The sequence below is a fragment of the Oceanobacillus picturae genome (genome assembly GCF_000612865.1).
Taxonomy (GTDB): domain Bacteria; phylum Bacillota; class Bacilli; order Bacillales; family Amphibacillaceae; genus Oceanobacillus_B; species Oceanobacillus_B jordanicus.
Window position 1 is genome coordinate 57,672 of sequence record NZ_CCAX010000002.1, and the last position, 57,671, is coordinate 115,342.

Sequence of the window (57,671 nt, forward strand, 5' to 3'; positions counted from 1 at the left end):
CCCTCGGAAGAACGATCAAGGATTTTGTAGCAAGATACAAAACAATGTCTGGTTACCAGGTACTGCGAAAAGCGGGTTGGGATACTCATGGCTTACCTGTGGAATTAGAAGTGGAAAAACAGTTAAATATTCGTGGAAAAGATGAGATCGAGGAATACGGTGTTGAGAATTTCATTCAAAAATGTAAAGAAAGTGTCTTTGCCTATGAGAGTGAGTGGAAACAATTCACGGAGGCACTTGGTTATTGGGTTGATATGGAAGACCCTTATGTAACACTAAAAAACGAGTACATTGAGTCTGTCTGGAACATCTTATCCACAATTCATGAGAAAGGTTATTTATATAAAGGGCATCGAGTTGTCCCATATTGTCCACATTGTGAGACTTCCCTTAGCTCTCATGAAGTGGCACAAGGCTATAAAGATGTTTCCGATTTATCTGTAACAGCTAAGTTTCGGTTAAAAGGCAGGACAAATGAATATCTTTTAGGCTGGACGACGACACCATGGACCTTGCCAGGAAATGCTGCTGTAGCAGTCAATCCTACTATGAACTATGTTCGTGTGAAGCATGACTCTGAAGTGTTTGTCCTTGCAGAATCTTTGGCTCCTACCGTGATGAAAGAGGAGTATGAGGTACTGGAAACTTTGAAAGGAAAAGACTTACTAGGCCTTTCGTATGAAGCACCTTTTGATTATGTGACGGTAACCAATGGACATAAAGTGATCGGGGCAGATTTTGTTACAGATACAAGTGGAACAGGTATCGTGCATATTGCACCAGCACATGGTGAAGATGATTACAAGGCAATACAGGATAATCAGTTTGATTATATCAATGTTGTGGATACAAAAGGTCGCTACACGGAAGAGATAAGACCACTTGCAGGGCGATTTGTAAAAGATTGTGATGTGGACATCATTAAAATGCTTTCAAAAGAAGATCTTTTATTCGAGAAGCAAAGATATGAACATAGTTATCCACACTGTTGGCGATGTGACAGTCCACTGCTTTATTACGCAATGGAAGGTTGGTTTATCCAGACAACAGCAGTGAAGGAAAGAATGCAAGCGAATAACCAGGAAGTTAGTTGGTTCCCTTCCCACATGAAAGATGGAAGGTTTGGGAACTTTTTAGATAACATGGTGGATTGGAATATAGGGCGAAACAGATATTGGGGAACCCCGTTAAACGTGTGGGTTTGTCAGGAATGTGGAGAAGAAAAGGCTCCACATTCAGCAAAAGAACTAAGAGAACTTGCTGTAGAAAAAGTGCCAGAAGATCTGGAATTGCACAAGCCTTATGTGGATAACGTTCATTTAACCTGTTCATGTGGTGGGAGAATGGATCGAACAAGCGAGGTTATCGATGTCTGGTTTGATAGTGGGTCCATGCCATTTGCTCAATACCATTACCCATTTGAAAATAAAGATTTGTTTCAAAAACAATTTCCTGCAGATGTCGTAATTGAGGGTGTTGACCAAACAAGAGGTTGGTTTTATAGCTTATTAGCAGTTTCTACACTGTTTACAGGACAATCACCATATAAGCGCGTCCTTTCCTTAGGGCATATTTTAGATGAAAATGGTCAAAAGATGTCGAAAAGTAAGGGAAATGCTTTGAATCCAACGGAGCTAATTGAAGAGTTTGGTGCTGATTCGTTAAGGTGGGCCTTGTTAGCGGACAGCTCACCATGGAACAATAAACGCTTTTCTAAAAAAACGGTGAGCCATGCAAAATCCAAAGTCATTGATACTCTGTTAAATGTGTACTCGTTTTATTCCATGTATGCAGAAATTGATCAATTCAACCCAGCTAGTGACTTGGGAGGGGATCCAACAACACTCGATAAATGGGTTGTTTCTCGTTTAAACACCGTTACAAGGGAAGTGGTTCAAAGTCTAGAGGATTATGACATCACCAAAGGGGCAAGAACCATCGCCACCTTTGTTGATGAACTTAGTAATTGGTATGTAAGGCGTTCAAGACAACGTTTTTGGAGTAATGGAATGACGGAGGATAAGCGAGCAGCATTTAGTACCTTATTTGAGGTTTTAAAGAAGCTTTCTCAACTCATGGCTCCCTACACGCCATTTGTTTCAGAAGACATATACACAAGCTTAATGAATGAAAGTGTGCATATCTCGGATTATCCACAACCAGATGAAAAACTTGTGGATGAACAATTAGAAAAAGATATGGATGCCGTATTGGAAATTATAGAGCTTACTAGATCGCTGCGCAATACAGTTGGAATAAAAACGAAACAGCCACTAGCCAGGTTGGTTATCGTGCCTGCAGAAGCATCTAATCTGTCTGGTTTGCACAATTATGTTTCTATCATAAAAGATGAAATGAATATAAAGGACGTAACATTTAAAGAAGTTGCTCGAGAATTAATACAGTTCGAGATGAAGTTAAATTTCTCAGTTGCTGGACCAAAGCTGGGTAAATCTCTAGGTGAAGTGAAAAACAAAGTAGAAGCATTAGGGAACCTGGGAAAAGGCGAAATTCCTTGAAGAGAGCGAATTGCAGGTAGTACTAAATTCAGGTGACACTGTAAAACTCACTAAAGAGGACGTTCTTGTTGAGAGAAAGGGAAGAGATGACTTTGCATTACTGGAAGGTAGTCATTTCCTAACCCTATTAGATACAAATGTAACGCGAGAATTAAAAGAAGAAGGGTTAGTAAGAGAAATAATTCGAGCAGTCCAAACATATCGAAAAGAATTGAATTTACCAGTCGATTTACGAGTAGACTTATTCATCCAGGCTCATACATGGCTGCAAAACGTTCTGGTTGAGCATGATGAATTAATGCAACGGAACCTAATATTAAACAATGTTCATTTTGAAGGTAAACCAGATATGAGAAGTTTCCATGTAGAAGGCAATGAAATAAAGATGTTTATTAAATCATAGGAAAACCATGTAGGATAAGACACCTTGCTAAACAGGAGCAAGGTGTCTTTTTTACATAAGTTTTTAGTAGGTTGAATTAAATGAAACATCCTTCAGATAAAAACGTCTTACTTATTGGGGAGGAATAAATACAATGCAAAAGTTATTGCGATTTGTAAGTGTTTTAATTATTACCTTGGTCGTTGTAGGTTGTCAGAATACAGAGTACTCAACAAAACCGAATCAAGAACAAAATAATATTCCTGATTACACCCCTTCAACTGAAGACGTTAAAGATAGAAATGGTGATATTGAGAATATAAAGAGGTTTGAAGAATTTCGTCAGAATGTGGAAAATGGACGGAAAGATAGCGTTAGAGTAGTGAGGTATACCACTGAAGGTGACCCAATGCTGCACGACCTAGAATATAGCGGGGAAATAATAACTTCAACACGTGACACTAGAAGGGATACGTTTGGCGACGGTGAGATTAATACCACAACTTGTACCTCAATAAAAATAATAGAATCCACAGAAAGTACGGAGTACGTTTTAGAGGGTTGCGAGAATGTTGAAGACGATATTATTTTAGTGAATTTAAACTTATAGGTGTTGAGTAGTGCTGAAAATATGACACATCGTTTCTATACATATGGCTTTGTCATAAATTATAATACCCAAAGAACACCTGGAAAAGGTAGTGCAATTTTCCTTCTTACTGGAAGCGGTTATACACTTGGTTGTGTAGCAACTTCTCAATCAAATGTCGTATCAATTTTATAGTGGTTGGACCCATCTAAAAATCCAGTAATCGTTATGACTCCTAGTCAAAATTTGAGTAACTACTAAAAGCTAAAAGACCTCCAGTGTAGGTCTTTGCCAAGGGATTTAAATAAAATGCATGCTAGGGTTATTTTGGAATATATCATGAATAGTGGTGCCTCTCTATTAGTGAGAGGCCTGTTTGAAATATTTACTTCTTTACTGCATGAATGTAATGAATTGTTTCAAATGCGGTTAAGTAATCGTTTCGATTGCTAAAATATTGCTCATTAATTTTGTAAGGAGATAACTGTTCATAGATTAGCAAACCTGATTTCTCTAACACCTTTTCCATTTCCGATATAGAGTAACATGATTTCATGGGCTCTCCGCTAGCTTCGGCCATTTTAACCATGTTCTCTACCCTGTTTGAGAGCCCTTTTTCTTCAAAAAGACATTCGTCTGCATAATCAAAAACAATAGAGCTCCCAGTTGGAACTTTGGAGAATAGTTCTTCTAATAAGCTAGAAAACTCATTTTTAGTTAGGTAATAAGAAACTCCTAGCAAACTAAAAAATGTTCTTTCATATTTAAAGTTTTTTTCTAGTAGTTTTTTATATGAAAATATGTCTGTAAAATCCATTGGAACAAAATGGATATTACTCGGTATTTTTATATTAACTTCATCCAATCTTTTCACTTTAAATTGTTGTGTAGATGGATGATCAATTTCAAAAATTTCAATGGTATTCTCCAATTCAGGATGTCTTATGGAAAACGTATCGAAGCCAGCTCCGAGTATTGCATATTGCTTTACCCCTAAACTAATTTCATTCTGTAAAACACTTTCACGATACGCCGCACGCGCCAAAGGTGTAGGAGATAACTGTACTTGTGTGATCCATTTTAATATTTCTTCTGGTTTATCCTTATACTTTTCTGCAATTTCTTTGTTGAAGAACTGAATGCCTTTCACCATATTCTCTTCAATGTTATGAAAATCTTGTTGGGAAAGTAACTGTATAGCGATAAAGTCATCAAAGATCTTTGGCGAGTCATATTTACTATGATATGCCCGACCGAATGCCGATACTAAAGAAGTTAAACTGGATTCATTCTGCTTCATACCAATTTCCTCCTATAAAAATAAGATTCCCCTGGCCAGGAGAATCTTATTATATACAATAAATAAATAACTGTAAATTATAGCATAAATAAATTATTTTGTCAAATATTTAGAACTGAACTGTTATTGGTTGCGCCCCTTTTTAACAAAGGTGTTTTATGAATTAAAAGCCCATAATCGGAAATAATCGCGCGAATATTATGTTAATATTATTAGGAAGTAGTGGAGTATAAACACAGTAAGTACATGGATAGCTATTAATTAAAAATAACGTAAATTTTACTAAGGCGGGAGAAACCATGACCCAATATATTTATATCGCTTCGCCAATGAGTTTGCCACAAGGTTCATTTGGTGAGAATCCCATATCCCCTGAGAAACCAAATGTCTTCAAAACTGAACTTGATTTTGTACATTTAAGTTTCGAAACTAATTACGATAGTGAGATAAAAAAGCGATTTTCTTATAGTCCCCATTTTACATATAAACATCAAGTAGCAGGATATGCTAACCAAATCCCTTTTCCAAACACCATAAGTGGAAGTTCAGAGGAAGAAAAGTGCTTAAGGATTCTCTATAACTATTTAGAAGGAGCGATTGAAAAAAGTAGTATTGTAGAGTATTTTACCTCTTTAAATGGGGATGAAGACTTAGCGCTTTCAAACAAAAGAAGCGTTAACTGGGAAGATATAAAAGATCCCTATGACTTGGTTATAGAAGACCGTGAATTATTGGAGATTACTTTGTGGAAATGCAGTTAATGGAGGCAAATTTCGTAGTTTACGGTCAATAGGAAGTTGAGTAGGTAATAGCATTGAGGGGACTTTTTAGAAGCAGGAGGAGGATTCTGTGAATAGAGTTGAATATATTCGAAGAGAAGAGAAGAAATATCATGATGTATGTTATGAAAACTATAAATTATTTGAAGAGGGGTCCTGGCTATACAAGCCTGTAAAAACGGTAATGGAACAAGCCCCACTACTAAAAGATAATAAAGACATTCGTGTTCTTGATTTAGGGGCTGGTGTAGGACGAAACAGCATTCCAATTGCTAATGAATTAAAGCACAATGCTGGAAAGGTTGTTTGTGTAGATTTGTTATCCTCTGCAATAGAGGAATTAAGCCGATACAGTAAAGAATATGATGTTGAAGAAGTAATTGAATTAGAGCACTCTGATAGCATTTAAGCAAGGTGAAGAAGAATCGATAAACCCCATTACATTCAAAGATGAAAGTTTAACTCCTCTTAGTGAATCCATTAACGGGCATGCTCGTTCAACTGTAATGTTTCCATCATCAGGTGCATGGAAGTTAGAGGTTTATATTGATGAGAAATATTTTGATGAAATAATCGTAGATGTTACGCAGGAATGATAAATTTCGAACTACAACAATTTGCCACAGTTTAGTAGAAGATCCTAAGAGTGGGAGAACAATGGGAGGAAAGGATATGTTAATCAATACAGACAGACTATTGATACGAGATTTTCAATTAGAAGATTGGGAATCTGTTTTGAAGTATACATCTGATAGTAACGTGATGGAATATATACCTGAAGGAGTGTTATCTGAAAAGGGAGTAAAGGATCTTATAAGAGAAAACGTCGGAGAGAATGCTGAAAAATTCCCTGTGATTTTTAAGGAAGAAAATGCACTTATAGGTCATATGGTTTTTCATAAATGGGGTGGAGAGAGAACTTATGAGATAGGGTGGGTGTTTAATCCACAATATCACAACAAAGGGCTCGCATCAGAAGCCGCAATGGCTATTCTCAAGTATAGTTTTGAAGAATTGAAAATTCATCGGATAATTGCCACTTGTCAACCTCAAAATATTGCTTCTTACCGTGTTATGGAGAAGGTTGGGATGAGGAGAGAGGGCCATTTTAAGAAATGTATTCCTGCAAATTATAAAAAAGGTAGTAGGGATTGGTGGGATGAATACTTTTATGCGATTTTAGCTGAGGAGTGGGAGGACAAAACAAAGTTGTAATGAAAAATGAAACAAGCTGATTGAAGTAAAAATGTTTTTCCTCATGTGATTTTTTATGTAAGGGGGCCATTATGTCACAAATTAAAAAATTCCACAGAGCTTTTGGCGTTTATGGAATTTATATAGAAGACAACAAACTCTTAGTTATAAACAAAAGCAGAGGACCATATAAAAACCGTTATGACCTTCCTGGTGGTAGTTTAGAGGAAGGGGAGGGCTTATCAATTGCGATGCAAAGAGAGTTTAAAGAAGAAACGGGAATTGATATCGAGATCCTTAAAAACCTGGGCGCAATTGATTTCATCGCTCCTTGGGACTGGAAAGGATTTACGCATGTTCATCATATTGCGGTGTACTATGAGGTCAAAAGAATAGGAGGCAAAATAATCAAACCTGCACAGTTCGAGGGACAGGATTCTCTTGGCGCTGTTTGGGTAACAAAGGAAGAAGTATCACTAGATAATGCCTCTCCGTTAGTACTTAAAGCACTTGAGTGGATAAATAAGAACGAACTTGGAATAGAAACTGTCTGTTACGATCAATGGGAAGTTAAAGAGTAAATATAAAGTAGGTGTGGTAATGAGGCTGATTTTCGGCAGTAAGAATGAGCACGTGGAATATAGAGTTAGAAAAGGCGCTTATGCTGTTATTTTCAATGATTTAAAAGATAAAGTATTAGCTGTCCAGACCCCTAGTGGTCATCACTTTTTACCCGGAGGAGGAATGGAAGATAATGAAAGTGAAATAGAATGCTTGAAAAGAGAGATGATAGAAGAAACAGGGAACAAAATAGAAATAAACTCCTTTATAGGTAATGCCATATGTTACTTTTACTCTACCAAAAATGAACCTCTATTAAGTGATGGGTATTTTTATCGAGCAAAACTATTGGAGAGAGTGCAAGATCCGGTAGAAGTGCATCATTATGCAAAGTGGGTAAAGCTAGAAGAAATGGAGGATTCTTTTTTTCATGAGCATCAAATTTGGGCAATTAAGAAAGGGTTAAATAGTAGAGTTACATTAACTTAGGTTTGGAATGCTAGCGCGTAAAATCCTACGGTTATAGTGGATTAGAAAGGAAGTAGAACAAACTAGAAATGAGTGATTACTCACTTTACAAATGACTTCAAACAAACTAAAATAAAAGTGAGTAATCACTCACTAAGCTGTAAGGAGGAATTACATGACTAAAGACATTCTTTCAATAAGTAAAGTCGAGAAATCTTATGCAGGGAAAGAGGTGCTGGGTTCCATTTCCTTCGCTTTAGAAAAGCCAGAAATCTTTGGACTGCTCGGTCCTTCAGGGGCAGGAAAGACGACGCTCGTGAAGATTATTGCTGGTATTGAAGAAGCTACAAATGGCAATGCCGCTATTCTTGGAACAAATATGCCTAACCTCCAACAAATGAAGAAAATTGGTTATATGGCTCAGTCGGATGCTTTATACAGTGAGTTAACTGCAAAAGAAAACATCATGTTCTTTTCCGCGTTATATGGACTAAAGAAAAGCGAGATAAAGCGGCGTATTCAGGAAATCATAGCAATGGTCGACCTCGAACAAGACATGAATAAAAAGGTAGCGGATTTCTCTGGTGGCATGAAACGAAGGTTATCACTAGCCATTGCATTAATGCACGAACCAAAGATACTCATATTGGATGAGCCAACTGTAGGAATTGATCCGGTTCTGCGGAGAAAGATTTGGGATAACTTTCAAGAGCTGAAAGCTTCTGGTACGACAATTATCGTCACAACGCATGTCATGGATGAAGCGGAAAAGTGTGATCGCCTGGGAATGATTAGAGATGGAGAGATGATTGCGATCGGGAGCCCTGATGATTTAAAGTCAGAAACACAAACAGAGAGTATTGAAGACGCCTTTTTATATTATGGAGGTGTGCTGCATGCGAATTAAAGCGATGGTTACACGTATTATTAAGCAATTCGTCCACGACAAACGGACAATCGCGTTATTGATTGTAGCACCAATCCTTGTTCTAACCCTGTTATCACTAGTTTTTAATGGTAAAGAATATACTCCCAAACTGGCACTTGTGGATGTTTCAGCGCCGATCTCAACGGCACTTGAAGAAAGCGAGGCTGAGGTTTCTAATCAATCATTATCTGAAGCAGAGGAAATGCTCGAAGAAAAGCAGTTGGATGCCTATATTACGCTTGAAAATAATACTCCTACCATTACATTGGAAGGGAGTGATCCTACAGCAAACCGTGCTACACTGCAGGTGATTCAAAATGTAATAAGCGAGCAACAACAAAATGAAAATGTAGCAATGGAAATTGATTATTTACACGGTAGTGAGGATATGACTTCCTTCAATAATTTTGGACCAGTATTTATCGGCTTCTTTGCTTTCTTCTTTGTCTTTCTAATTGCGGGTGTATCATTTCTAAGAGAGCGAACCACAGGCACACTCGAAAGATTGCTGGCTAGTCCAATCAGACGGTGGGAAATAGTTGTCGGTTATGTGGTGGGATTTGGCTTCTTTACTGCGCTACAAACGATTATTCTGGCATGGTATGCAATATATATTTTAGATATGATGATGGTTGGAAACTTTCTATACGTCCTCTTAATTTCATTAATGACAGCCTTTGTGGCTCTTACTCTAGGTACATTACTGTCCACATTTGCTAATAATGAGCTGCAGATGATTCAATTTATTCCTATCGTTATTGTGCCGCAGTTTTTCTTTTCTGGTGTATTTAACCTAGAAACAATATCGGATTGGGTGAGCTGGATCGGACCATACACTCCGTTATACTACGCTGCAGATGCATTACAAGATATTATGGTTCGTGGGTATGGGTGGCAAGAGATTGCCATCGACTTTTATATCCTTTTAGGTTTTTCTTTAGTATTCATGCTATTAAATACATTGGCATTGAAGAAACACCGTCGTTTATAATAGAGGGAGAATAAAAGGCTGAAGGAGTTTGATGATGACAAGAGATGATACAAATGAAGAATCTATCTTTGAATTGAGTGTAGAAGAAAATAAAGAATTAACCCAAAAACAAAAACAAATTCTCGAAGCAGCCATTAATATATTTGCTGAAAAAGGTTACGCAGCTTCCTCAACAAGTGAAATTGCCAAACAAGCGGGTGTTGCTGAAGGGACAATTTTTAGACATTACAAAACCAAAAAAGATTTACTGATTTCGATTGTTTCTCCTATAATGAGCCGGTTAGTGGCACCTTTTGTAATCAATGATTTTAAAAAAGTTCTTCACACAGACTATGAGACAGTTGAAGAACTACTAAGAGCTATATTATTTAACCGAAAAGCTTTTGCAGAGAAAAATCTCCCAATCATTAAAATCATGCTTCAAGAAATCCCTTTTCACCCGGAATTGAAAGAACAGTTTATGAAGCATGTTGCAAGTAAGGTCTACACACGGCTAGAGGATATTGTGACGCATTTTCAGTCTCAAGGGCAAATAATCGATATGCCAGCATCCTCCATTATAAGGCTAATAGCTTCTTCGATGATTAGTTATTTAGTAACACGCTTTATGATAATGCCGGAGGCTGATTGGGATGATGAAGCAGAAATTGAGCGGACCATTCAATATGTTATGAGTGGGATAGGAAAATAGCAGAGGTTGCTCATGATGCACATCTAAAACAAGAATTGTAATATGAATAAGTCAGAGTTTTCTTTTTATCCAGAATCGGGTATACTAAACGTAGATAATCATAAAATAAAATACCGTTAATGCTGTAACACTAACGGTATCAGTGCAGTAGCCCTTCAAAGGGGCGACTCGCTAATTGGTTGATAAAATAACCACCTACTTAGCTGTCAGGCGCGTAGGGTGGTTATTTTTTATTGTTAAACGACAGGATAGCAACGATTAACGTTCCAAAAGAAATCATCAGAACAATTGCCTCAAATACTGCCATTGGCATCACCCCCTTTCTAAAAGGGAGCGAGCCACCACCCATGACAACCTTATGCACTTATGTGAATTATAGCCAGCGAAGGGAAAAGATGAAAACTTACTGCTGTATTTTAATGGTTTTATCGTATAAAAAAATACAAGGAAAAAGGATTGAGATGAAAATGATTAAAGCAGTTATCTTCGACTTAGATGGTACATTGTTAAATAGGGATGCTTCTGTACTAAAATTTGTAGAAAACCAGTATGACAGGTTGAATAGAGGGCTTAGCCATATCTCGAAAGAAATTTATATTTCCAGATTTATAGAATTGGATTGTCGGGGTTATGTGTGGAAGGATAAAGTTTACCAGCAGATGGTTGATGAATTCAGAATTACCTATTTAACTTGGGAAATGCTGCTTAATGATTACATAACCGAGTTTCACCATAGCTGTGTCCCATTTCCCAATTTAATTGCTCTATTTGAAGATTTGAAAAAGGAATCAATTCAATTAGGGTTGATTACAAATGGAAAAGGTCAATTCCAGATGGACAATATAGGGGCGTTAGGAATTGATAGCTTCTTCGATACAATCCTTATTTCTGAATATGAAGGGATGAAAAAGCCCAATCCGCAAATCTTTTTAAAAGGCCTGAATCAATTGAATGTACTTACTAATGAGAGCGTTTACGTTGGGGATCACCCTGAAAATGATGTGAAAGGCGCAGAAAATGTAGGGATGGTTGGCATATGGAAGAGGGATTTAGCCTGGGGGGATGTTAAGGCACAGTATGTTATTGATGATTTAAAAGAGCTTCCTTTAATTATTCGAGAATTAGGTTAGACATAGAGAGGAATAATTATTTTAGAAATGTTTGTTAATTTAAACAATTTTTCCTTCCTCTGTTGTAAGATAGAGCAAAAGGATTTTACACATATAAGGGGGATTTGTATGTTCAAAAGTAAAAAACTGTTTTATATTGCCCTCATTTTCTTCTTTATTTCTATGGGCTTAAATTTTCCATTTCCACACAAAAGTCCTTATGGAGAGACAATTTCATCTATACTCAACATACCTATTGAAACGGTTAATGGTTTTCAATTTGTGGGGATCACCTCACTTGTTCTATTGATAGCAAGTTTAATTTTTCTTACCAGATCATTAAAAAAATATAGCGCCCGTGCTGTCCTTATTGCTATTCTTATTTCAATGTTTTTACCCATGATGCTTGTTAATCTTTATCAAAAAAACCTAGCTACGGGCATCTATGCTATTTCTTATGAAAGAGAATGGAGTAGTTGTGAATTTGAAATGATTGATGATGTAACGTTGCACGGAGAATGTGAACTACCTTTTGAAAATTATAGAGGTAATGTAAACAAATTCACTGTTGAATTCCAGGAAAGGTACTATGCAGATGATGAGGTGTCCATGCTATCACTTATGAACCAAACCGCCCCTTATGAAGTGCGGTTAGAAGGCAATGAGAAAAAAGTAGTAAAAATAAACGTGGATATAGATGTATCAAATATGGAAAACCATGTAGAGAATGGATCAGCGAAAGGTATAAATATTATTATTAAATCAGGAGATAATTTACGGAAGCTATAAAATTCATAAAAAAATAAAGAAGTACATTACCTAACCTATTATTCCTCGGAGTGATTATATGTGTAATTAATTGGAGGGGGAGCGATGAATAAAGACCTAAAACGTAATATAGATAAGTTGACGGAAGAAGAAGTAAGAAGTGTCCTATTACAAACGTTGGTTCGATTAGAAATGGTGCAGGAATCGAATGAATCACCAAGCCTTTTGCTAGATGATTTACATAACTGGCATAACAGAATCCTCCAATTTGCGCAAAATAAAGGAAGAGAATTTGACAGAGAATATAATAGTGTACATATAGTGTGTGGAGAATCTTCAGCAGGTTCGCTGAAAGTAGGGTTGGAGCAAGAAAATAAGGTGATTGGTTTTCCTGATTTTTTGGCTGTTGGGCCTATTCAAAAGCTTCATAAGGAAAGTTGGGCGCGAGTGTAGATATGAATGGTTGAGAGACCATTTGAATTATGGAGACGACTATATAGAAGAATATAAAAGTAAATTCTCAAATACACTTGATGAAATAGCTGCTATCCCAGATGATTTACCATTAATTATATGGACGGCTGAAAATGCAGATGAACAAACAGGACTACGTTATCTTTTGTATCTGCTAAAAGAAAAAAAGAACGATGTTTATTTGTTAAATACAACACTAGCATTTCAGGAATTATATGATACAACTGAGTTTCAGTATCTTTATCCTCGCACGGGAGAAGTTCAGCCTGAGAAATTAAACACAATTTACCATATGAAGTTACCAAAGCCTTTAACTATAGAGGACAGAATTCAGTTTGAAAAAGAGTGGATAATTCTATCAGAAACGGAAGATGTACTGCGGATTTGGGAGAGTCGAGAAATTAAAGGGGTAAGTGAAGATTATTTCGATGAACTAATCCTGACCACGGCTCGTAAATTGCATGCTGAACAAAAAGAAAAGGATTTTATTAAAGCTGCGAGGTTAATTGGCGAAGTATTTGGCCACATAGATAACAATGTTGGGGATCCTTTTTTAGAATATAGGGTGAGAACTCTAATATATGGTGGATTCTTTGAAATCAAGGGAATCCCGAAAGCTATGCGGTTTTATAGTATAAAATTAAAGTGATTTGCTGGAAAAGATAAGGGAGAGTTTTTATATGATAAAGGGAAATAATGTATATTTACGACCAATTATTGACAAGGACATAGAAGGCATCTTTAATAGTCTTCATGACGAGGAAGGTCTTTACATGACTGGTACGCGCAAGGTGTTTACGATGGAAGAGGTTCGAAATGCTTATGAGCGGTTTAACAAAGATTCCACTCGTCACGACTTCGCTATTTGTTTAGTAGAAAACGACCAAATGATAGGTGATCTTGCAATCAATGACATCGACCTAGATAACAGGAAAGCGATGTTCCGAATTGCCATACATAGTAGGGATAACTACGGGAAAGGGTATGGTACGGAAGCGGTTAGGCTTGCTCAGAAATTTACTTTTGAAGAGCTACGTCTAAATCGATTAGAGTTACAGGTCTATTCTCATAATCCAAGAGGGATACGCTCCTACGAAAAAGCTGGCTTTAAGAGAGAAGGAATATTAAGACAGTCCCTCTTTATGAAAAACCAATATTCAGATGAAATCATAATGAGCATCCTATACGATGATTATGTTGGGGGCAAATTATAGAGGGGCGAAAATCTTATTAACAATTTCATTTTCACTAATGAAGGCGACTTTTCACATCAATTAATAGAAAAGTTCGCCTTTTTTGTTTCTTTTTATTGTAAGATAGAGTAAGAGAAATTTGTAAGATTTTGGAGGGTGAAAATGGGGATTAGGAACTCAGCAAAGGCGATTATTATTCAGGAAGCTCAATTGTTGGCAATAAAAAAACAAGATCAAGATGGCTATTACTATATTTTACCTGGCGGTGGACAGGAATTTGGAGAAACACTGCACCAAACACTAAAAAGAGAGTGTATCGAGGAGATCAATGTTGCTGTAGAAATTGGTGACCTAATCTTTATACGAGAATATATCGGTAAAAACCATGAACACTATGAGTTTGATTCCGAAGCTCACCGAATGAACTATATGTTTTTATGCCGTATTGCAGAAGGGGATACAAATTTAGGAAATGGTACAGCACCAGATGATGGACAAATTGGTGTCGAATGGCTTCCTTTATCCGAGCTACTGAATTATAGGCTTTACCCTCAAACACTTCGTAAATACATCATTGACTATAATGAAGGGAAAGAAGCGCCTGTTTACTTAGGTGATTTAAATTAATTAGAAAAAGGTTTATAGAATTTTATGGAATCATGATAGGCCAACCTTGAAATAGGAGATGGGGGGATACGAAACATGACTAAAAATATATACATCATCAGACATTGCAAAGCGGAAGGACAAGTACCGGATGCTCCATTAACAGAAGAAGGATTCATTCAAGCAAAGGAACTAGCCAAATCCTTATCAGATTTAAAGGTAGATAGAATCATTTCAAGCCCATTTGTTCGAGCTATCCAGACGATTAAGCCCTTTGCAGAAAACAAGGATATAGATATTGAGGTAGATAGTCGTTTAGCCGAACGCGTACTTAGCACCGCCTTTCTTACGGATTGGATGGAAAAGCTAGAAGCGACTTTTAACGATACGGATCTTAAGTTTGAAGGTGGAGAATCAAGTAATGAAGCAGCGAAGAGAATTGTAGAGGTAATCGATGAGATTGTAGTTAGTGGCACGGAAGATACAGTGATTGTCTCACATGGAGGAATTATCTCCTTATTACTAAACGTCTATGATAAAAGCTTTGGGTTTGAACAATGGATGAGTTTACGCAATCCAGATGTCTACCATTTAAAGGTTACCGAGACCGGCGCTAATTTTAACCGTTTATTGAAAGATTGATTAGTAGTTGGTATAAAACGTAGTAGAAGTTAGGGGGTTGTGGCATTTGCCTACAAACTTGTATTTTGTGAGACATGCTCATTCCATCTATACACCAGACGAGTTGGGAAGGCCTTTATCTGAACGTGGCTTTAATGACGCAAATATCGTAACTGCATTACTTAAAAATGAAGCTATTGATGCTGTCTATTCAAGCCCTTATAAGCGGGCCATCCAAACAGTTGAAGGGATTGCAAAGTACATAGGTAAAGAGATTAAGATAATAGATGACTTCAAAGAAAGAATCCTCGCGGAAAAGCCTGTAGAAGATTTTACAAAGGCGATTACGCAGGTTTGGGAGGACTACGAATTTTCATGGGCTGGTGGCGAATCAAACAGGGTTGCACAAAAAAGAGGGGTGAATGCAGCTTTAGACGTACTAGAAAGTAACAAGGGAAAAAATGTTGCAATAGGCACACATGGTAACATAATGGTTTTGATTATGAATTTCTTTGACAGTAAATTTGGATTCGAATTTTGGAACCAACTTGAAATGCCAGATATTTATAAACTATCTTTTGAGAGGCAAGAGCTCATGTGGGTGAAAAGGGTATGGAAATAAGAAACTTTGGTTTAAAATATCGGAGGTTCACTTCTTCAATGAAGAAACGGTTATAGGAGAAGAAAATATGCAAAAATTACAATTAGAAAAATGGTTGCTAGAAGTAGATGTAGGTAGGACGAGAGAATACTATAAACAAGATCAGGAACTTTGCAATTGCGTAGATTGTAAAAACTATAGAGAAGCTTTTACACAGATGGATCCTCAGATTACGCAGTTATTTAACGAGTTAGGTATTGAGCCAACAAAACCAGACTTGTTATCAGAGTTTGGGGAGGCTAAAGATGGACTACACCTTTATATTGGGCATTATTATTTGGCTGCAAGCTTAATTGAAGGAAAGTATTGTTTGGATTCTGATTGGACTTCTGAAAACACGGCTACTTTAGGCAATTTTACTTTTGGATTTGCGGAAGCGGACCTAAGTGAAAAGGATGATTTACCGATGCCTGGCCTTTGGCTAGAATTTGAATCAAAAATCCCGTGGGTCCTACATGATCCCCAGTAAGGTCCCTCTACTATGTAACAAGAACATAGTAGAGGATAAATAATTTTCACCATTGTAAAAAGTCGTTAAGTAGAAAACCCTAATTTTTTCGCTTCCATAATGATCGATTCCATCAGCATACGGACGGTTTGCCTTTTTGCCATTGTGGCGTTTTGGCCTGCCCAAAGAGACATAAAGTCCGTCTTACCCTGATTAGCACTAGCTTTTCGAACATCCTTTGTTAGGCTATTTTGTACAGGAAAAGCTGGTAATTGATGTTCATTCGCTCTCATAGAGGAGATAAATTCGTTCTGTATTCCTCTTGCCCACTTTCCGGAAAAGGAGCGGGTTATAACAGTTTGGTCTTCCTCTGCGTTCAAAATGGCATCTTTATGCAGCTCATTTGCTCCACTTTCCAAACATGTCAAAAAGGCTGTACCCATTTGCACCCCCTGGGCTCCTAAGGAAAGGGATGCCATCAAGCCTCTACCTTCCATAATTCCTCCAGCAGCAATAACAGGAATACCTACATTGTCGACTACTTGGGGAATAAGTGACATTAAGCCGACCATACTCTCATCATTCGACTGGAGGAAGTTGCCACGGTGACCGCCAGCCTCACTGCCTTGTACGACAATGATATCTATCCCGGCCTTCTCTATGGCAATAGCTTCCTTCACCGTAGTTGCCGTGCCCATAAGAAGTATATCGTGTTGTTTTAAATGGTCTATTACTTCGGTAGTAGGGATGCCAAAAGTAAAGGAACAAATGGGCACTTTTTCTTTTATTACTACATCAATTTGTTCCAAGAAAGTGTTATATAAATCATTAAAATTTGGTTTATCAATAGTCTTTTTCTCTGGTAGCTGTAACGTACGCCGAAACTGGTTCAACTCCTCGTTAGCAGAAACTATTTCTTCTTCTGTCACATGAAATTCATTTGGTACAAACAGGTTTACTCCAAAAGCATGTTGAGTCAATTGCTGCACCTCTCCTATTTGTTTGCGGAGCTGGTCAGCTGACATGTAACCTGCTCCGATCATTCCCACGCCTCCAGCATTAGAGACCTCTGTAACCAAACGAGTCGTCGTTACACCTCCAGCCATTGGTGCTTGGATAATCGGGTACTTCACTTTCAAAAGATCAGTCACATTATGTAGCATGCTTTATCCCCTTCTTCTTCTAGATTCTTAAGAATTTTTGGTAGCTTCAGAAGTGAAAGTCCTGCTGTGTTTCTTATTCTAAGTTACTTCTTTCTTATGTGGGTTTCAACCATCACAGTCAAAAGGTGAGAATAATACAGTAAATTCTCTTTCCCTCAAACAGTTAATTCATTCTCAGTTTTGAGTTGCAAAGCTCTACTTAAAAGGTTCTGTAATACAGCTGCAAAGAATGCTATGACAGCGGAACAGAAGATGATCACTAATCCGATAAGTAATATTCCGGGATTGGCAGCATTTAGGGAAAGAAGGGTGACAAATCCTACCATGTACAAAACACTAATGACTAAAGCGCAATACTTAATATTTTTTAATGAAAATAAGGTCTTTGTCGAGAAAGCTTTATTATAATCAATATAGCGTAAGAGCTTTAATGCTTGGTACAGGGCAATGAAGAATGGGAGGGTTGTCACAAGTAAGCCAACTAATAATGGGTATTGTAAATAGGCAATCTCTGGATACATTTCAGCGAAAAAGTTTGCCTGATATGGTAGCCAAAAAATACTTAGAGCGAGTACGATTATCCCAATAATGACTATAGCAGACTTCAAAAAAAGCGTTGTTCCTTGTTCCATATCCTACACCTCATCCTGTTTGTTTTTTACATCTTACTATATTATTTATTGATTATCAATAAAATTTTATCGCGGAGAAACCGTCCGTAAGGCTTCCACTTCAAAACATGAAGTGGAAGTAAACGGACGCTAACACCCCGATTCGTTCAACTAACAATCAGTGGGGGAAGAACGAAAACCCCCACTGATTGCAGGTTCACTTTATCAATTTTCAGTCATCTGCAAACAAAAGAAAAAGGCCTCTTCATGAGAGGTCCCGGTCTGAAGAGTATATCTTCCTCAAGACTTATTAAGTTGAGGTATAAGAACGTTAAACTTTTGTAGTGTTAGGGTAAGAACGAAGTAGCGTGATCTTCTTTTGCTGTGTGCGTCCCATGATTCTGTCTAATATTTGATCCAGATACATTGAAAATGGCGTGCTCGTACGCTGACGTGGTCTTGGTAAATCGATAGACTGGTTCAGACTAATATAACCATTTTCAATGACGATAACACGATCGGCAATGGCTACAGCCTCTTCCACATCATGTGTTACCAAAATGGCTGTAAACTTTTTTTGCTGCCAAAGGTCCTCAATAAGTGCCTGCATTTCTAAACGGGTTAATGCATCTAGCGCACCTAAAGGTTCATCAAGTAGTAATAGGGATGGTTCATGTACTAAAGCACGAGCTAAGGCAACGCGCTGTTTTTGTCCGCCGGAAAGCTTGGCTGGCCAGTCTGCAATTCTGTCTTCTAGTCCTACTAGCTGTAAAGCTTTCTTAGCTCTAGCCTTTCCCTCTTTCGTGAGGCCAAGTGACACATTATCGATTACTTTTTTCCAGGGAAGTAGACGGCCATCTTGAAACATCATGCGCGCTTCGCTATTTAGTTCTGCTAGCGGTCGTTGATCCATGATCAATTGTCCCTTACTAGGCGTTTCTAAACCTGCCAGTAACCGAAGCAGGGTGCTTTTCCCACATCCACTTTTTCCAACAATTGCAACAAATTCTCCCTTTTTAATAGATAAATTAATATCCTTTAACACACTTCTTCCAGGGTAATTCTTTTCAATGTGCTTTGTTTCAATATGAAATTTTGGTTCCTTTTCTTTCAAGTTCTTTGCCTCCTTTCTTTACGATCCATTCCAACGAAGCAATTTCCTTTCAAACAGCTTGGCAATGACATCCGATAGTTTTCCGAATAAAGCATAGAGAACAATACTTAGAACAATCACATCCATTTGCATAAATTCTCTTGCATTCATCGCCATATAGCCAATTCCGGAATGTGCGGAAATCGTTTCGGCTACAATAAGTGTTAACCACATAACGCCAAGAGAAAAGCGCACACCGACAAGGATGGAAGACATGGCTCCAGGCAGTATGACATGAAAGAATAATGCTTTTCCCTTTAAACCATAGGCCTTTCCCATTTCAATTAGTCCTTTGTCTACAGATTTAATTCCGTGATAGGTGTTGATATATACTGGAAACATCACACCTAGCGCAACAAGAAAAATCTTGGAGGTTTCATCTATTCCAAACCACAGAATTACCAGAGGAATTAAGGCTAGATGGGGAATATTTCGTAGCATTTGGATTGAGGTATCAAAGAAAAGTTCTGCAAAACGGAAAATACCATTAAACAAGCCAAATGCAAATCCAATAACACCACCGATGAGAAAACCAATTAATGCCCTGCCAAGGCTGATGGAAACGTGGTCCATCAACTCGCCTGTGGAAGATAAGTCAATTGCCGCTTGAAACACTTGTGTGGGAGCTGGAAGGATGCGGGAGGGAATAATACCTACTACGGATAATAGCTGCCAGCCAACCAATAGCATAATTGGAACTAGCCATGGTATGAGTTTTTCTGATAAGTTTTTTGTTGAAAATTTCACGATCCTGGCCCTCCTTTATTTAATCAGTTATTCGCTAAAACATCTTTCACCTGAATTTCTTTCGGTATAATATCCAGTTCGTAAAAAGTATCCGCTATTTCTTGTTGTTCCTTTAAGATTTCTTCATTTATTTCATCCACTCCATATGTTCGCCTCTTTATGGACTTCAGAATAGAGTCCTCTTCAATGTTAAGAATAGGGGTTAGTATTGTTGCGAGTTCCTCCTGATTACTATTGGCCCAATCAGATGATTTTTGTATTTCGTCTAATAGAATGTCAATCATCTCTGGGTGATTCTTTTCAAAGTTTTTAGTCGCAATAAAAAAGTCTCGATCTGTTGTTAAGCCTTCCCCATCTATTAGGAGCTTGCCGTCAGAATGTAGCTCTGTGGAGGCTGTATAAGGATCCCATACCACCATCGCATCGATGTTCCCTTGCTCAAAAGCAATTCGTGCATCACCTGGTGACAAAAAGGCAGGTGATATATCGCTATACTGCAATCCTGCTTCTTGTAATGCTTTTACAATTAAATAATGGGAACTGGAGCCTTTTGCAAAGCCGACTTTTTTTCCTTTTAGATCTTCTGTACTTTGAATATCTGAGTCATTTGGTACGAGAATCCCACTTCCCTTAAATTTTGACTTGCCAGCAGCCACCATAACAAACGGGGCATCTGCAGCTTGTGCAAATATGGGAGGGGAATTTCCGGTTCTGCCAAAATCAATACTTCCTGCATTTAAAGCTTCCACTAAGGCTGGGCCCGCCTGGAATTGCTTCCACTCGACTGTGTATCCTTCCTCTTCTAACCGTTCTTCCAATGTACCGAGCGATTTTAAAATAATGAGAGGTCCATTTTTCTGATAGCCAATACGAATTACCTTGTCTCCCTCGGAGTCTGCTTCCGATGATCCACCGCTCTGACTACAACCAACAAAAAGGAACAAACAAATAGCACTTATAAACAACAACTTCATTTTCTTTTTCATTAATCGAACCTCATTTGCATAAATTTGCGCAGGTGCTAGCTCAGTTTGCAAAACGAAACAACTACCAACTAGAGGCAGAGGAAAATTAACCAAAGAGAAGCTCTGCGTTTTTCTTATCTGGTTTTAGCCTATGTTTGAATGAAAAGTAGGTTCCTGTCCATTGTAAAATAATACCCAACATAAATTTTTATGCTATGTGGAAAGCTAGTCAGGGAGAAAAGGTATTATGTCTGTATATCTAAGCATTAAATGAAAACATCTTAGGAGGGTAAGAAATGAACAGTAAAGAAGAGGAGGCGCTTCACGCTGGCGAGGTTTATAACCTGTGGTCTTATCTTTATAATACAAAATGCTTTTGTGTCACCATGCAGGTTTTAATTAATCATACAGGGGACAATGATTTAAAGGTGTTATTGGAGGATGTGCTGGAAAACGGTTTTACCCAGGAAGAACAACAAGTCGAAACATTGTTGAAAGAGACTGGGATTCGCTTGCCGCCAGCACCGCCGGATCGCCCAAATGTGGAAACACAGGATATCCCGGCTGGAGCACGCTTTAATGACCCAGAGATTGCTGCCCTTGTGCAAAAGGAGCTTATAGCGGGTCGAATGACGTCTAGTTATATCATCGGAATTAGCTTCCAAGAAAAGCTTCGTACCATGTTTGAAGAATTTAATACACAAAAGGAAGAATACGAACTGAAGCTACTAAAACTAACAAAGGAAAAGGGCTGGATTGTGTATCCGCCAATTAATACCAAATAAAGGATTTTAGTAAAGGAGTAACGTGATGGTAAAGGCTGCAAACAAGGGGATGACAATACTTGCAATTGGTTCTATCCCCTTAATAATGACACTTGGTAATTCCATGTTAATCCCAATTTTCCCTAAAATGAAATCCTCATTAGAGCTATCACAAATGCAAGTTAGTTTAACGATCACCGTGTTTTCCATTGCTGCTGCCATCCTTATCCCGATTGTAGGATATCTTTCTGATCGCTATTCAAGAAAAGCAATTATTCTTCCATCCCTGTTCTTATTTGGTTTGGGTGGTTTACTAGCGGGATTAGGCGCAGCTGTTTTCTCGGATTCTTATACATGGATCATAATTGGAAGAGTATTACAAGGTATTGGAGCAGCAGGAACAGCACCAATAGCAATGGCATTAACGGGAGATTTGTTTAAGGGCGGCGAACAAAGTAGAGTCTTGGGGATTTTTGAAGCATCAAATGGACTGGGTAAGGTTTTATCCCCTATTTTTGGCTCCTTAATCGCCCTAGCTGTCTGGTATTTTGTCTTTTTTGCTTTTCCCATCATAAGCTTTCTTTCGTTGATCCTCGTATGGCTGTTTATTAAAGAAAAAAGCTTTAAACAGGCTCCTCCACCGTTTAAAAAATATGTAAGAGGTTTGTTAAGTGTTTTTAAACACGAGGGAAGGTGGCTCTTTACGACCTATCTTGCAGGCGGAGTCTGCCTGTTTACTCTATTTGGAATCTTATTCTTCCTTTCCGATGTTCTGGAGACGAAATACTCGATAGATGGGGTGCTCAAAGGTCTTCTGCTGGCAATTCCTTTACTTGTCATGGTCATCACATCTTACATTACGGGAAGTAAAATCGGGAAGAATCTAGTGAGGATGAAACGATTAGCAATACTTGGACTTGTCCTCATGACCCTATCTTACAGCCTTCTTACTTTCTTCGAAAAGCTGATTCCTTTTCTTATTGTACTGGCCATTAGCAGTGTGGGGTCTGGTCTTGTCCTGCCTTGTGTAAATAGTATTATCACAGGAGCAGTAGGAAAAGAACGCAGGGGCTTTGTCACTTCCTTATACGGTTCCGTTCGATTTCTTGGTGTGGCACTTGGTCCACCTGTTTTCACTCGTTTAATGGATTGGTCTAGAACGGGCATGTTTCTTTCTGTTGCAGCCCTAACATTTATTGTAGGTCTCCTTGTTTTCTTCTTACTACATGTAAAGGGGATGGATGGGAAAGACGAAAAGAAAACAGCAATTCGTTATTCGTATTTTTAAGCCATGAGCCCGGCTATTTTAGGGCGCAATACATAGCGTTTTGTCATTTCCTTCTCCAACTAATCGTATAACTTTGATAAAAATCTAACTGGCATATTAAGTTAACCATTCTTGTTGAGATCCATTGGCTTCCAAGTGCGAGAAGAATGATTTTCCAATCGATCACAGCGGCTGTAAATATAAAAACACAGCAATTAATCCAGAATAATGGTTGTCCTGGAGAGATACTCCTTTTATGTGAGACAATCAGGGCAATTACCCCAACACCTCCATTAGACACCCCTTGTCGCATTAACAGCCCTATCCCTGTGCCAAGTAATAACGAGCCACAGAAAAAATCCAAGAGAAGATTGCGATCCGTTATAATGAAAGTTTGTTCAAAAAAAAGAATAGAAACCGAAGTCATTGTAATTCCAATAACGGTCCAGACTGCAACCCTTTTACCGAGGTATTTTACTGCAAGCAAAAGCATGGAGGCATTGACTAGCCATAAGGCAAGCCCTGTATTGAGATGGAACCAATAGGTTAACAATACTGCGATCCCTCCAGCCCCACCAGATGGGATGAAATGAGGAAACAAAAATAGCCCCATTCCCATTCCTTGAAGAGACCCTCCAGCTATAACAATTATGGCTTTTACTAGTAGGTGTGTCATCAGATTCCCCCTAAGGAGGCTCTAATGAGACGCCCATTAGGACAACCCCCTTCATCATCCTATTCAGATCAGCCTTTAATCATGTTTTAAAATCTCAGGAGATTGTGCTGCGATGTGAAGAATATAATCAGTGGAAAGGGCTTTACCCCGGTGCAACCGTCCGTAAGACTCCCACTTCAAAACATGAAGTGAAATCGTAGTTTTGAGTGGGAGTAAACGGACGCTAACACCCCGATTCGTTCAACTAACAATCAGTGGGCGAAGAACGAAAACCCCCACTGATTGCAGTTTCACTTTATAGTGGTGCCTTTTATTGTTTAATTAGGATATAATAAACCTGTCAGAATATAGAGATCTATGGAAAAATAATACATAATGTATGGAGTAGAAGAATTATTGACGTTGCATAGTTAAAGGGGGAACCATATGGAACCTGCATTACAGTATCACTGGGAGATTTTTATTGTGGCCGAGGTGCTATCCATAGCATCGTTGCTTTTATTTTGCGTTTTTAGATACTTTTTTAATAAACAAAGGCTTAGTAGAGGGTTTATCGCCTTATTTTTAGCCTTGTTAGCAGCAGAGGCGCTACTAGGGTTATTTGTATATCAGGAAACTAGCGAAATCTCCAGCTTTTTAATCATTGTTACTGTTTTTGTTATTTATGCTTGTACTTTTGGTATAGCAGATTTTAAGAAGTTGGACCGATGGATGCGCAGGAAGATTGGGACATTTCGTGGTGTAGAGCTATTAACAGAGAAAGACTATGAGATTATCCGTAGGGACATGGACCCCAAGTATAAGGCAAAAAAATATCGCATTTCTTCTCTCATACATTTGGCTGTTTTTCTGGTAGCTCAAGCCATCTTTTGGAGTTTAGGGACAGATAGTTTAGCCGAAGTGAAATGGTACCTGACTGATTTTTCTTGGGTAGAAAGAGGCGAAGCGGAAGGATCTCCTTATCCAAATGAAACGATTTTTTCAATTGGTGTGATATGGGGGCTTGTTTTTATCATTGACTTTTTGTATTCATGGTCGTATACACTATTTCCGAGTAAATAAAGGAGCGGGTTTATTATGGAGAAGGTACTACAGGATTTTCCTGTACTAGAAACAGAGCGTTTAATTTTGAGGCAAATACGTAAAACAGATGCTAGGAGCATGTTGAAATATCTATCGGATAAGGATGTAATGGAGCATTACGGATTATTGCCTTTTCAAACGGAAGAAGAGGCACTCGATGAGATAGCCTGGTATGATTCGATCTTTGCTGAAAAAACAGGGATTAGATGGGGGATTACCATCAAAGGGGTGGATGAAGTAATTGGCAGCTTTGGTTTTCTGAACTATGTGGCGCAACATTCTCGTTCCCAAATCGGTTATGAGTTAGATAAGCAATATTGGGGAAAAGGTATAGCAAGTGAGGCAATCGAAGCGATACTGGAATATGGGTTTGGGGAAATGAATTTACAACGCATTGAAGCATTAATTGAACCGCCAAACGTGGCATCATGTAAGCTCGTCGAACGAAAGGCTTTTATTAAGGAAGGCTTGCTAAGAAGTTATGAGTTTAATGGAAAAAAGTTTGATGACCTATACATGTATTCCCTATTAAAAAGCGACTATGAGTCTATGTGACAAGTAGTCAAGTTTAATAGTGCAATTAACATTTTGACAAGGGGTGAAGCGAGATGAAAGCCATTTTATTTGATTTTGATGGGACATTAGCGAATACACTACCTGTTAGTTTCTATGCCTTTCAACAGGTGTTCCACACGTATGATGGAAAAGATATCTCGGATGAAGATGTTAAGAATATGTTTGGTCCTCCCGAGCCAGAAATTATTCGGGGTAACCTGCAACATTCAGATAAGGAGAAGGCAGTTGACCTGTTTCTTGAAATTTATGAGAAAAACCATAAAGCGTTAGTAGAGCCGAATCAGGAAGTTACGGACATGATCCAAAAGCTCAAAGAGCGCGGGTATAAACTGGCAATCATCACAGGGAAGTCTAGGGCAAGCTTGGATATTTCTCTTAAAGCATTGGAAATGGATAAAGCGTTGTTTGATACCATTGTTACTGGGGATGACGTGGTGAACGCGAAGCCCAACCCCGAAGGTATTCTTAATACATTGCGAGATATGAATATCGAGAAGAGCGAAGCAATGTTTATCGGAGATAGTAACGCGGATATTGAAGCGGGAAAGCAGGCAGGTGTAGCCACTGTAGGAGTACAATGGCTACCTGAATTCCAATCTAGTGAATTTACAATGAAGCCTGATAAAATATATAAAAAAGTATCCGATTTTACACAGTCATTTGGTTAATAACAGAAATAGTTGGCATAGAAAAATTCAAGATTCATTTAGTCCATCTTATTTTAAATAGCGAGATGGACTGGATGCGAATCGAAATTTCCCCTAACGATTCCAATTATGTTGCTTCATTTGTACCCTGCCTTTTTGGTCAAAGGTGACACCTTCTTGCTCAAGAAGGTGTCGCTGGTTCGTAAATCCTGGGGCGAGTTCTCCTGACTTCTTCACGACGCGATGGCTTGGTAGATTGCGTTCAGGTGGTGACTGCCTCATCGCCCACCCTACTACTCTAGCATTATGTGGCTGTTCCAACATCCCAGCAACTTGGGAATATGACACCACATGTCCTCGAGGGATCTGGGCAACGAGGTCATATACTTGATCAAAAAAACCTTTATTCATATTATTCTCCTTCTAATACTTCCTTTAACACATTAACGTGATTATAGGTTTTATCTTTAGCTCCGTATAACAAAACGAGTCGTTCATTCGTAGCCATTTCCTTTAATTTTCCAAGCGCTTCCTGCTGTTCTTCATTCTGTGCCAATTCTTCCTTATACATTTGCTTAAATTTATCAAATTTATCTGGATCATGATCAAACCATTTTCTAAGCTTTGTACTAGGTGCTACTTCTTTCGCCCAACAGTCGACGCCAGCATCAGCCTTTGAAATACCGCGTGGCCACACTCTATCTACCAACACTCGGTTGCCACCTAATTTGTTTTCTTCCTCATAGATTCTTTGCAATATGATAGAGATGGTAAACCCTCCCTTGGTTTGTTTGTTAGCTTGTCCTTTATTATAGAACATGCATAAAGGTGGAACAATTAATTAGAAAAGAAAAAAGGGAGACTCTTGCTGCTTGTTTTTTCACGTTTTCTTGCATTATCCTATCTGTAGGAGGGATGGCAATGATATACATAGGATTAACAGGCTGGGGGGACCATCATGCATTATATCCCCCACAAATAAAACCGAAGGATAAACTACAAGAATACAGCAGCCACTTTCCCGTTGTAGAGGTGGACAGTTCTTTCTATGCCATTCAGCCAGAAAAAAATGCAAGGAAATGGGTCAAGGAGACACCTGATAATTTCCGTTTTATCGTGAAGGCATATCAAGGGATGACAGGACATCAGCGTGGGGAGGAAAACCAATTCTCCTCAAAAACGGAGATGTTCCAAGCATTTATAGACTCCCTAAAGCCCTATCTACAGGCAAATAAATTAGCGATGGTTCTTTTTCAATTTCCACCATGGTTTACCTGTAAAAAAGAAAATGTTGACTACTTACGCTATTGTAAAAAGCAAATGGGCGATATCCCAGTTGCCTTAGAATTCCGTAACCAGACCTGGTTCGACGAAAGGTTTAGAGACCAAACACTTGAATTTATGACAGCGGAAGGTTGGATTCACTCCATCGTAGATGAACCCCAAGCAGGGGATGGCTCCGTACCAATCATTCCTGTTGCGACAGATGAGAAGGTGACTTTAATTCGCATACATGGTCGAAACCTCTATGGCTGGAACAAGCCTAAGGATGCAAATTGGCGAGAAGTTCGCTATTTATATAACTATAATGAGCAAGAACTGCTGGAATGGAAGGAGCGCATCCTACAGCTAAGCAAGCAAACGAAAGATATTGTCGTTCTATTTAACAATAATTCGGGTGGAGATGCAGCAGAAAATGCAAAGACTTTTCAGCAAATGCTGGGCATTGAATTCGAAGGTCTAGCACCTAGGCAGATGGATTTGTTTTAGTCTAGCTGAAAATTCTGTGCCTCCGTCTTTTAAGACTTGTGAAGAAGCTGTATAAAATAAACGCACTCACAATGATGATACAGCCGATAAGCACCCATTGTAGTGCGTTACTCTGTAGATTTATCATAATCACACTAAACGTCCAAATTAACACGAGTGGGTAAAACAGATCCCTTTGATAGAGAATGGTGGAGATAGCAACCAAGCTAATCCCGAGTACCGCAACGAGCGTCCAACCTGTTTCTCCTATCCCAATAAAGGAGAGTGCGTTACTTCTTTCTATATAAGTGAAAACATTTACGATACTGGCTAAAGATACCCATCCAGTATAGATTGAAAAAGGTGCATAGTCCCATGTATTGCTGGCTTTATGGCGGTGTACCTTTTGATAAATCCCTACTAGTGAAAGCAATAATAAAATAATAATGCCTGCTGATAACAGGATCATCTGCTGGGTGAAGGTAATAATCCATAAGCTGTTCAATACAAAATTTAAGAGAATCATAAAACGTAGCTCTCTGTAAAGATCTGCTTTTGGGTCGCGAGCGAAAAAACCTTTTATAATCCAAATGAACAAAAGTATATAGATGAGTCCCCATATTGAAAATGCATACCCAGCTGGCTGGATAAGGGCTGGATCCTGATTGGCAATTTGACCTACTTGGGATCCAACAGAATAATTCACAAAAATCATACCAGCGAAAAAGAGTAAATATATAAGTGAAATTTTCCACGGATGCATAATAAACTCCTCCTAGAGCGGTTCCTTTTTCTCAACTCTTCCCTGTCTAGCCAAGAAGTAAAACAAGACTTCGTAAGGACATTTCGAATTTTTGAAAAAAGTATTGCCTTTTTCAAGTATTTGTAATAGCATATATAAAAATTAGTTATAAGTGCGTGTTCAAAAAGGAGGATAAAAAGGACCGAGAAGTTCGAGGCGGCGTAGCTTTGAGTACCGAAACGTATGCAATTAATACGTGAGGAACGGAAAAGCAAGCCAACGAGCTTCCACAGGATGTGGTGACTTCGACGTTCGACACAGGACGTGTCGGAATTTAGTCGAAGGTCATCAGTACCGATGTGTCATTTTTACCGGATTTTTTGAACAACCTCTATAAGTAGTGAAGAAGAGGAAATGCATTATTTTACCGGTTATCAGAGAGGGAAGGCTTGCTGGAAACTTCCTAACGCAGGGAAATAAATGTACCACCTCAGAGCTGTATCGGGGAAACTAAGTAACCAATACCGTAATTGCTGCGTTAAAGCAACCAAAGCCAGTGAATCTTTCATTTCATTGGGAAATTGGGTGGAACCACGAACATACACATTCGTCCCTTATACCGGGATAGATGTGTTTTTTTATTTTAGGAAAATATAACTTATAGCTATGGAACAAAAGACAACATAGTAACATTTTGAAGACTCCAGTACACAATCTTGACAAATCGATCGATGGCAAGTTATCTAATAAAAACATGCTAGGAAAAGGATAGGTATTATTTTTACAGCTAACAGAGAGGGAAGAATTGCTGCGAACTTCCCAGTGATGGAAAATAATACACCACCTTGGAGCCGTATTGGGGAAAGTAGAGTAACCAATACCGTCTACGCTGCGTTAAAGCGTCCAAAGCCAATGAAGTATTTCATTGGGAAGTTGGGTGGAACCACGAGTAAACGCACTCGTCCCTTTATTGGGATGAGTGCGTTTTTTAATATCTAAAGGAGGAATTTTTATGGAGAAAATAAGCGCTCAATTTCCAGATGGGCAAATCAAAAGCTATTCAAAAGGGATTACAGTTAGGGAGATTGCCGCATCCATTAGTGCAAGTTTGGCAAAGAGAGCGATAGTAGGGAAGGTTGATGGGCAGCTTGTAGATATGGCGCAGCCTCTTGTGAAAGGTGGTCCCTTATCTATTTTAACACTAGAGGACGAGGAGGCATTAGGTGTGTTGCGTCATAGTACAGCACATATCTTGGCACAGGCATTAAAACGCTGCTTTAATGAGGTTAAATTAGGGATTGGACCAGTCATTGAAGATGGCTTTTATTATGATGTTAAGCTAACAAAGAGTTTATCACATGAGGATTTGAAAATGATTGAGAAAGAAATGAACAGCATTATTAAGGAAAATTTGGAAATAAAACGGAGGGTGTTATCGTATCAAGAGGCGAGAGAGCTATTTGAACAAAAAGGGGAATCCTTTAAGCTGGAAATCCTTGGAGATTTGGATGAGGATGCTGAGATTTCCATCTACCAGCAAGGGGAGTTTGTCGATTTATGCCGTGGACCACACCTGCCACGAACTGGTTTGGTGAAAGCCTTTAAACTAACACATGTGTCCGGCGCATACTGGAAGGGTGATCAGAATAATGAAGTCATGCAGCGAGTGTATGGGGTAGCGTTTCGTAAAAACAAAGAGTTGGAGGAATATCTTCAATTACGTGAAGAAGCGGAAAAACGTGACCACCGGAAGTTAGGGAAACAACTAGAGCTGTTCATGTTCTCAGAGGAAGCACCAGGGATGCCATTTTACTTGCCAAAAGGTCAAATCATCCGAAATGAGTTAGAAGCATTCTCGAGGGAACTACAAACAAAAGCTGGTTATGAAGAAGTTCGGACACCATTTATGATGAATCAGCGGTTATGGGAACAATCTGGCCATTGGGATCATTATAAAGAGAATATGTATTTCTCTGAAGTAGACAATACAAAATTTGCGATGAAACCAATGAACTGCCCAGGCCATATGCTCATTTTCAAAAATAATTTATATTCCTATAGAGACTTACCAATACGGATGGCAGAATTTGGCCAGGTTCACAGGCATGAGTACAGTGGTGCCTTGAATGGAATGCTTCGAGTTCGTTCCTTTTGCCAGGATGATGCCCATCTCTTTGTAAGGGAGGATCAGATTGAAGAGGAAGTCAAGGCTGCAATTCGGTTAGTGGATGCTATGTACCGGGCATTTGGCTTTTCATTTACTGTGGAGCTATCAACACGTCCAGAGAAATCTCTCGGGTCTAATGAGCTCTGGGACCATGCAGAAGATTCTTTAGAAAATGTGCTTAAGCAAATGGGTGTCGCATACCAGGTGAATGAGGGAGATGGTGCGTTTTATGGTCCGAAAATTGATTTTCACATAAAAGATGCATTAAAGCGAAGCCACCAGTGTGCCACTATTCAACTCGATTTTCAAATGCCGGAAAAATTTGACCTCACATATATTAACGAAAAAGGGGAAAAGGAGAGGCCAGTGGTTATACATCGCGCCATATACGGCTCAATTGATCGTTTCTTTGGAATTCTTATCGAGCATTTTGCCGGGGCATTTCCTGTCTGGCTGGCACCTGTGCAAGTGCAATTACTTCCTGTTGCTGCAGTACATGTAGATTATTGTCTAAAGCTTCAGGGTGAATTGCGGCAACAAGGAATTAGGGTTCACATGGATGAACGTGATGAGAAGCTAGGATACAGAATAAGGGAAGCACAAATAAAGAAAGTTCCCTATGCACTTGTCATTGGAGATGAAGAAATAGAGAGTGAAAATGTTACAGTACGACAATATGGCGTGAAAGAAACAGAGCAAGTGGCCTTCCAGAAATTTAAAGAGTTACTGGAGGAGCAAGTGGCGAAACGAGTATTGTGGTAACTTTTGGACGAAGCGTCTGGTTTAAAATATATTTAGAAAGGATCGTCATTTTGGTACAAAAAGAGGCCAGCCTTATAGGGTTGGCTTTTTTTACGGAAATTAGTAGATATTGATGGCGGAGGTTTTGTTTTTGTGAGAAGGGGGAGTGAATAGACAAAAGGATATCCAATACCACAAAAGCGAGTGAATCGACTAGAAACGCCTCCCAATCAACCACAAGAGCTAGTGAATCAATCAGAAATGCAATCCAATCAACCAAGCTAACGCTGCAATTGAGCTAACCTGTCAGGGCTAATGTTCTCTCCTAAAAGTGCTTATGAAACCCCATTTGTAAAATGTTCACTTTTTGTTCTAATTTCCATGAACATTTTATGACAGAAAATACTTTTTAATTGTTTTTCTCCTTATCTGGTATTAAGATAATACTATGTTTGTGAAGTTTGTAACAATAATAGTTTTGTAGTTTTAGAATATAGCTAATTTATAAGGAAGGAGTATCTCTATGAAAATAAAATGGATGATACTAGCAGCTATCCTCACTGTACTTACTGTATTAACAGGCTGTGAGCCATTAGCTGTATTGGATCCAAAGGGACCACAAGCACAGACGCAGGCAGATGTTATCTTACTTTCCATTGGAATTATGTCGTTTATTGTCATTGCAGTCTTTGCAATTTTAATTTTTATGCTGGTTAAATATCGTGCGTCTAAACAGCCGGAGGATTATAAGCCGCCACATATTGAAGGTAATGTATGGGTTGAGGCAATCTGTGTAGGGATTCCTGTTCTGATTGTAGCCTATCTTTCTTTTGTATCGGTAGAGAGTAACTACAAGGTTGAAGCAACACCAGAAGGGTATGATGAAGAACCACTCGTTGTTTACGCATCTTCTTCTGATTGGAAATGGCATTTTAGCTATCCGGAAGAAAACATAGAAACAATGAATTATCTTTATGTACCAACAGATCGCCCGCTTGAATTTAGATTGTATTCATACGGCCCAATAAGTGCTTTCTGGGTACCACAATTGGGTGGACAGAAGTACGCGATGTCCGATATGGTAACAACGCTTCATCTAGCGGCAGATGTTCCTGGTGAATATTCTGGTAGAAATGCTAACTTTAGTGGGGAAGGATTTGCAGAGCAAACGTTCAATGTAAATGCCGTCTCGCCAGATGAGTTTGATGAATGGGTGGAGGAAGTACAAACGACTGCAGACCCAATAACAGAAGATAAGTTTGAAGAACTTCTGGAGCCAGGCCATCTTGGTCAGCAAACCTTCACAGGTACACATCTAGAGTTCATGCCTGCACCAGAAGGGGAGCATGGTGGTCATAATCATGGTGGAGATTCAGAAGAAAGCCATGATGAGCATTCTGACCATTCAGATGAAGAACACAGTGACCATTCCGAGCAAGATCATGAACACTAATTGAAAGTAATGTCCTAGTTTTAAACAATAAGGTCGGCGTGTGTCAGCGTATGTGCTGCCATGCCGGCCTGAGCATGTGAAGTTTTTTAAGAGAAAAGGCGGTTGACTATTCGATCAGTCCTTTTTAAATGGAGTTTCACTTTATAGCAGGTTTGAAAGGAGTAAAAAATATGGAGTTCTTTGAACGTTTTGCGATACCTCATCCAAGTCCGATTATATATGCCTCCATGGTTGCAATTGGGATTACCCTACTTGCAATTATCGCTGGTTTAACGTTCTTTAAAAAATGGGGTTATCTATGGCGCGAATGGCTAACAACCGTTGACCATAAGCGTATTGGTATTATGTATTTAATTTCTGCGCTCCTTATGCTTTTCCGTGGAGGCGTTGACGCACTGATGATGCGTGCACAGTTAGCTACACCGGACGCTCAGTTGCTCGACTCGCAACATTATAATGAGATATTTACAACACACGGTGTTGTTATGATCATATTCATGGCAATGGCGTTTATTATTGCCTTAATGAACTTTGTTGTACCATTACAGATTGGTGCGCGAGATGTAGCATTCCCGCGTTTAAACGCACTAAGCTTTTGGCTTTATTTTATGGGCGCGATGCTATTTAACTTGTCCTTTGTTATTGGTGGTTCACCAAGCTCTGGCTGGACATCATATTTTCCGTTGGCAGGTAATGAGTTTAGCCCGTCGGTCGGAACGAATTACTATATGATAGCCATTCAGATTGCGGGTATAGGTACCTTAATAACAGGTATTAACTTTATTGTAACAATTCTTAAAATGCGTGCACCAGGCATGAAACTTATGAAGATGCCGATGTTTACCTGGTCTGCACTGATAACCAACTTAATTATTACCTTTGCATTCCCTGTTTTAACTGTTGCACTTGCAATGGGAACAATGGACCGTTTATTCGGCACGCAATTCTTCACAACAGGTAATGGTGGAATGGATATGCTATGGGCCAACCTGTTCTGGGTTTGGGGACATCCGGAGGTTTATATTTTAGTGCTTCCAGCATTCGGTGTTTATAGTGAAATCATTTCTACCTTTGCAAGGCGTAATTTATATGGATACAAATCGATGGTTGCTTCAATGGTAATTATCTCGCTTCTATCGTTCGTAGTATGGGTCCATCACTTCTTTACGATGGGTCAGGGAGCGATGGTTAACAGTATATTCTCTATTACCACAATGGCGATTGCTGTTCCAACAGGTATTAAAATCTTTAACTGGTTATTCACCTTATATAAAGGGAGTATCCGATTTACAGTACCGATGATGTATTCACTAGGATTCTTGCCTATCTTTACAATAGGTGGGGTAACAGGTGTTATGCTTGGTATGTCAGCTGCTGATTACCAATATCACAACACGATGTTCCTAGTAGCGCATTTCCACTTAGTTATTATTCCAGGTGTAGTATTTGCGATGCTGGCCGGTCTAACGTACTGGTGGCCTAAAATGTTTGGCTTTATGCTAAACGAACGAATTGGTAAGTGGGCATTTTGGTTTATTTCAGTCGGTACATGTGTAGCATTCTTCCCGATGTTTATATCCGGGTTGGATGGTCAGGCACGCCGTATGTATACCTATTCTGAATCCACAGGCTTTGGCTTCTGGAATATGGTGTCATTTGCTGGCGCAGTGATGTTAGCTATTGGGTTTATCATAATTGTTTACAATATCTATTACAGTACTCGCTATGCTTCAAGAGATATCGGAAGCGATCCTTGGGATGCGCGTTCTCTTGAATGGGCAACAAATACACCAGTACCGGAATATAACTTTGCTGAAGTTCCTCAAGTGAATTCAAGTGAAGCATTCTGGGATTCAAAATATAACGGCCATAAGCTATTTAGTGGAAAATTGAAGGAAATCCACATGCCGAATAATAGTGGTGTACCATTTATTATGAGTTCACTGTTCTTTGTTCTTGGGTTCTCCTTTATATTTAGCATATGGATTGGTGTTGCTATTGCCTTGTTAGGTATTGTCGCATGCTTAATTCACCGTTCCTTTGAGCAAGATCACGGGTATCACATACCTGTTGAGGAAATTGAAAAAACAGAATCTGAATTGCGAGGTGGAAAATAATGAAATTGGATCACTCGCAGCCGTTAGAGTATAGCTCTGAACAGGGCCGTTTAAATATATTAGGTTTCTGGATCTTTATTGGAGCAGAAATAATGCTCTTTGGTACTTTGTTTGCTTCCTACTTTACATTAGAAGGTCGTCATGGAAGTGGACCGAGTGGAGCAGAAATCTTTGAATTGTCACCAGTATTAATTGAAACAATTTTACTGCTTACAAGTAGTTTTACCGTTGGTTTAGCGGTGCATGCAATGAGGCTTAAAAACAAGAAAGCGATGATGACGTTCTTTATCATCACGCTTGTTCTTGGTGCAGGGTTCCTTAGTATGGAGATCTATGAGTTTAATCATTACATCCATGAAGGAGCTGGCATAACAGTAAGTGCCTTCACGTCTGCATTGTTAACAACGATAGGAACACACGGATTACACGTTACATTAGGCTTGTTCTGGGGAATATTTATCCTGATACAAGTTGCAAAACGTGGGTTCACACCTGAAACTGCAAATAAATCCTTTATATTCTCTCTTTACTGGCACTTTCTAGATGTTGTTTGGATCTTTATTTTCAGCTTCATCTATCTGAAAGGAATGATGTAAATGAAGGAATTATTTCCACTAAAACAGGTAATGGGATTTGTATTTTCCCTTGTCTTAACAGCCGTTGCTTTATTGGTATACTTCGTAGATATGTCGTTCGCATTAGGCATGACGATCTTACTTGTTACAGCGTTTGTTCAAGCAATGTTGCAATTAATGGTGTTCATGCATGCTAGAGAATCAGAGGATAGTGGTTTAATTCTATCCAATGTTTATTACGGTGTTTTTATTGCAGTAGTGACAGTCTTCGGTTCATTACTAGCATTAATTTGGGGATATATGTAAGGATTACGAAAGGAGTGCTCGTTTAAGAGCACTCCTTTTTTAATAGTAATTCACTCTGAATCTTTGGTTTTAGACTCTAACCTACCATAACGTTCTTTCAACTTTTCTTCTGTCCCAACAAAAAATACACCCATCAAGAAGAGAAAAACTGCTCCCATTACGGTTCCGATACCAACACCAGTCCAAAGGCTCCTATCACTAATGAAAAAGCCATATAAGAATATTAATATGCCTGCTGTCAAGATGACAGCGCCAGTATATTTGACGGCACGTATAATTTTAATTCGTTGTTTCATTTTTATCATCCTTCCCTGTTAAATTCTTTCTATGGTGTAAGAGGCTAAAATAATTTAAACTTCTCTACTTAGACTCTACCCGTTTTACAAGAAAGGAAAAACAGAGATTGGAAAAACAACACTTAAAAACGGAAATATGTATAGGAAAGTGTATAATTTTTTCCAAACAAAAAGGAACGCCTGATGCGCTCCCTATTTAAGGATTTTCGGTTTGCTAAATTTTTCTAAAACCTCTTCCGTTGCTACAAAAAACACACCCATTAAAAAGATGAATACTGCCCCCATGATTGTACCAATGCCAATGCCTGTGATTGCACTGTAATCGCTTACGAAAAATCCGTATAAAAAGATGACGATCCCAAGTGTAAGTACAATTGACCCTGCAATTTTAACGGCATTTAACATTTTCTTACCTGTTTTCATAGAAATCATCCTCCCATAATTATATTATTCACCTTGTTCACAAAGTTGTCAAATAGTTTGTGTCAAAAATGTGAAATATATTATGGTGAATGGGTTTTCGAGTTCAGTATTTTGAAAAAAAGTACAAAAAAAGTAGCAAACAACGGGTTTGCTACTTTTACTTAAATGTATAAAGGATAGTTTAATCGACAAAAAACCTAAAAAAGTAACTATTGCAGTGTACCGTAAAAGATGGTAAGCTTAGTTAGTTACTTATTTGTTAATCTTAATGTATATTATCTCCAAATATATTGTATCATTAACGATAAGTAAAGTCAACTATATATATTCCGAAAATGAACTGGAGTTGATGTAATGAGCGTGGGACCAAAGGATCGAATGGAAGAACAAGAACGTATAGATTATGTGCTAAAGGAAATCGAGCGTAAAGAAACAGCATTATATTCTAAGGCGACGGGTTTAAAGGAAGATGTAATCGAACTAAGAAAAACCTTTTGGGACGATGTTACCGTCAACCTTGACGAGCCGGATGATGTCATTGAAACACAAGCCAGTATAAAACAGCAGGCCGAATTTTTAGCAGAAAAAGAAAGATTTCATGGAAAAATTGGTGATGAGCTGAAAGTATTAAAGCGAATGAAGAAGTCTCCATATTTTGGTCGAATTGATTTTAAGGAACACGGAGAGGATCAGGTAGAGAAACTCTATATTGGAATATCTTCTTTTTTGGATCGACAGGATGAAGATTTTCTTGTTTATGATTGGCGTGCACCTATATCCAGCCTTTATTACGATTATGCTTTGGGTAATGCTTCATATAATGCCGTGAACAGTGCAATAGAAGGTGAGATATCATTAAAACGGCAATTTATTATTCGAGACGGCATACTTAAAGGCCTATTTGATACTGGACTCACGATAGGGGATGAAATGCTTCAAGAAGCACTCGGACATAATGCAAGCACGGACATGAAAAACATTGTAGCTACCATACAGAAGGAACAGAATAGGATTATCCGTGAAGAGCGCAGTAAATTGTTACTTGTTCAAGGAGTGGCTGGTAGTGGAAAAACTTCTGCAGCACTTCAACGGATTGCTTACTTAATGTATCGATACCGAGAGGAGTTAAACCCTGAAAATGTCGTTCTTTTTTCGCCAAACCCTTTATTCACTGGGTATATTCGCAATGTTCTTCCAGAGTTGGGGGAAGCGAATGTAAGACAGACCACTTTTCTTGAGTATCTACGAGAGGGAATTGGAGAAGGCTTTACTGTAGAATCCCCTTTTGAACAGATGGAGTACGTACTTACAAAGGAGAACAGTGATGCTTATCAAACTCGACTTAGTAGTATGGAATATAAAGCAACATTGGACTTCAAGAAGCTGATTGACAACTATGTAGAGAAGCTACGGATAGAAGGGATGCAATTTAAAAATATTTCCTTTCGTGGGGAGATATTAATCTCCAAAGAGGAGATCAGCGAGTACTTTTATTCACTTGATGAAGCTATAACACCTGTCAATAAAATGGAGATCGTTGCCAAATGGCTGCAAAGTGAGCTAAAGCAGTATCAAAGGCTGGAAGTGAAAAAGGATTGGGTAATGGAAAAGGTCGAGTTGCTTGATAAAGAAGCGTATTTAAAAGCGTATTATGAAGCTCAAAAATTAGATGAGGATATGTTTGTGAATGAGGAGAAAGTCCTTCGTAAGGCAGTAGTCAGAAAGATGTTCGGTACTTTGCGCAAACAAATAGAGGATTTTGATTTTGTGCACGTTGCGAAAAACTTCCGACTGCTGTTTTCAACAACAAGAGAGCTGGAAAATACTCCGAATAACTGGAATGCGATTTGTGAGCAAACGATACATGACTTTTCCAATAATCACCTGACATGGGAGGATGCAGCACCATACCTTTATTTTAAAGGTAAACTCATTGGGGATAAACAGGAGCGTGCAGTCCGTCAGCTATTAATTGATGAAGCGCAGGATTACTCATCCTTTCAGTTTGCTTTTATTAGACATCTCTTTCCTTATACTCGCATGACATTACTTGGTGACATCAACCAGGCTATTTATGTTAATGTAACAAAGGAAAATCCGCTTGTACCCGGCATACAGGAATCTGAACACGAGCGAATTACACTTACAAAAAGCTATCGGCCGACCAAACAAATAACAGAGTTTACTAAAGCATTTGCTCCTGGTGTGGAAGAGATCGAGGCATTTAATCGTGATGGTGCCAAACCCACGTTAATTCGACTAACCGATCCGTCCCACAGCTCCCTTGCTATTCTAGCAGAGAGATCTGCTTATTTAGAGAAAGGGCATGAGATGATTGCGGTTATTTGTAAAACAGTACAGGAAACAGAGCGTGTATACAAGGAACTAAAAGAAGCCGTACCTGTTACGCAAATAACCGAAGAGACATACGGTTTCTCTAAGGGTTTCATTGTGCTCCCAGTATATTTGGCTAAGGGTATTGAGTTTGATGCTGTAATTATACCTGACGGCTCTTCTAGCAATTATAAGGAAAAGGATCGAACATTGTTTTATACAGCTTGTACAAGAGCGATGCATGATTTGACAATCATTTCCGGCGAAGAACCGTGTCACTTCATCAAAGAGGCGAAGGTAGACACGTACGAAATGTTAGAGGACGAGATTGAAAAAATTTAAATTAACTTTTAAAATAACATAGTAATTAGCAGGCCAAATCAATGTGATTTGGCCTTTTCTTTTTTTACATATAGGGTGAGTACTGCTAATCTCTGATGAAGATATTATAATTTTTTTGAAATTTGTAATCAAATCGTATATAGTACAACGTAAATAAGCAAAGTAAGATCGTTGCATAACGGGTAGATTTCTTAAAAGGAGTTGGGAGAATGGAAGAGACATTATTAGATGATTTTAAAGAATTTCTAGAGGAGTATAGGACATCTTGGAATAGTGTAAATCCAGAGAGGATGTCAGCTCATCAATCAAAGGACTTAGAAGTTAGGTGGGCTAACCCCGAGGCAATCGTTTCAGATTGGGGAGATGAGGAAGCCAAGCAAGGTTGGAACGAAGCGTATAAGCAATACCAAGGGAGGAATCCCGAATGGCTATTTGAAGATGTACTAATCGAGATCAACAAGCAAAAAGAAGGTGTCGCAGTATTTTGGGTGGGTTTCAAGGTTGATGGAAAAATGACCAATGCAAAATTGCTTTTTATAGAAACTTTCCGTAAAGAAAATAGTAAATGGAAAAAAATTAGAGAATATGTTGAAAATAGCTTTGCTAGTTAGTGGCTATTTTAGCAACGCCTAGACACATAATAAAACTTTTAATCGATCGGGTACTTGATAATGGAATGCAAGTACCTTTTTTGTTGCTGTTTTTTGGAATCCACATGAAATTGTTTTTTCTATGTTGTTCATAATTCCGACATAATTACCATAATCACCCCTTATAAGCACAATTTAAAAAGGATTTCATTTTATTGTTTTTTTCTAATAACCGATAGTAAAAGAAAGTTCTCTAATTGGTAATATTTGGACAGTTGATAAGAGAGAGTTTCTACATACATAATTACATAGGTTAATGTTATGATTGTCTTTGGGCCTAATCTAGTGGTTTATAATTAATCTGTAATAGTTGGCAAGAAAAACCTCTATGAAACTAGAGGACACTGGCCCAACAAAAATTGAAGCAAATATTGAACTTATATGCAGGGATTCCTAATAGCAATTCATGCAGTACACATATGATTAGATTTATTATGAAAAAAGAGGGGAAAAGTGATGGAAAAGTACGAAATGAAAATTTACAAGGACGTGCTATTTTTTAAGTATTATGAAATGGCTGAGACTGTCGAAGAAGCAGAACAGCAGGCGGAGGAAGTAAAACGCGTATTAAGTCAGCCTGGCGTTACTAAATTTCTAAATGATAATAGCGCTATCCACAATTCAAAACCTGAGGTAAACGTAGTATGGGGTGAGTTAATGAGCTGGATTGGTAGCAATGTTGAAAAAACCGGTACCATCGCAACTAATGAGGCATGGAAAAATCAGTTAAACCGGCTATCTAAAAGTGCGGGTGCCTATGATTCGCTACGTGCCTTTTCTAGTCTGGAAGAATCTCTAGAGTTCATGGGGATTCCTGATTTTAAAATGTAATAGCACCTTCAACATACTCGTTAAGTTTGCACATGAAAAAGGACTGCCATTTGTCTTCCCGACAAAAAGGCAGCCTTTTTACTATACTAAATTTTTATTGATTATATTGGTTGGATTCAAATAAATCAATGAGTTCAACCTTTGGGTATTTATCATGGAACCAATTTAAAGCAAAATCGTTTTTAAATAATGCTACATAATTGCCCTCTCTGTCTTGCACGAGCATACTACGCTCATCGAAAATAGAGGGGTCTAATTGGTCTTCATTTAACCATCTTGGGATCCGCTCACCGATAGACTCTAGCATAACCTCCGTATTATATTCCGCCTTCATTCTATGTTGGAATACTTCGTATTGTAATTCTCCAACAGCACCAATAATACGTGCATCATTGCGATACCCTTTAAATAATTGAATAGCCCCTTCTTGAACAAGCTGCTCAATACCTTTGTTAAACTGTTTTCCCTTCATAACATTCTTAGCTGTTACCTTTTTATATAATTCTGGTGGAAATTGAGGGAGTTCATCATAATCAAATTGTTTTTTACCAGAAACTAACGTATCTCCGATTCGGTAGATATTGGGATCATAAATTCCAATAATATCACCAGCATATGCTTCCTCAACCGTATCTCTCGATGAAGCAACGAATTGCTGGGTCTGCGAAAGCTTTATCACTTTGTTGGCCCTAGCCAGCTTTACACTCATACCACGTTCGAATTTTCCGGAGCAAACTCGCAAAAACGCCACGCGGTCCCGATGTGCAGGGTTCATATTTGCTTGAATTTTAAAGATGAATCCTGAAAATTCTTCCTCATCAGGTTGGATAAGCCCCTCTGTCGATTTCCGTGGGACGGGGGCAGGAGCCATGGAAATAAACGTGTCAAAGAATGTTTGAACACCAAATGGTGCAAGAGCACTTCCGAAAAATACAGGTGTCTGTTCTCCTGCCATTACAGCGTCAAGGGAGTAGGAGTCCCCAGCTTCATCAAGTAGTTCCAATTCATCTTTGGCGACCTTATAGCTTGATTGGGAACGTAACTCTGCATGTTCTTCATTGTTTAAAGCCTCATAGGGAATGGAGTTTTCCTCTTCATTTCCATTAAATTGAATAAACTGCTTACCTTGACGATCAAAAATACCAAGGAATTGTTTTCCCATGCCTACTGGCCAATTCATAGGGTAGGTTTCGATGTCGAGTACTTCCTCAATCTCTTCCATAAGATCAAGTGGCTCCCTGCTTTCACGATCCATTTTATTAATAAACGTAAAAATAGGGATTCCGCGCATGCGGCAAACCTTAAAAAGCTTCTTAGTCTGCGCTTCGATTCCTTTTGTTGCATCAATGATCATGACAACACTGTCTACTGCAGTAAGTGTACGGTACGTATCCTCACTAAAGTCTTCGTGTCCAGGTGTGTCCAAAATGTTGACCTGGAAATCTTTATATGGAAAATTCATTACACTGGATGTAACAGAAATACCACGTTGTTTTTCTATTTCCATCCAATCTGAGGTTGCGTATTTGCCTGTCTTTTTCCCTTTTACTGTGCCTGCTGAACGAATCAAATTGCCAAATAAAAGCAACCTTTCCGTTAGGGTTGTTTTTCCCGCATCTGGGTGGGAAATGATGGCAAACGTCCGTCTCTTTTGCACTTCATCTTGTAAGCTCATATATAAAATCCCTTCTTTAATATAGTTTTAATATAAGTACGTTGTTTCACGGGATTTTTTACATTGGATGATTCTCCTTTAACTGATCTTTTTATATGATAGCAAACCATGCCTCCTTTCAACAAGCTTATTGGTGTGAAGGTATATTATCGGGTTCAATCAATCATAGAAGAGGCCCAATCAACGACAATGCTAATTCAATCAGTCATAGAAGGGGCCCAATCAACGACAATGCTAATTTAATCAACCATAGAAGGGGGCCAATCAACGCCAATGCTAATTTAATCAACCATAGAAGAGGCCCAATCAACGACAAAGCTGTTTCAATCAATCATAAAAGAGGCCCAATCAACGACAAAGCTGTTTCAATCAATCGTAAAAGAGGCCCAATCAACGACAAAGCTGTTTCAATCAATCATAAGAGTAGCCTAATCAACCACCGACATCAAGTTCTACTTAATCAAGGTGTAGAGTGTATGATAATAGGGTACATGGTTAAAAATAAAAACAGCTTGTCAGCATGGGCGTGAGGAATGTCACGTGATTGTCATTACCGTGTACACATTAATGCAGGAAACTGCGTTATAATTTAGTGGTACACCGTAAATGAACAGTATATACCGTGCTTACTTGCTGGCGTTTAGCTTGTGAGCTTTTAAATAGATGAAAGTTTGATCAGTACTGAGCAAACTCTTTTTAATCAGGGAGGTTTACGCATGTTTGATTTGGATCCGGTTTTGATGAGCCGATTAATTACTGCAATGACATTAATATTCCATATTATATTCGCCACGCTTGGTGTTGGTGTTCCGTTACTTATTTGCATTGCCGAATTTATCGGAGTGAAAAAGAATGACCAACATTATAGAATGCTGGCAAGACGTTGGACACGAGGTTTTGTTATTACCGTAGCAGTTGGGGTTGTAACCGGAACCGCTATTGGACTACAGCTATCCTTAGTGTGGCCAAATTTCATGCAGCTTGCTGGTAATGTTATTAGCCTTCCTTTATTTATGGAAGTATTTGCATTCTTCTTTGAGGCAATCTTTTTAGGAATTTATCTTTATACATGGGATCGTTTTAAAAACCCGCTAACTCACTGGTGGTTTTCTTTGCCGATTGTTATAGGAGGGGCGTTATCTGCGTTTTTTATTACCACAGTGAATGCCTTTATGAACACACCAGATGGTTTCACGATGGAAAATGGGCAATTTACAAGCATTAACCCGATTGAGGCAATGTTTAATCCGGCCACCACCTCAAAAGTTATTCACGTATTGAGTTCTTCTTATCTTACCGTTGCTGCAATTCTTGCTACGATTGCAGCCTTCAGTCTACTTAAGAAGAAACAATCGGAATATCATAAAAAAGCACTGAAGCTGACAATGACTCTTGTGTTTGTGTTTTCTATACTGACCGCTCTTGCTGGTGATATATCTGCAAAGTTTCTTGCAGAACATCAACCAGAAAAGCTTGCTGCTGCAGAGTGGCATTTTGAAACAGAAGAAGGTGCTGACCTTGTGCTTTTTGGTTGGTTGAATAATGAGGATAATCCAGTTGGTGCAATCCGTCTGCCTGGACTTTTAAGCTTCTTAGCACATGGTGATTTTGAGAGTGAAGTTACCGGGCTGAATGAAATCCCGGAAGACGAAAGACCACCACTTTGGGTCCATTATATGTTTGACTTGATGGTAATGATCGGTATGTTCTTAATCGCTGTTTCCTTGCTCTATATTATCGTAAGCAGAATAAAGAAATGGGATCAGCACAATAAATGGATGGTTCGACTTCTTTTCTTATCAGGACCACTCGCGATGCTTTCAACAGAGTTCGGTTGGGTTTATGCAGAGGTTGGAAGACAGCCATGGATTTTGCGTGGCTATATGACAGTTGATGAAGCGGCCACCACATCGCCACAGATCGGTCTTATGTTTATCTTCTTCCTGGCTCTGTACATTGTTCTCGGAACATTGTGTGTCATAGTGCTACGAAAGCTCTTTAAGGGGAAACCGGCAGAGGAAGAGTTAGAGAAGAGGTACCCAACGATTGAAGAGGGGGATAAAGAATGAGCTATGAAATAATTGGAATTACAGTTCTGTGGATCTTTTTGTATGGATACCTTATTGTAGCATCTGTTGATTTCGGCGCTGGCTTTTTTGCCTATTATGCGAAGATCACAGGGAATGACCATATCATTAATCAATTGATCTCGCGCTATCTCTCCCCGGTCTGGGAGGTAACCAATGTATTCTTTGTTTTCTTCTTTGTAGGGATTGTTGGTTTCTTTCCAGATTCGGCATACTATTATGGGACAGCATTACTCGTGCCCGGAAGTATTGCCATTATTCTACTGGCAATTCGTGGTTCTTTTTACGCGTTTGAGAATTATGGATCGAAGCGAAGTAATGTCTACATGTTTTTATACGGAGCGACAGGCTTACTAATCCCTGCCTCCCTTTCCACCGCGATGACTTTGTCTGAAGGTGGATTTATCTCCGAGAGTGGAGGAACTGTTTCTCTAGACTATCTTGCTTTATTTACAAGTCCTTACTCTTGGAGTGTGGTGTTTCTAGCGCTTGTTTCTGTTCTATACATCAGTGCTACTTTTCTTGTATATTATGCAGCACGGGCAGATGACCAAAAAGCACTACAGTTGGTTAGAAAGTATGCCCTATTTTGGGCAACGCCTACGATTGTTGCGTCCTTGACCACATTTATTGCACTGGGGCAGCATAATGAAGTGCATTATGATAAGATGCTTGATTTATGGTGGATGTTTGGTCTATCGGTTGGGTTCTTTATGATCGCCATGTGGCTTATCTATATTGGGAAATACTATGGATGGGCATTTATTAGTGTTATGTTGCAGTTTTTCTTCGCATTCTTTGGGTACGGCGCAAGCCATTTACCATATATTTTGTATCCTTATATTAATATCTATGACAGTGTTACCTTTGAATCTACAGCAATTGCACTCATTATTGTCTTTATCGCAGGACTTTTACTACTAATACCTTCGCTAATTCTATTAATGAGATTGTTCCTGTTCAATGCCGATTATGTAAAAGGTAAAAAATAAGCTCCGATTGGAGATACGTCACATGGATAAGTTAAAAGCAATGATGAAACAACAAAAAAAACGTATGGCTTTACTGGTTTTATTTGCTCTAATTGCCGGTACGATGGTTATTGCCCAAGCGTATCTTCTAGTCATCATCATAGAGGATGCCTTTTTGGGAGATGCAAACTTAACAGACGCGCTCCCCTGGCTAGGTATCCTGCTATTGGTTTTGCTTTTTCGAACGGGTTCTACCTATTTAAGTGGAAGAACAGGGGTGAAAATTGGTGCACATGCCAAGGCGGAATTCCGCCAATCCTTGTTACATCAATATAAAGTAACCCCCGTTCAGGCTTCTATAACAGGACAGTCCGGTGGAAAAGTAAGTATTCTAATGGATGCTGTCGACGAAGTGGAAAGCTATTTTAGTTCCTATATTCCACAGGTGATTCAATCTAGTCTCATTCCATTGCTTATTCTAATCGTGGTATTTACACAGCACGTGAATTCGGGGCTCATTATGATCATCACTGCTCCGTTTATTCCCATTTTTATGATTATCATTGGGATGCAAACCCAGAAAAAATCGGAAGAGCAGCTGGACAAACTGGCATCATTTTCGGGTGGTTTTTTGGATACCTTGCAAGGCTTAACCACCCTTAAGCTTTTTGGCCGTGCTCGAAAACAAAAACAAACCATTGAAAAGAGCAGTTTGGGTTTTCGTGATGCGACGATGGAAATTTTAAAGGTTGCTTTTACTTCTTCTTTTATGCTGGAACTCATCTCCATGCTAAGTATCGGAATTATTGCTTTAGAAATAGCCCTGCAACTTATTCTTTTCGACGGGATTACGTTTTTTGTAGGATTTTTAATCCTAATTCTTGCGCCAGAATTCTACACTTCTCTTAAGGAATTAGGAAGCGCATTTCATAATGGTCAAAGTAGTATCGGTGCTGCGAAGAAAATTGCCGAGGAGCTAACAGAATCCGACAATGAAATCACATGGGGCGAAAAAGAGTTCCCAGAAGGGCATCAACCACCGAATCTGAAACTGAACCAAGTTAGTTTTAGCTATGGTGTTGATCAATTTCATTTGTCTGCTATTGAAGCTAGTCTTCCGCCTTACTCTTCGGTTGCGATCGTAGGCAGAAGTGGCTCAGGAAAATCTACATTACTGCATTTGCTAGCAGGACTATTACCATTGTCAGGGGGTAATGTTTTTGCAGATGGTAGCCCATTAAGCGACTATAAGGAATCGGAATGGTTTAGTAAACTGAGCTACATATCACAGCATCCTTATATATTTTCAGGCACCTTTGCGGAAAACATAGCAATAGGCTCAACGAATGATGTTTCCAGAGAGGCCATTCAAGCGGCTGCAGAGCAAGCGGGTATTATGGATCTCGTCCAATCACTTGAGAAGGGCTTGGATACACGAGTGGGAGAAGCAGGTAGAGGGCTTTCCGGTGGAGAAAAACAACGTTTAGCACTGGCCAGAGCTTTCCTTAATCAGCCCTCCCTTATCTTGTTTGATGAGCCAACAACGGGTCTGGATCTGAAAACCGAACGGATTTTACAAAACTCGATTAGAAAACTTTCGGAGAATGCAACAATCATAACCGTTGCACACAGACTTCATACAATTAAGAATGCTGATCAGATTCTTTTCCTTGAGGAAGGGAAGTTAGCTGGTAAAGGGACACATGAAGAGCTGGTTGCAAGCCTTCCAGCATATGCATCAATGGTTTCCGTACAGCAAGGGGGCACAGCCTGATGAAGGACTTAGCTATCGTTACAAAATTAATGATGTTTGAAAAAAGAGATATTTTCTTGTCGATTCTGGTAGGGTTCATTGCAGGGATAGCTGGGGTCGGGCTGTTTGCAGCTAGTGGATATTTAATATCCAAGGCAGCGCTTGCTCCCCCTTTATATGCCTTAATTGTATTGACGTCTACCGTAAAGCTCTTGGGCTTCACAAGGGCCTTGACTCGCTATGCAGAAAGGTATTTCTCTCATCGTGCGACGTTTACCATTCTAAGTAATTTGCGTGTGTCTTTTTTTGAAAAGATAGAGCCACTCGCGCCTGGTATCTTTCAGAAATATCGAAGTGGGGATTTACTTGCAAGGATAGTGGGCGATATTGAGAGCCTGCAAAACTTCTTTCTGCGCGTCTTCTACCCACCTATTGTGCTTGTCTTGGTCTTTTTAAGCACACTATTTTTTACCGCATTCTTTTCAATTTATGCAGCATTTGTCTTATTTTTAGGTCTTGTCATGACAGGATTTGTAGTCCCTGCCATTTTTGCCATAAAACAGCGAAGGATCGATCAGGATGTTCGAGAAAATCGAGCAGTGCTTTCGACAGATGTGACAGAATATCTCTATGGATTCCGTGACCTGAAAGTCTACCAGCAGCTTGAGAGTCGAGAGGAACAGCTGTTACAATCCTCGGGGCAGTATATTAAGGAGCAAGAGGTAGAAGGAATTAGTAAACTGTTTAGCCAATCATTAAATACACTTGTTTCTCATATCATTACAGCCATTGTGCTTGGGCTTGGTGTCTATTTAGTTGCAAATGGAAGCCTGGAGGGCGTATTACTGGCAATGCTGGTAATGATTTCGATCACTGTTTTTGAGGATGCTTCCCCGATGGCAGCTTTTCCTATCTACTATCATGACAACCAAAGAGCAGCACGTAGGCTGTTTCAAGTTGTAAAAGAGGACAAAACTGCTGCTAATGATTCAAATCTTTCTTCTATTCCAGATGAGGTGCCTTCTGTAAGCATGGATAGTGTGACGTTTACCTTTGAAGACGAATGGAGACCGACGTTGAAAGATATTAGTTTTGAACTGGAAAAGGGAAGTAAAACGGCTATAGTCGGTCCGAGTGGTTCTGGTAAATCAACGATTCTTCAGCTTATTTTAAAGTTGTATGAACCCGTACAGGGAGACATTCAGCTAAATAATCTTTCTCTTTCATCATCTAACAAGGAATCCATTTGGAGTCTGGCCAATGTTGTGTTACAAGAAAACCACTTTTTCTTTGGCACCATCAAAGAAAATCTACTGTTGGCAGGTGACGATCTAACAGATGAACAATTAACGGAGGCGTTACAGCAGGTTAACTTAAATAGATTTTCCTTGTCTGATGAGGTACTTGAAAAAGGCGCTAACCTTTCCGGTGGAGAGAAGCAGCGACTCGCTATTGCCAGGGCTTTGCTTAAAAAAGGTAAGTTGTGGCTTCTAGATGAGCCTACATCTTCCGTTGATGCACTTACAGAGAAGTCGATCCATGAATGTATTTTGCGGCAAGCAGAAAAGGATACCTTAATCCTTGTCAGTCACCGTTTGGCTGGGATGGAAAAAATGGACCACATCCTCGTTATGGATCAAGGGGAAATTGTGGAATTTGGCTCTTATGAGGAGCTCATGGATAAAAAGGGATACTTTTATGAAATGAAGGAAATTGAAAGTAATTTGTTATAGGATAAAGTAAAGTCCGGGAAACCGGGCTTTTTTCTTGTTGTCTAGGAAATTATAAAATTCGTAAGCTGTGGATAACAAAACAACTGAAGTAGCTTCGTCCAGCTCCAGCACCCAGAAACTAGGCGACTTCACGAAATCGCTCTACGATAAAGAAGACTTGCCGATTGGTGTTAGCCAGAGGCCTAGTCGCACTTATACCCTCGGGTGAAAAGAAGACTTGCCGATTGGTGAAAACCAGAGGCCTAGTCGCACTTATACCCGGAGGGTGAAAGTCATCATCGGTTCGATACCTCACCGTGATTCCTTTATCTCAGTTGATTCGCTCCACTCGCTACGTTTCTAAACGGGCGCTTGCGCTTTTGTTCCGTAATTAGTGGCAATTATAAAAAACTCACGTAAATTAGGCTTGAACGGGAGCAGTTTCCATGCTAATATATCGTTATACGATACATCGACTATCGATGTAATGAGGTGAATAAATGAAGCAGCCGGAGGATTTCTTACCCTTATCCCAGGCAACATACTATATACTTTTATCATTGAGAGTGAAACGACATGGCTATGGCATCATGCAGGATGTAGAAGAAATTAGTCAAAGTGAAGTAAAGATGGGTCCGGGAACGTTATATGGTGCCTTAGGTAAACTAGAAAAGCAACAAGTCATACAGAAGGTTACCGTGGAATCAGATGAACGCAGAAAATACTATGCCCTTACAGAACTGGGAAAACAGGTTTTACAGAAAGAATATATAAGGTTAAGATCTTTAGTAAACAATGCTACAGATATAATTGAGAGGTTGGAGGTTGAAGAAGATGGCTATTAGGAAATTTCGTCTATTCCTTGCTTCTGGACTGGAAAAAGAAGAGCAATGGCTCACAGCAATGTCTGCAAAAGGGCTCCATATGAAAAAATACAAACTAGGCTTTTATACGTTTGAAGAAGATAAAAACAAAGCGTTTGTTTACCAAATAGATTTTCAGAGACTTGCAACAGGCGATTATATTCAACTTTATGAGGATGCTGGATGGAATTATGTAGATCAGTCAATTGGACTGTTCCACTATTTCCGTACGGATGCTTCAAATGAAGCGGTTCCTAAAATTTATTCTGACTATGAATCGGTAATGGAGACCTATAAAGGAATGATACGCTTCTACCTAATCATGTTTGCTTTTTTATTACTATCTCAGGTTGGAGCGTTAGTCACTTGGAAGGGATATGCTTTACAAATCTTCACCACGGCATTTGCAGGTGTAGTCGTTGTCCTGTATATTTATATGCTTATCGCACTTAAGCGAAAAATTAACTTTTATAAAAGAAATTGAAAGCAGGCATTCATTAAGGATGCCTGCTTTCAATTAATAAAATAAATTCTTTCCACTCGTACAACCGGATTGCTTGGGTGAATTCTCGATTATAGGATTGGTCTTTGATTACTAAGGTTGTTGGTTCTTCCTGTAATGTGTTTAAAACAGCAGGTTTATCATCCACATAGTAATCGAGCTCCAGGTTCTGAATAATGTTTACTTTTTCATGGTCATTCATGCCGTAGAAGAAAGCATCGTCCTTTACAGGGAAACCTTTCTCTTTCATCCAGGCTTTTGTCCGTTCACCATGGGCCATAGGTCGTGCTGTAATGTAGTAGATCGTATGCCCTTTTCCTTTTAATTCGTTTAGAACCTCAACAGCACCCGGGAAGGCGGGGCAATCAGTATAATAAATTGACTCTAAAGATTGCTCCCACATTGCTTTACCTTTTTTGTCATTTAACCCAAAAGGCTCGTGGATCTCCACTCGCTTGAGGGCGTGAAATGCTTCAAGGGGTATCTGCTTTCCGAGCTTTTTATTATATATATGAAAGGCATGTGCTCGTAAGTTAATTAAGGTGTCATCAATATCAAAACCAAATTTCATCCATATCCCTCAGTTCTTTTCGCCATGAATAACTGGGTAGCCGGTAATTTTCAGGTCGCTCCCAATTGTCTCCACCTGGAGGTTGTTTAGCTCGATGGCATCCTGCATCTCTTCCGCACCTGTTCCTCCAAGGAAGGAAGGGGCTTGCTGACCACCAACTAGTTTTGGTGCCATGTACACGACCAGCTTATCGACAAGCTGATGCTCTATAAAGCTTGCATTTATAGTAGCTCCTGCTTCAACTAATAGTGAAGAAATATTCTTTTTCCCCATATAGTCCAGCACTTCTACGGGATGAATATAATCCCTTTCTAGCACAATGACGTGAACGCCATTTGCCTCTAGTAACTCTTTTTTTTCCTCATTATAACGGCTTGTCGTAAAAACCCAGGTTTCCGCTTTATTATCTTTTACTAGCTGACAGTCTAGTGGGATTTTTAAGGTGGAATCCAGTACAATTCTAATTGGATTCTTTCCATTTGGAATTCGTGCGGTTAGGGCAGGGTTATCCTCTAGTACAGTGTTAATTCCAGTAAGAATGGCCATATTTTCATGTCGCAATCGATGGACATCTGTGCGAGCTTCCTCTGATGTGATCCATTTACTGCTATTGGTGTGGGTGGCGATCTTTCCGTCAAGGGAGGATCCAACCTTTAAGCTAACAAATGGCCGTTGCGTAACAATATATTTGTTAAAAACTTCATTTATTTTAACAGATTCTTGTTCGCAAATTCCCGTGATTACCTCGATGCCGGCCTTTTTCAGAATGGCAACTCCATTCCCTGAAACTACTGGATTTGGATCAAGGGTGGCAACCACCACTTTTGCAACGCCTGCCCTAACAACAGCTTCTGCACAAGGTCCTGTTCTGCCGTGGTGAGAGCAAGGTTCAAGGGTGACGTACATTGTCGCACCTTTCGCATGCTCACCAGCCATACGTAGTGCATGAACTTCTGCATGCGCTTCTCCAGCTTTTAAATGGCTGCCAATTCCTACGATGCGACTTCCATTAACGATGACACAGCCTACTAGTGGGTTTGGATCTGTTTGTCCTTTCATTGCCTTTGCTTGGTTTAAAGCAAGCTCCATGTAATAGCTATGATCAGTCATTCAAACACGTTCCTTCTTCTAAGTGTCCGGACTTAGTTACCTTTGTCTCTAAATATTTTTTGTTGTATTCCGATACATCTCCCCAAAGCGGTGTTCTACCTGAAAGCGGGAGTCCAGCCTTTTCTAATGCTTCCATTTTTTTCGGATTGTTTGTAATGAGCGTAACTGCTTTGCTTCGTAGTTGTTTTAATACGTGGATGGCATCATCATAATCCCTTGTGTCATTTTCAAACCCGAGCTGTTCATTTGCTTCCACGGTATCATAGCCACTTTCCTGAAGAAGATATGCCATGGCTTTGCTGAACAACCCAATACCCCGGCCTTCGTGATTAGCCAAGTAAAAGAGCGCTCCTGCTCCGTTTTCTTTGATACGCCTCATAGATTCTTTTAATTGAAATCCACAATCACAGCGCTTGCTACCAAAGATATCTCCTGTGTGGCAGATAGAGTGCATCCGGATAAGTGCTTCATCTGCATTGGCAAAGTCTCCGTAAACCAAAACACTTGATTGCTGGTATTCGGCTAGATTAGAGGATGCAAGCTTTTCTATGATATGCTCATAGTCTTCAGTTACTTCTTCTTGGCTCAGCCAGCAATACCATTGAAATACTGTCGTTTCGCCATATAAATTAACGGGCAGCTGAATGGGCCCTACTAAGTAGATTGCCTTATCCTTTTGTTTGATAAGCTGTATTTTGTCTTTCAGTATTGAATAAGCATGATGATCATGTTTCATTTCTTCCATTGTTAAATCTCCCTTCACTTTCAATAAGTATAATGAAATTAAGCGGTTGTATCAATTTTCTGTTCTCGTGTATTTGTTATTGTATGTGAAAGGAAGGGCGCCCGTATACGCGAGGGTATCAATCAAATACCCAAACAAAAGGAGAGAATCATTTCTCTCCTTTGTTCCCAACTATGCCGTAAAACAATATGTGCATGATATCTTCTGTCAGAGGTAAGATTTTTGTATAGACGTCTTTTTTTTGCATGTATTCGTTCATCATTTGAATATAGAAGAAAATGGCTTCATTAGAGATAGCAGGATCAACATAACCTTGAGCTTTCCCTTCATTGAATAAATTCATCATCTTCGGAATAGCTTCTTTGGTCATCAGTTTTGCCATATAGCCATCCCCTGTTGTATATGCTTTCATGAAATGCTGATAAAAATTTTCATGGATGTTATTGGCTGACCTTTTTTTATTAAAGATTAATCGTTTAATCTTTTCTGGGAAAGGGAGATCACTTGTCAGAATAACATCTGCCTCCTGCCACGCCTTGTCCACATAGTAGTGGATGACCTCTTCAACTAATCTATCTTTGTTTTTAAAATAGTTATATATCGTCACCTGGGAGACACTAGCTTTTGTGGCAATTTCGTTCATGCTTACCTTTTGAACGCCATACTCTAAAAATAAGCTTAGGGAAGCCTCCAGGATGCTTTGCTTTTTGCGTTCGCGGCGTCGTTCAAATCCGTCCATTTGTTTCACCTCTTTCTAAAGTGTATAAAAAAATATGTAATAAAACAACAAATATATTTCATAAGTTATTGCAAAGCAGGTGTTGTTTATATATTATGAACTATATAAGTGATAATATTTCATAATTTAGTGAGGGGAAAGGGAGGCCAAGGGACCATGACCATTCTCGAAGCGAATAATGTGACGAAGTATTTTGGAAAGTTTACAGCGCTAGATGGTGTTGATATGCAAGTGAATGAAGGGGAAGTTTTTGGGTTTATTGGACCAAATGGGGCAGGGAAGTCTACCGCCATTCGGATCCTGCTAGGTATCTTGAAGGCATCAGAAGGGTCTGTACAGATTTTCGGCAAGGATGCTTGGAAGGATGCAGTGGCCATCCATGAACGTATTGCGTATGTTCCTGGTGATGTAAATTTATGGGCGAATTTAACAGGTGGAGAAGTCATTGATCTTTTTACAAAGCTTCGGGGGAAAGTTGATAAAGGGCGAAGGGAAAAACTGATAGAGCGTTTTGAACTAGATCCGACGAAAAAATGTAGAACATATTCGAAAGGAAACAGGCAAAAGGTGGCACTTGTAGCGGCTTTTGCTTCTGAGGCAGACCTGTATATTCTGGATGAACCAACCTCTGGACTTGATCCATTAATGGAACGTGTTTTTCAGGAGTGCGTCCTAGAAGCGAAAGATGCAGGAAAGAGTGTTTTATTATCAAGCCATATCCTGTCTGAAGTTGAAAGGTTATGCGACCGTGTTGGGATCATCCGCCAAGGTAAAATGATAGAGACTGGCTCGATGGCCGAATTGCGCCACTTAACAAGAACAAACCTTATCGTCCAGACAAAGCAGCCGATGAGCGGATTAGGACAGATGGCGGGAGCGCATGATGTAGAAGAGAAGGAGGGAGTTCTTTCATTTCAAGTTGATTCAGAGAAACTTGATGAGATGATAAGGTATATCAGTTCGTTTGGTGTTTTGAAGTTGGAGAGTGCTCCTCCTAATCTAGAAGACTTGTTCATGAGACATTATGAAGGAGGACTGGTAGATACTGAAGGAGGCAATCAAAATGCGTAGTACAAGGAAAGGGACGGCTATACTTCTTCGCTTTTTGATGAAAAGAGATCGGGTGCGAATCCCGGTGTTTGTTCTCGCGCTCGTTCTGATAACTTGTATGACTGCGATGGCATTATCGAACTTGTATTCTAGTAGTGAAAGTAGACAAATCATGGCTGAAACCATGGTGAATCCAGCAATGACAGCAATGCTTGGAAAAGGTTATGGGTTGGATAACTACACCATTGGGGCGATGATGGCCCACCAAATGCTTCTTTTCACCGCCATTGCGATGGCGATAATGAATATTCTCCTCGTGGCAAGACACACGAGAGCAGACGAGGAGGAAGGGAGAATTGAACTTATTCGTTCTTTGCCTACCGGTCGTTTAGCGAATTTATATGCAACGCTCACCCTTGCCGGATTGACTAATCTCTTCATTGGAATTCTTACTGGCCTAGGGCTTTTTTCACTCGGTATAGAGAGTATTAACCTGGAAGGATCACTACTTTATGGAACAGCATTAGGCGTGACAGGATTTTTCTTTGCTACAATTACTGCTATTTTTGCTCAGCTTTCCGAAAACGCAAGAGGCACAATTGGATTTTCCTTTACGTTATTAGGCGTTTCCTATTTACTACGGGCGATAGGGGATATCGGTAATGAGGCTCTGTCTATGGCTTCTCCATTGGGTTGGATTCTTGGTTCAGAGGTTTTGGTTACAAATAGATGGTGGCCAATTATTATCACATTCATTGTTTCGCTGTTGATAATGATTGCTGCTTGCGTCTTGTACAGTAGAAGAGATCTTGGGGCAGGTCTGCTTCCAACAAGGCCAGGTAAAAGAACAGCCTCAGCTTCCTTATTAAGCCCATTTGGTTTAAGTTTACGCCTGCAACGAACTGGTCTTATCTCCTGGGCAATAGGAATGTTTCTGTTAGGAGCTTCGTATGGGTCTGTACTGGGAGATTTGGATTCCTTTTTTGTTGAAAACGACATGTTCCAGCAATTGCTTAGTCCAGAAAACGGGCATTCCTTAACAGAGCAGTTTTTAACCATGATCATGTCCATTCTAGCGATGATTAGTACGATACCGGCACTGATGTCTGTTAACAAACTCATTGCGGAAGAGAAAAAAGGGCGTATAGACCATCTGTTGAGTAAGAAGCTTTCCCGTAATAGATTACTTGGTAGTGCCTTTCTTCTATCTGTTATTACTAGTTTGGTCATGGTTTCACTAACAGCGATTGGGCTATGGACTGCAGGAAATATGTCGATGGAAAATGGCATGGATTTATGGAATGTTTATAGTGCAGCGCTTGTTTATCTGCCAGCTGTATGGCTTGTGATAGGGTTGGGTATATTGGTGATAGGCATGTTTCCAAAGGCAACCATTGTTGGTTGGGTTTATCTCATGTATTCTTTTTTCGTCGTTTATCTAGGAAATCTATTAGAATTTCCCAAGTGGCTTAGCGGAATATCACCGTATGGCCATATACCTGAACTGTTAATCGAAGAAATGCGTTATCTGCCGGTTTCCATTCTATTTTTACTTGCAATAGTTTTAGTTATTACAGGGTTTATAGGGTATAACAAACGTGATATTCAGGCGTAAGAGGAAATATGGAGATTTAGTGTGGTGCTAGCTATTGGCCGTATGCCTGATCTATAATTGAAGTAGTAAGACTAGATGGGCAGGGTGAGGTATATGGACAGTGAAAAAAGTAATATAAAAGACTTTTATTCTTTAATGCGATCAACGAATCTACCAAAAATGGCGTTAACATTTGGCTTAATTGGTAGTGTTCTAACAACGTTAGTAGGTCTATCCATCCCTATTTTGACAAGAGAGCTGGTTGATGGTTTTTCACTAGCTTCGTTAAGTTGGTTCCTTGTTGGAACAATAGGGGTGGTTTTCATCCTGCAAGCAGTAATAGACGGGGTGTCTACTTATTTGTTGGCAATGGTTGGGCAGCGTATCGTAGCCAGTTTGCGGGAAAGAATGTGGCGCAAGCTAATCAGAATGCCTGTTAGCTATTTTGATAAGACTAAAAGTGGTGAAACAGTCAGTCGAGTAGTAAATGATACAGGTATTGTAAAAGAGTTAATTTCAACGCACTTTCCTCAATTTATTACAGGTATCATTTCTATTATCGGTGCGGTTATCATCTTGCTAATCATGGATTGGAAAATGACGTTGATCATGCTTATATCCGTTCCCGTAACGATAGGTATTATGATTCCGCTTGGCAGAAAGATGGCCAAAATATCGCGAGCGTTACAGGATGAAACAGCTACATTCACAGGCGATATCCAGCAGACCCTTAGTGAAGTTCGATTAATGAAATCCTCTACAGCAGAAGGGTTTGAGGAGAAAAAAGGGTATGCTGGGATTAGTAAACTGTTTGCCTTTGGACTAAAGGAATCCAAAATCTTTGCTCTAATTGGACCATTAATGTATCTCATCATTATGGTTGTAGTAGTGGTAATTATTGGATATGGTGGGATTCGTGTGGCAGATGGTACGATGTCAACTGGTTCCTTGGTCGCGTTTCTTCTTTATCTATTTCAAATTGTGATGCCGATCACCTCGTTTGCCATGTTTTTTACTCAGCTACAAAAAGCAAAGGGTGCCACAGAGCGTATACAACATATTTTGGAGCTTTCTGAAGAAAAAGGTCAGGAAGGGGAACAAACACAAGTCGCAAATCAGCCGCTATCGGTTGAAAATGTCTCCTTCGCCTATAATGATGAAGAACCAGTTTTAGAATCTATCAGCTTTATTGCACAGCCAGGGGAAATGATTGCCTTTGCTGGTCCGAGTGGTGGCGGTAAAACGACATTGTTTGGGTTACTGGAACGGTTTTATGAACCTAGTGAGGGTGAAATTAAAATTGGAGAAACACCAATTCAGCATTTATCCTTACATACATGGCGTAGTCAAATAGGTTATGTCTCCCAAGAAAGTGCTATGATGGCAGGTACGATTCGAGAAAATTTGACTTACGGGCTGGAAAATCCACAGGGCGTTCCTGATGATAAATTATGGGAAGTTGCAAAAATGTCCTATGCAGACCAGTTTATTAAGGGTTTTTCTGAAGGACTTGATACAAAGGTTGGCGAGCGTGGTATAAAGCTATCGGGCGGGCAGAAGCAACGGATTAATATTGCGCGAGCTTTTTTACGTGATCCGAAAATCCTGATGATGGATGAGGCGACAGCTAGTCTTGACA

The 57,671-nt window shown here is 39.3% G+C and carries 59 protein-coding genes, 2 pseudogenes and 2 other annotated features (2 of these 63 cut by a window edge); of the genes and pseudogenes, 43 read left to right on the forward strand and 18 right to left on the reverse strand.

The window, feature by feature from the left end; all coding sequences use genetic code 11:
* Positions 1 to 2,922, forward strand: a pseudogene (gene ileS, locus BN988_RS11335) (isoleucine--tRNA ligase); it begins 163 nt to the left of the window's first position.
* 133 nt (positions 2,923 to 3,055) lie between these two features.
* Positions 3,056 to 3,511, forward strand: coding sequence for a DUF4362 domain-containing protein (locus BN988_RS11340; RefSeq protein ID WP_036576882.1), 456 nt, complete (start codon positions 3,056 to 3,058; stop codon positions 3,509 to 3,511).
* A 364-nt stretch (positions 3,512 to 3,875) separates the two neighbouring features.
* Here BN988_RS11340 and BN988_RS11345 read toward each other — a convergent pair whose 3' ends face one another.
* Positions 3,876 to 4,790, reverse strand: coding sequence for a class I SAM-dependent methyltransferase (locus BN988_RS11345; protein WP_036576884.1), 915 nt, complete (start codon positions 4,788 to 4,790; stop codon positions 3,876 to 3,878).
* 299 nt (positions 4,791 to 5,089) lie between these two features.
* Here BN988_RS11345 and BN988_RS11350 point away from each other — a divergent pair, with 299 nt between their 5' ends.
* The 9 genes and pseudogenes from BN988_RS11350 (at position 5,090) to BN988_RS11385 (ending at position 10,402) form a co-directional block, all read left to right on the forward strand.
* Positions 5,090 to 5,551 (forward strand): hypothetical protein, encoded by a 462-nt coding sequence (locus tag BN988_RS11350; protein WP_036576886.1) that lies wholly within the window; start codon positions 5,090 to 5,092, stop codon positions 5,549 to 5,551.
* A gap of 88 nt (positions 5,552 to 5,639) precedes the next feature.
* Positions 5,640 to 5,969 (forward strand): annotated as a pseudogene (locus BN988_RS11355) (class I SAM-dependent methyltransferase); the annotation flags it as partial.
* A 37-nt stretch (positions 5,970 to 6,006) separates the two neighbouring features.
* Positions 6,007 to 6,165 (forward strand): DUF4871 domain-containing protein, encoded by a 159-nt coding sequence (locus BN988_RS18915; protein ID WP_231495247.1) that lies wholly within the window; start codon positions 6,007 to 6,009, stop codon positions 6,163 to 6,165.
* A gap of 76 nt (positions 6,166 to 6,241) precedes the next feature.
* Positions 6,242 to 6,784, forward strand: a complete 543-nt coding sequence (locus tag BN988_RS11360; protein ID WP_036576888.1) for a GNAT family N-acetyltransferase — start codon at positions 6,242 to 6,244, stop codon at positions 6,782 to 6,784.
* Between the two features lie 71 nt (positions 6,785 to 6,855).
* On the forward strand, positions 6,856 to 7,344 hold the full coding sequence (locus BN988_RS11365; RefSeq protein WP_036576890.1) for an NUDIX hydrolase: 489 nt from the start codon (positions 6,856 to 6,858) through the stop codon (positions 7,342 to 7,344).
* Between the two features lie 19 nt (positions 7,345 to 7,363).
* The gene (locus tag BN988_RS11370; RefSeq protein ID WP_036576891.1) at positions 7,364 to 7,813 is read left to right on the forward strand and encodes an NUDIX hydrolase; all 450 of its coding nucleotides are present in this window, start codon (positions 7,364 to 7,366) and stop codon (positions 7,811 to 7,813) included.
* A 154-nt stretch (positions 7,814 to 7,967) separates the two neighbouring features.
* Positions 7,968 to 8,699, forward strand: coding sequence for an ABC transporter ATP-binding protein (locus BN988_RS11375; RefSeq protein ID WP_036576893.1), 732 nt, complete (start codon positions 7,968 to 7,970; stop codon positions 8,697 to 8,699).
* Entirely contained in the window at positions 8,689 to 9,711 is a 1,023-nt protein-coding gene (locus BN988_RS11380; protein ID WP_036576895.1) for an ABC transporter permease, read from the forward strand. The genes BN988_RS11375 and BN988_RS11380 overlap by 11 nt, the downstream gene beginning before the upstream one ends.
* A 34-nt stretch (positions 9,712 to 9,745) precedes the next feature.
* Positions 9,746 to 10,402 carry a TetR/AcrR family transcriptional regulator gene (locus BN988_RS11385; RefSeq protein ID WP_036576897.1) on the forward strand — a complete coding sequence of 219 codons (657 nt, stop codon included), beginning with the start codon at positions 9,746 to 9,748 and terminating at the stop codon, positions 10,400 to 10,402.
* A gap of 223 nt (positions 10,403 to 10,625) precedes the next feature.
* On the opposite strand, the gene BN988_RS19440 is transcribed toward BN988_RS11385, so the two are convergent.
* Entirely contained in the window at positions 10,626 to 10,751 is a 126-nt protein-coding gene (locus BN988_RS19440; protein ID WP_390620609.1) for a putative holin-like toxin, read from the reverse strand.
* A gap of 118 nt (positions 10,752 to 10,869) precedes the next feature.
* On the opposite strand from BN988_RS19440, the gene BN988_RS11390 reads away from it, so the two are divergent.
* From BN988_RS11390 to BN988_RS11425, 9 genes are all read left to right on the forward strand, one after another.
* The gene (locus BN988_RS11390) at positions 10,870 to 11,532 is read left to right on the forward strand and encodes an HAD family hydrolase (RefSeq protein WP_036577489.1); all 663 of its coding nucleotides are present in this window, start codon (positions 10,870 to 10,872) and stop codon (positions 11,530 to 11,532) included.
* Between the two features lie 108 nt (positions 11,533 to 11,640).
* Positions 11,641 to 12,300, forward strand: coding sequence for a hypothetical protein (locus tag BN988_RS11395; RefSeq protein WP_036576899.1), 660 nt, complete (start codon positions 11,641 to 11,643; stop codon positions 12,298 to 12,300).
* An 84-nt stretch (positions 12,301 to 12,384) separates the two neighbouring features.
* The gene (locus tag BN988_RS19315) at positions 12,385 to 12,732 is read left to right on the forward strand and encodes a DUF1835 domain-containing protein (RefSeq protein WP_261796578.1); all 348 of its coding nucleotides are present in this window, start codon (positions 12,385 to 12,387) and stop codon (positions 12,730 to 12,732) included.
* 22 nt (positions 12,733 to 12,754) lie between these two features.
* Positions 12,755 to 13,402 carry a DUF1835 domain-containing protein gene (locus tag BN988_RS19320; RefSeq protein ID WP_261796579.1) on the forward strand — a complete coding sequence of 216 codons (648 nt, stop codon included), beginning with the start codon at positions 12,755 to 12,757 and terminating at the stop codon, positions 13,400 to 13,402.
* A 31-nt stretch (positions 13,403 to 13,433) separates the two neighbouring features.
* The gene (locus BN988_RS11405; protein ID WP_036576900.1) at positions 13,434 to 13,967 is read left to right on the forward strand and encodes a GNAT family N-acetyltransferase; all 534 of its coding nucleotides are present in this window, start codon (positions 13,434 to 13,436) and stop codon (positions 13,965 to 13,967) included.
* A 141-nt stretch (positions 13,968 to 14,108) separates the two neighbouring features.
* Positions 14,109 to 14,573: an NUDIX domain-containing protein gene (locus BN988_RS11410; protein ID WP_036576903.1), complete on the forward strand. Its 465-nt coding sequence runs from the start codon at positions 14,109 to 14,111 to the stop codon at positions 14,571 to 14,573.
* 75 nt (positions 14,574 to 14,648) lie between these two features.
* Complete coding sequence (locus tag BN988_RS11415; protein ID WP_036576905.1) at positions 14,649 to 15,194, forward strand: histidine phosphatase family protein; 546 nt, start codon at positions 14,649 to 14,651, stop codon at positions 15,192 to 15,194.
* A gap of 46 nt (positions 15,195 to 15,240) precedes the next feature.
* Positions 15,241 to 15,795 (forward strand): histidine phosphatase family protein, encoded by a 555-nt coding sequence (locus tag BN988_RS11420; protein WP_036576907.1) that lies wholly within the window; start codon positions 15,241 to 15,243, stop codon positions 15,793 to 15,795.
* A gap of 67 nt (positions 15,796 to 15,862) precedes the next feature.
* On the forward strand, positions 15,863 to 16,303 hold the full coding sequence (locus BN988_RS11425; protein ID WP_036576910.1) for a hypothetical protein: 441 nt from the start codon (positions 15,863 to 15,865) through the stop codon (positions 16,301 to 16,303).
* A gap of 65 nt (positions 16,304 to 16,368) precedes the next feature.
* Here the strand turns inward: BN988_RS11425 and BN988_RS11430 are convergent, their stop codons facing one another.
* The 5 genes from BN988_RS11430 to BN988_RS11450 all read right to left on the reverse strand — a co-directional run bounded on the left by BN988_RS11430 (position 16,369) and on the right by BN988_RS11450 (position 20,942).
* Complete coding sequence (locus BN988_RS11430) at positions 16,369 to 17,445, reverse strand: NAD(P)H-dependent flavin oxidoreductase (protein WP_036576911.1); 1,077 nt, start codon at positions 17,443 to 17,445, stop codon at positions 16,369 to 16,371.
* Positions 17,446 to 17,600: 155 nt separating this feature from the next.
* Entirely contained in the window at positions 17,601 to 18,077 is a 477-nt protein-coding gene (locus BN988_RS11435; RefSeq protein ID WP_036576913.1) for a DUF2975 domain-containing protein, read from the reverse strand.
* A gap of 310 nt (positions 18,078 to 18,387) precedes the next feature.
* Positions 18,388 to 19,170 (reverse strand): ATP-binding cassette domain-containing protein, encoded by a 783-nt coding sequence (locus tag BN988_RS11440; protein WP_036576917.1) that lies wholly within the window; start codon positions 19,168 to 19,170, stop codon positions 18,388 to 18,390.
* An 18-nt stretch (positions 19,171 to 19,188) separates the two neighbouring features.
* Positions 19,189 to 19,956, reverse strand: coding sequence for an aliphatic sulfonate ABC transporter permease SsuC (gene ssuC / locus BN988_RS11445; RefSeq protein WP_036576918.1), 768 nt, complete (start codon positions 19,954 to 19,956; stop codon positions 19,189 to 19,191).
* A 23-nt stretch (positions 19,957 to 19,979) separates the two neighbouring features.
* On the reverse strand, positions 19,980 to 20,942 hold the full coding sequence (locus BN988_RS11450; RefSeq protein ID WP_036576921.1) for a sulfonate ABC transporter substrate-binding protein: 963 nt from the start codon (positions 20,940 to 20,942) through the stop codon (positions 19,980 to 19,982).
* Positions 20,943 to 21,217: 275 nt separating this feature from the next.
* On the opposite strand from BN988_RS11450, the gene BN988_RS11455 reads away from it, so the two are divergent.
* Together BN988_RS11455 and BN988_RS11460 are read left to right on the forward strand one after the other, a co-directional pair.
* Positions 21,218 to 21,706, forward strand: a complete 489-nt coding sequence (locus BN988_RS11455; RefSeq protein WP_036576923.1) for a DUF3231 family protein — start codon at positions 21,218 to 21,220, stop codon at positions 21,704 to 21,706.
* A gap of 25 nt (positions 21,707 to 21,731) precedes the next feature.
* Positions 21,732 to 22,973, forward strand: a complete 1,242-nt coding sequence (locus tag BN988_RS11460) for an MFS transporter (RefSeq protein ID WP_036576925.1) — start codon at positions 21,732 to 21,734, stop codon at positions 22,971 to 22,973.
* Positions 22,974 to 23,016: 43 nt separating this feature from the next.
* Here the strand turns inward: BN988_RS11460 and BN988_RS11465 are convergent, their stop codons facing one another.
* A complete protein-coding gene (locus BN988_RS11465; protein ID WP_036576927.1) occupies positions 23,017 to 23,628 on the reverse strand; it encodes a YitT family protein in 612 nt (203 codons plus the stop codon).
* Between the two features lie 426 nt (positions 23,629 to 24,054).
* On the opposite strand from BN988_RS11465, the gene BN988_RS11470 reads away from it, so the two are divergent.
* From BN988_RS11470 to BN988_RS11480, 3 genes are read left to right on the forward strand one after another with little or no spacing between them, the layout of a single operon-like run.
* Positions 24,055 to 24,690, forward strand: a complete 636-nt coding sequence (locus BN988_RS11470; RefSeq protein ID WP_036576929.1) for a hypothetical protein — start codon at positions 24,055 to 24,057, stop codon at positions 24,688 to 24,690.
* 15 nt (positions 24,691 to 24,705) lie between these two features.
* Entirely contained in the window at positions 24,706 to 25,266 is a 561-nt protein-coding gene (locus BN988_RS11475; RefSeq protein WP_036576932.1) for a GNAT family N-acetyltransferase, read from the forward strand.
* 53 nt (positions 25,267 to 25,319) lie between these two features.
* Positions 25,320 to 25,955, forward strand: a complete 636-nt coding sequence (locus tag BN988_RS11480; protein ID WP_036576935.1) for an HAD family hydrolase — start codon at positions 25,320 to 25,322, stop codon at positions 25,953 to 25,955.
* Between the two features lie 93 nt (positions 25,956 to 26,048).
* On the opposite strand, the gene BN988_RS11485 is transcribed toward BN988_RS11480, so the two are convergent.
* A complete protein-coding gene (locus BN988_RS11485) occupies positions 26,049 to 26,345 on the reverse strand; it encodes an MGMT family protein (protein WP_036576938.1) in 297 nt (98 codons plus the stop codon).
* 1 nt (position 26,346) lies between these two features.
* Positions 26,347 to 26,703: a DUF488 domain-containing protein gene (locus BN988_RS11490; protein ID WP_036577490.1), complete on the reverse strand. Its 357-nt coding sequence runs from the start codon at positions 26,701 to 26,703 to the stop codon at positions 26,347 to 26,349.
* A 152-nt stretch (positions 26,704 to 26,855) separates the two neighbouring features.
* Between BN988_RS11490 and BN988_RS11495 the strand changes: the two genes are divergently transcribed.
* Entirely contained in the window at positions 26,856 to 27,704 is an 849-nt protein-coding gene (locus BN988_RS11495) for a DUF72 domain-containing protein (RefSeq protein WP_036576940.1), read from the forward strand.
* A 1-nt stretch (position 27,705) separates the two neighbouring features.
* Here the strand turns inward: BN988_RS11495 and BN988_RS11500 are convergent, their stop codons facing one another.
* Positions 27,706 to 28,446, reverse strand: coding sequence for a tryptophan-rich sensory protein (locus BN988_RS11500; RefSeq protein WP_051557903.1), 741 nt, complete (start codon positions 28,444 to 28,446; stop codon positions 27,706 to 27,708).
* 373 nt (positions 28,447 to 28,819) lie between these two features.
* Positions 28,820 to 29,043: a binding site (T-box leader), on the forward strand.
* Positions 29,044 to 29,175: 132 nt separating this feature from the next.
* Positions 29,176 to 29,395 (forward strand) — a binding site (T-box leader).
* A gap of 42 nt (positions 29,396 to 29,437) precedes the next feature.
* Between BN988_RS11500 and thrS the strand changes: the two genes are divergently transcribed.
* The 5 genes from thrS to qoxD all read left to right on the forward strand — a co-directional run bounded on the left by thrS (position 29,438) and on the right by qoxD (position 35,784).
* Positions 29,438 to 31,354 (forward strand): threonine--tRNA ligase, encoded by a 1,917-nt coding sequence (thrS, locus tag BN988_RS11505; protein WP_036576941.1) that lies wholly within the window; start codon positions 29,438 to 29,440, stop codon positions 31,352 to 31,354.
* A 502-nt stretch (positions 31,355 to 31,856) separates the two neighbouring features.
* Entirely contained in the window at positions 31,857 to 32,786 is a 930-nt protein-coding gene (gene qoxA / locus BN988_RS11510) for a cytochrome aa3 quinol oxidase subunit II (protein WP_036576943.1), read from the forward strand.
* 170 nt (positions 32,787 to 32,956) lie between these two features.
* Complete coding sequence (gene qoxB, locus BN988_RS11515; RefSeq protein WP_036576945.1) at positions 32,957 to 34,903, forward strand: cytochrome aa3 quinol oxidase subunit I; 1,947 nt, start codon at positions 32,957 to 32,959, stop codon at positions 34,901 to 34,903.
* Entirely contained in the window at positions 34,903 to 35,499 is a 597-nt protein-coding gene (gene qoxC, locus BN988_RS11520) for a cytochrome aa3 quinol oxidase subunit III (RefSeq protein WP_036576947.1), read from the forward strand. The genes qoxB and qoxC overlap by 1 nt, the downstream gene beginning before the upstream one ends.
* Positions 35,500 to 35,784: a cytochrome aa3 quinol oxidase subunit IV gene (gene qoxD / locus BN988_RS11525; protein ID WP_036576949.1), complete on the forward strand. Its 285-nt coding sequence runs from the start codon at positions 35,500 to 35,502 to the stop codon at positions 35,782 to 35,784.
* 50 nt (positions 35,785 to 35,834) lie between these two features.
* Here qoxD and BN988_RS11530 read toward each other — a convergent pair whose 3' ends face one another.
* Both BN988_RS11530 and BN988_RS11535 read right to left on the reverse strand, forming a co-directional pair.
* Positions 35,835 to 36,080: a hypothetical protein gene (locus BN988_RS11530; protein WP_036576951.1), complete on the reverse strand. Its 246-nt coding sequence runs from the start codon at positions 36,078 to 36,080 to the stop codon at positions 35,835 to 35,837.
* Positions 36,081 to 36,272: 192 nt separating this feature from the next.
* Positions 36,273 to 36,503, reverse strand: coding sequence for a hypothetical protein (locus BN988_RS11535; RefSeq protein WP_036576954.1), 231 nt, complete (start codon positions 36,501 to 36,503; stop codon positions 36,273 to 36,275).
* A gap of 354 nt (positions 36,504 to 36,857) precedes the next feature.
* Between BN988_RS11535 and helD the strand changes: the two genes are divergently transcribed.
* From helD to BN988_RS11550, 3 genes are all read left to right on the forward strand, one after another.
* The gene (gene helD, locus BN988_RS11540) at positions 36,858 to 39,179 is read left to right on the forward strand and encodes an RNA polymerase recycling motor HelD (RefSeq protein ID WP_036576956.1); all 2,322 of its coding nucleotides are present in this window, start codon (positions 36,858 to 36,860) and stop codon (positions 39,177 to 39,179) included.
* 209 nt (positions 39,180 to 39,388) lie between these two features.
* On the forward strand, positions 39,389 to 39,790 hold the full coding sequence (locus BN988_RS11545) for a hypothetical protein (RefSeq protein ID WP_036576958.1): 402 nt from the start codon (positions 39,389 to 39,391) through the stop codon (positions 39,788 to 39,790).
* 495 nt (positions 39,791 to 40,285) lie between these two features.
* Positions 40,286 to 40,660, forward strand: a complete 375-nt coding sequence (locus tag BN988_RS11550; protein ID WP_036576960.1) for a hypothetical protein — start codon at positions 40,286 to 40,288, stop codon at positions 40,658 to 40,660.
* Between the two features lie 94 nt (positions 40,661 to 40,754).
* Here BN988_RS11550 and BN988_RS11555 read toward each other — a convergent pair whose 3' ends face one another.
* Complete coding sequence (locus BN988_RS11555; protein ID WP_036576961.1) at positions 40,755 to 42,335, reverse strand: peptide chain release factor 3; 1,581 nt, start codon at positions 42,333 to 42,335, stop codon at positions 40,755 to 40,757.
* Between the two features lie 716 nt (positions 42,336 to 43,051).
* Here BN988_RS11555 and BN988_RS11565 point away from each other — a divergent pair.
* The 6 genes from BN988_RS11565 to BN988_RS11590 all read left to right on the forward strand — a co-directional run bounded on the left by BN988_RS11565 (position 43,052) and on the right by BN988_RS11590 (position 50,205).
* Positions 43,052 to 44,404 (forward strand): cytochrome ubiquinol oxidase subunit I, encoded by a 1,353-nt coding sequence (locus BN988_RS11565; RefSeq protein WP_036576963.1) that lies wholly within the window; start codon positions 43,052 to 43,054, stop codon positions 44,402 to 44,404.
* Positions 44,401 to 45,414 (forward strand): cytochrome d ubiquinol oxidase subunit II, encoded by a 1,014-nt coding sequence (locus tag BN988_RS11570; RefSeq protein WP_036576964.1) that lies wholly within the window; start codon positions 44,401 to 44,403, stop codon positions 45,412 to 45,414. Before BN988_RS11565 ends, BN988_RS11570 begins: the two co-directional genes overlap by 4 nt.
* A 22-nt stretch (positions 45,415 to 45,436) precedes the next feature.
* Positions 45,437 to 47,167: a thiol reductant ABC exporter subunit CydD gene (gene cydD, locus BN988_RS11575; protein ID WP_036576965.1), complete on the forward strand. Its 1,731-nt coding sequence runs from the start codon at positions 45,437 to 45,439 to the stop codon at positions 47,165 to 47,167.
* Complete coding sequence (gene cydC / locus BN988_RS11580; RefSeq protein WP_036576966.1) at positions 47,167 to 48,879, forward strand: thiol reductant ABC exporter subunit CydC; 1,713 nt, start codon at positions 47,167 to 47,169, stop codon at positions 48,877 to 48,879. Before cydD ends, cydC begins: the two co-directional genes overlap by 1 nt.
* 479 nt (positions 48,880 to 49,358) lie before the next feature.
* Positions 49,359 to 49,703, forward strand: a complete 345-nt coding sequence (locus BN988_RS11585) for a PadR family transcriptional regulator (protein ID WP_036576967.1) — start codon at positions 49,359 to 49,361, stop codon at positions 49,701 to 49,703.
* Entirely contained in the window at positions 49,693 to 50,205 is a 513-nt protein-coding gene (locus BN988_RS11590) for a DUF2812 domain-containing protein (RefSeq protein WP_036576968.1), read from the forward strand. Before BN988_RS11585 ends, BN988_RS11590 begins: the two co-directional genes overlap by 11 nt.
* Before the next feature lie 13 nt (positions 50,206 to 50,218).
* Here the strand turns inward: BN988_RS11590 and BN988_RS11595 are convergent, their stop codons facing one another.
* From BN988_RS11595 to BN988_RS11610, 4 genes are all read right to left on the reverse strand, one after another.
* A complete protein-coding gene (locus tag BN988_RS11595; protein ID WP_036576969.1) occupies positions 50,219 to 50,794 on the reverse strand; it encodes a 5' nucleotidase, NT5C type in 576 nt (191 codons plus the stop codon).
* Positions 50,795 to 50,803: 9 nt separating this feature from the next.
* Entirely contained in the window at positions 50,804 to 51,904 is a 1,101-nt protein-coding gene (gene ribD, locus BN988_RS11600; protein WP_036576970.1) for a bifunctional diaminohydroxyphosphoribosylaminopyrimidine deaminase/5-amino-6-(5-phosphoribosylamino)uracil reductase RibD, read from the reverse strand.
* A complete protein-coding gene (locus BN988_RS11605) occupies positions 51,897 to 52,649 on the reverse strand; it encodes a GTP cyclohydrolase II (RefSeq protein ID WP_036576971.1) in 753 nt (250 codons plus the stop codon). Before BN988_RS11605 ends, ribD begins: the two co-directional genes overlap by 8 nt.
* A 148-nt stretch (positions 52,650 to 52,797) precedes the next feature.
* Positions 52,798 to 53,388: a TetR/AcrR family transcriptional regulator gene (locus tag BN988_RS11610; protein ID WP_036576972.1), complete on the reverse strand. Its 591-nt coding sequence runs from the start codon at positions 53,386 to 53,388 to the stop codon at positions 52,798 to 52,800.
* 156 nt (positions 53,389 to 53,544) lie between these two features.
* On the opposite strand from BN988_RS11610, the gene BN988_RS11615 reads away from it, so the two are divergent.
* From BN988_RS11615 to BN988_RS11625, 3 genes are all read left to right on the forward strand, one after another.
* Positions 53,545 to 54,459: an ABC transporter ATP-binding protein gene (locus BN988_RS11615; protein WP_036576973.1), complete on the forward strand. Its 915-nt coding sequence runs from the start codon at positions 53,545 to 53,547 to the stop codon at positions 54,457 to 54,459.
* Positions 54,452 to 56,053 carry an ABC transporter permease gene (locus tag BN988_RS11620; RefSeq protein WP_036576974.1) on the forward strand — a complete coding sequence of 534 codons (1,602 nt, stop codon included), beginning with the start codon at positions 54,452 to 54,454 and terminating at the stop codon, positions 56,051 to 56,053. Before BN988_RS11615 ends, BN988_RS11620 begins: the two co-directional genes overlap by 8 nt.
* A 93-nt stretch (positions 56,054 to 56,146) precedes the next feature.
* Positions 56,147 to 57,671 carry the 5' portion of an ABC transporter ATP-binding protein gene (locus BN988_RS11625; protein ID WP_036576975.1) on the forward strand. It continues 209 nt past the right edge of the window, so the window shows 1,525 of its 1,734 coding nt (coding positions 1-1,525); its start codon is at positions 56,147 to 56,149; its stop codon lies beyond the right edge, outside the window.

Coding starts and splice junctions, on each gene's coding strand:
- BN988_RS11370 (WP_036576891.1), top strand. CDS start 7,364: ATGAGGCTGATTTTCGGCAGTAAGAATGAGCACGTGGAATATAGAGTT.
- BN988_RS11590 (WP_036576968.1), top strand. CDS start 49,693: ATGGCTATTAGGAAATTTCGTCTATTCCTTGCTTCTGGACTGGAAAAA.
- BN988_RS11480 (WP_036576935.1), top strand. CDS start 25,320: ATGAAAGCCATTTTATTTGATTTTGATGGGACATTAGCGAATACACTA.
- BN988_RS11385 (WP_036576897.1), top strand. CDS start 9,746: ATGACAAGAGATGATACAAATGAAGAATCTATCTTTGAATTGAGTGTA.
- BN988_RS11475 (WP_036576932.1), top strand. CDS start 24,706: ATGGAGAAGGTACTACAGGATTTTCCTGTACTAGAAACAGAGCGTTTA.
- BN988_RS11565 (WP_036576963.1), top strand. CDS start 43,052: ATGTTTGATTTGGATCCGGTTTTGATGAGCCGATTAATTACTGCAATG.
- BN988_RS11415 (WP_036576905.1), top strand. CDS start 14,649: ATGACTAAAAATATATACATCATCAGACATTGCAAAGCGGAAGGACAA.
- BN988_RS11605 (WP_036576971.1), bottom strand. CDS start 52,649: ATGGAAGAAATGAAACATGATCATCATGCTTATTCAATACTGAAAGAC.
- BN988_RS11570 (WP_036576964.1), top strand. CDS start 44,401: ATGAGCTATGAAATAATTGGAATTACAGTTCTGTGGATCTTTTTGTAT.
- BN988_RS11550 (WP_036576960.1), top strand. CDS start 40,286: ATGGAAAAGTACGAAATGAAAATTTACAAGGACGTGCTATTTTTTAAG.
- BN988_RS11390 (WP_036577489.1), top strand. CDS start 10,870: ATGATTAAAGCAGTTATCTTCGACTTAGATGGTACATTGTTAAATAGG.
- BN988_RS11430 (WP_036576911.1), bottom strand. CDS start 17,445: ATGCTACATAATGTGACTGATCTTTTGAAAGTGAAGTACCCGATTATC.
- cydD (WP_036576965.1), top strand. CDS start 45,437: ATGGATAAGTTAAAAGCAATGATGAAACAACAAAAAAAACGTATGGCT.
- BN988_RS11450 (WP_036576921.1), bottom strand. CDS start 20,942: ATGAAAAAGAAAATGAAGTTGTTGTTTATAAGTGCTATTTGTTTGTTC.
- BN988_RS11465 (WP_036576927.1), bottom strand. CDS start 23,628: ATGACACACCTACTAGTAAAAGCCATAATTGTTATAGCTGGAGGGTCT.
- BN988_RS11435 (WP_036576913.1), bottom strand. CDS start 18,077: ATGGAACAAGGAACAACGCTTTTTTTGAAGTCTGCTATAGTCATTATT.
- qoxC (WP_036576947.1), top strand. CDS start 34,903: ATGAAATTGGATCACTCGCAGCCGTTAGAGTATAGCTCTGAACAGGGC.
- BN988_RS11485 (WP_036576938.1), bottom strand. CDS start 26,345: ATGAATAAAGGTTTTTTTGATCAAGTATATGACCTCGTTGCCCAGATC.
- BN988_RS19315 (WP_261796578.1), top strand. CDS start 12,385: ATGAATAAAGACCTAAAACGTAATATAGATAAGTTGACGGAAGAAGAA.
- qoxD (WP_036576949.1), top strand. CDS start 35,500: ATGAAGGAATTATTTCCACTAAAACAGGTAATGGGATTTGTATTTTCC.
- cydC (WP_036576966.1), top strand. CDS start 47,167: ATGAAGGACTTAGCTATCGTTACAAAATTAATGATGTTTGAAAAAAGA.
- BN988_RS11545 (WP_036576958.1), top strand. CDS start 39,389: ATGGAAGAGACATTATTAGATGATTTTAAAGAATTTCTAGAGGAGTAT.
- BN988_RS11360 (WP_036576888.1), top strand. CDS start 6,242: ATGTTAATCAATACAGACAGACTATTGATACGAGATTTTCAATTAGAA.
- qoxA (WP_036576943.1), top strand. CDS start 31,857: ATGAAAATAAAATGGATGATACTAGCAGCTATCCTCACTGTACTTACT.
- BN988_RS11455 (WP_036576923.1), top strand. CDS start 21,218: ATGAACAGTAAAGAAGAGGAGGCGCTTCACGCTGGCGAGGTTTATAAC.
- BN988_RS11460 (WP_036576925.1), top strand. CDS start 21,732: ATGGTAAAGGCTGCAAACAAGGGGATGACAATACTTGCAATTGGTTCT.
- BN988_RS11410 (WP_036576903.1), top strand. CDS start 14,109: ATGGGGATTAGGAACTCAGCAAAGGCGATTATTATTCAGGAAGCTCAA.
- BN988_RS11585 (WP_036576967.1), top strand. CDS start 49,359: ATGAAGCAGCCGGAGGATTTCTTACCCTTATCCCAGGCAACATACTAT.
- BN988_RS11425 (WP_036576910.1), top strand. CDS start 15,863: ATGCAAAAATTACAATTAGAAAAATGGTTGCTAGAAGTAGATGTAGGT.
- BN988_RS11595 (WP_036576969.1), bottom strand. CDS start 50,794: ATGAAATTTGGTTTTGATATTGATGACACCTTAATTAACTTACGAGCA.
- BN988_RS11350 (WP_036576886.1), top strand. CDS start 5,090: ATGACCCAATATATTTATATCGCTTCGCCAATGAGTTTGCCACAAGGT.
- BN988_RS11405 (WP_036576900.1), top strand. CDS start 13,434: ATGATAAAGGGAAATAATGTATATTTACGACCAATTATTGACAAGGAC.
- BN988_RS11495 (WP_036576940.1), top strand. CDS start 26,856: ATGATATACATAGGATTAACAGGCTGGGGGGACCATCATGCATTATAT.
- BN988_RS11610 (WP_036576972.1), bottom strand. CDS start 53,388: ATGGACGGATTTGAACGACGCCGCGAACGCAAAAAGCAAAGCATCCTG.
- ribD (WP_036576970.1), bottom strand. CDS start 51,904: ATGACTGATCATAGCTATTACATGGAGCTTGCTTTAAACCAAGCAAAG.
- BN988_RS11375 (WP_036576893.1), top strand. CDS start 7,968: ATGACTAAAGACATTCTTTCAATAAGTAAAGTCGAGAAATCTTATGCA.
- BN988_RS11555 (WP_036576961.1), bottom strand. CDS start 42,335: ATGAGCTTACAAGATGAAGTGCAAAAGAGACGGACGTTTGCCATCATT.
- BN988_RS11340 (WP_036576882.1), top strand. CDS start 3,056: ATGCAAAAGTTATTGCGATTTGTAAGTGTTTTAATTATTACCTTGGTC.
- BN988_RS11365 (WP_036576890.1), top strand. CDS start 6,856: ATGTCACAAATTAAAAAATTCCACAGAGCTTTTGGCGTTTATGGAATT.
- BN988_RS11345 (WP_036576884.1), bottom strand. CDS start 4,790: ATGAAGCAGAATGAATCCAGTTTAACTTCTTTAGTATCGGCATTCGGT.
- BN988_RS11620 (WP_036576974.1), top strand. CDS start 54,452: ATGCGTAGTACAAGGAAAGGGACGGCTATACTTCTTCGCTTTTTGATG.
- qoxB (WP_036576945.1), top strand. CDS start 32,957: ATGGAGTTCTTTGAACGTTTTGCGATACCTCATCCAAGTCCGATTATA.
- BN988_RS11470 (WP_036576929.1), top strand. CDS start 24,055: ATGGAACCTGCATTACAGTATCACTGGGAGATTTTTATTGTGGCCGAG.
- BN988_RS19440 (WP_390620609.1), bottom strand. CDS start 10,751: ATGGGTGGTGGCTCGCTCCCTTTTAGAAAGGGGGTGATGCCAATGGCA.
- BN988_RS11615 (WP_036576973.1), top strand. CDS start 53,545: ATGACCATTCTCGAAGCGAATAATGTGACGAAGTATTTTGGAAAGTTT.
- BN988_RS11395 (WP_036576899.1), top strand. CDS start 11,641: ATGTTCAAAAGTAAAAAACTGTTTTATATTGCCCTCATTTTCTTCTTT.
- BN988_RS11530 (WP_036576951.1), bottom strand. CDS start 36,080: ATGAAACAACGAATTAAAATTATACGTGCCGTCAAATATACTGGCGCT.
- helD (WP_036576956.1), top strand. CDS start 36,858: ATGAGCGTGGGACCAAAGGATCGAATGGAAGAACAAGAACGTATAGAT.
- BN988_RS11535 (WP_036576954.1), bottom strand. CDS start 36,503: ATGAAAACAGGTAAGAAAATGTTAAATGCCGTTAAAATTGCAGGGTCA.
- BN988_RS11380 (WP_036576895.1), top strand. CDS start 8,689: ATGCGAATTAAAGCGATGGTTACACGTATTATTAAGCAATTCGTCCAC.
- thrS (WP_036576941.1), top strand. CDS start 29,438: ATGGAGAAAATAAGCGCTCAATTTCCAGATGGGCAAATCAAAAGCTAT.
- BN988_RS11500 (WP_051557903.1), bottom strand. CDS start 28,446: ATGCATCCGTGGAAAATTTCACTTATATATTTACTCTTTTTCGCTGGT.